The sequence below is a fragment of the Acinetobacter sp. B51(2017) genome (assembly GCF_003711395.1).
In the GTDB taxonomy this organism is placed as follows: Bacteria; Pseudomonadota; Gammaproteobacteria; order Pseudomonadales; family Moraxellaceae; genus Acinetobacter.
The window spans coordinates 1-57671 of the sequence record NZ_PJRJ01000007.1 but is presented as its reverse complement, the minus strand read 5'-3'; the positions used below and the strand labels follow the sequence as shown (position 1 = coordinate 57671).

Genomic DNA, 57671 nt, shown 5'->3' with positions numbered 1-57671 from the left:
CAGTACCGAACATAAAAAACTGCCCTATCCTTATCACCTACAATGGCACAGTAGTGATATTCAAATTCGTCAACGTTTATATATTGGTGGGGAAAATCCATTAGAATTAGCTAAAAAAATGACCCCTGCATTGACCTTAAAACTCGCTGAGTTTTTTCGCCAGCGTGAAGGTGAGTTATATATTAACCCCAACCAAAATATGCTGTGTTATTTAGGCAAAGACCCTTTGATGCAGATTCAACGCCAACATCATAAAAAAATTCAAGATATATCGGCATTACGTGGACACTTACGGACTTTTAAATTACCCTTATTAGAACGTCTAAAAAACGATCTCCTCTGCTTACTACAATAAGGACTAGCGCATGCAACTCATGATTTTTCTAGGTTTGGTGATTTTGTTCATCATGACCGTGATTATCATTCGCAACAATATTGTGCGCTATCATAATGCCAGTATTCGTGCATGGGCTGATGTAGCCAGTTTTGAACGACAAAAAGTTAAAATTTTAGAAGGCTTGGCACCTGTACTCGCCGAGTATAGTCAATTTGAACAAGGCACTTTGGCACAAGTGACTGAACTACGCCAAAATGTGGTGCAACTCAAAACAGATAGTACGGATATTGGACGATTGCAGCAAATTGAAGCATTGAGCAAACAATTTATGCAGCACTTAAATGTGGTGGTGGAAAATTATCCTGAGCTTAAAGCCAATCAAATTTATTTGAAAATGATGCAAGAAATTGAAGAGCAAAATGAAAACGTCGGTGCTGCTATTACGATTTTTAACCGTAATGTCGAAGTTTTTAACAATTATATTCAAATCTTTCCAAATAACTTGATTAATACTGCAACAACAGGCAAAAAGCCGATTCGAGTTTTCCGTGACGCTTCAACGACGCAAAACTTTGATTATCGACCAAATTTTTAAATATAATGACTGCTCACACTCGGGCATTACTATCACCAAGGATCTCATGTTAGAACATCTCCCTGTCTTAAAAGATGCGTTAATTCATGAATTTTATCAGCTTTATGATCGTTATTATGAAGACGAAATTTATGGCTGCGCCTTGGTATTTAATGAGTATATGATGCTCGACTATTTAACCATTGCCACCAAACGTAGCTTATTTTCTGATGTTGAAGACTATGCACAGTTTTTAAGTCATGATGATAAATGGAATGTCAGCAAATGGCGTTTTCGTTCTAACCCACATGACAGTCGCCTAAATGCCTTTAAAACCTTGCTGGCAGATTATTTTCAGCGTCGGCATTTTTTTGGTACTCCGCTACAACAACAAAATTTACAACAACTCAATAATTTAGACCTATTGCTGAATGCTTATAAACAAGCCAAAGAAGCTTTGGTGGAATCGTATGGTTTAGACGTCGATCAGATTTTATTTTTTGTGCATTTGCCTGCCCAGCCTAATATTGAGACCAGCTCCGCTGCTTTTTTAAATGAATCAAGCCAATTATTACAAGAGTTTATGCAGCTCAGACAGCATCAGCGCGTGGCGCATGATCCTGCACGTTTAAAAAAACTCACCCAAGCCGATAAAGATCTGCTGGTGGATATTGCGCAATTGGCGCGTATCGACCCCTTTGATTATATGCAAGTTGCCAATCAGGCCTATATTTTGACCCTAGATGCAACCTTTACAGATATCAATCCTTATATTCAAAACTTAGTGCAAACCATTGCAGCGATGGACACTGATCCTCAATTTGCCTTAACCCGTGAAGAGATTTTAGAGCGGATTGATCAGTTCTATAGTAATGTGCTTAAGCAACGCTAATTACACAAAAACACACAGCAACTCGGCAAACGCTAGCGTTTAGGCACAGAATCAAGGAAAATAGCCCCCTTTATTTTTAGCCATCAGCGAACTGTTTTTTCGCCTTGAGTTGGAACGTGTATGAAGTTTGAAAAATTAGCACAGTCGGGTCGTGCCCGTCGTGGTCGCTTAACCCTAGAACATGGTGTAGTTGAAACACCTATGTTTATGCCTGTGGGTACTTATGGTACGGTAAAAGGCGTGTTACCTCGTGATATCAAAGAGATTAAATCTCAAGTGATTTTAGGCAACACCTTCCATTTGTACCTACGTCCAGGTTTAGATGTGATCCGTGAACACGGCGGTTTACATCAGTTCATGAAATGGAATAACCCAATTTTAACCGATTCAGGCGGCTTCCAAGTGTTTAGTCTTGGCGCAATGCGTAAGATTAAAGAAGAAGGCGTGACCTTCCGTTCGCCAATTGATGGTTCTAAAGTATTTTTATCACCTGAAATCTCAATGGACATTCAACATACCTTGAACTCTGACATTGTGATGATTTTTGATGAATGTACCCCTTACCCTGCCACTCACGAAGAAGCGCAAAAATCATTGCAGTTGTCTTTACGTTGGGCGAAACGTTGTAAGACGCAGCATCATGAGGTATTGAAAAACCGTAATGCCCTGTTTGGTATTATCCAAGGTGGTATGTACCAAGACCTGCGTGAAGAGTCCCTCAAAGGCTTACTTGAAATTGACTTTGATGGTTATGCGATTGGCGGCTTGTCTGTCGGTGAACCAAAAGAAGAGATGATCAAAGTTTTAGATTATCTCCCTGAAAAAATGCCTGCTGATAAACCACGTTACCTCATGGGCGTAGGTAAACCTGAAGACATCGTGGAAGCGGTACGTCGCGGCGTAGATATGTTTGACTGTGTAATGCCAACTCGTAATGCGCGTAATGGTCATTACTTTGTCACTGACGGTTTAGTGCGTATTCGTAACAGCCAGTATCGCCATGACCAAGGGCCACTCGACCCACATTGCGATTGTTACACCTGTACTAACTTCACCCGTTCGTATTTATTCCATTTAGAAAAATGCGGTGAAATGTTAGGTTCAATGCTTGGTACGATTCATAACTTACGTTACTACCTGCGCTTAACCGAAATGATGCGTGATGCCTTAGATAATGGCACATTTGACGAATTTGTTGCAGATTTCTATGCACGCCGTGGCTTAGAAGTTCCACCTTGTCCTGTAGATTAATCTTTTTTGCTATTTGCGCTAAAGAAAAAGACAAGGTAAATTGCTGTTCAAGACATTTTTTACTTCGTATTTAGGAAATTATAAATGAGCCTTTTTATTTCGACTGCTCATGCAGCAGGTGAAGCTGCCCAACAACCAAGCCTCATGGCCAACCTTTTGATGATTGCTGTATTCGTTGCAATCTTCTACTTCCTGATTTGGCGCCCTCAAGCAAAACGCGCGAAAGAACACCGTAACTTAGTTGAAAGCTTAGGTGTAGGTAGCGAAGTGGTCTTTGCAGGTGGTCTTATGGGCCGCATCACCAAAATTGAAGGTGATTTTGCAGTGGTAGAATTGAATCGTGGCGTAGAAGTGAAAATTCAACGTGCAAGTGTGATTTCGGTTCTACCTGAAGGCACTTTGAATAACCTTTAATCACCATTTAAGTCGTGCAAGTTGCACGACTTTTTATTTTAAGAAGAAAATTAAATGCGTTACCCTGCATGGAAATATCTACTGATCCTCGTTGTTTTAGTGGTCAGTACTTTATATGCCCTGCCAAGTTTGTATCCAGATGAACCTGCCGTGCAAATTTCGGGTGCCAAAGCTGGTACTCAAATTGACGCAAGCATCGTACAAAAAGCAGAGCAAATCCTCAAAAGCCAAAATATCCAAAGTCATGACAATAGCTTTAGCAATAATGCAGCTTTGTTGCGTCTAGATTCATCTGAAGCCCAACTCAAAGCTAAAGATGCACTGCGTCAAGGCTTAGGTGATGATTATGTTGTGGCCTTAAACCTAGCGCCAACCACACCAGAATGGCTACAAAAAATTGGTGCTAAACCAATGAAGCTTGGTCTGGACTTACGTGGTGGTGTGCACTTCTTACTTGAAGTGGATATGGACAAAGCCATCAGTCAGCGTATGGAAACCTCTGCGACTGATTTGCGTCGTCAGCTACGTGATAACAAAATTCAATTTAATAGTTTAAGCTTAGCCAACAATACCATTACTGTTCAATTTGCCAACAATGATGACCGTGCTCAAGCCATGGACTTCTTACGTAGCAGCGGCAACGAGTTTAATCAACAAGCTCTCGCAACTGAGGCTGGTGCAACGCTACGTTTAAACTACACCGATACGCGTCGCCAAGAAATTCAAAGCTATGCAGTCAATCAAAACTTAACCACTCTACGTAACCGTATTAATGAGTTGGGTGTGGCAGAAGCTTTAGTACAAACTCAAGGTAGCAACCGTATTGTGGTTGAACTGCCGGGTGTACAAGATACTGCCGAAGCTAAACGTGTCTTAGGTCGTACTGCCAACTTAGAATTCCGTTTAGTGTCTGATTTAAATGATCAATATATTGACCCATATTTGGGTAAATCTAATGGTCAACCGATTCCACCAGGCACTGAGCTATTTGCCTTTGAATCTTTAGATAGCGGCCGTGAATTATTACTCAACCGCAACCGCATCTTAACAGGTGAGCGTGTACAAAATGCCTCATCTGGCTTTAGCCAAGATACCGGTGGTGCTGAGGTCAACATTACCCTCGATTCAGCGGGTGGTAAGCTCATGGCGGATGCGACCCGTAACGCGGTTGGCAAACGCATGGCGGTATTGTTTATTGAGAACAAACAGAAAATTAGCTATGTGCAAGATCCTGAAACAGGCACGCAAACTGAAGTTCGTACCCCTTATACAGAATCTGTCGTGATTAACGCTGCAACCATTCAAGCAGTATTAGGTTCACAGTTCCGTATTACTGGTCTAGATTCACCGCAAGAAGCCTCTGAATTGGCGTTAATGTTACGTGCGGGTGCTTTGGCTGCGCCAATGTACTTTGTTGAAGAACGGGTCATTGGTCCAAGTCTGGGTCAAGAAAACATTGATAAAGGTGTACTGTCTACCCAAATTGGCTTCTTATTGGTAGCGATTTGGATGGTGGTGTTCTTCCGTCTTTTTGGTGTGATTGCCAACTTTGCACTGGTCTTTAACTTAGCCATGATTTTAACCGTCATGTCTTGGATTGGTGCTTCATTAACCCTACCAGGTATTGCAGGTATCGTAATTACCATTGGTATGGCGGTGGATGCCAACGTACTGATTTGTGAGCGAATTCGAGAGGAAATAAAATGGGGTGCCTCGCCAAAACAGGCGATTGTGGCAGGTTATGATCGTGCTTATAACACCATTTTTGACTCGAACTTAACCACATTCTTGGTGGCATTTATTCTCTTTGCCATTGGTACCGGCCCGATTAAAGGCTTCGCTGTGACCTTGATGATTGGTATTGTCTGCTCGATGTTTACTGCTATTACAGTAACTCGTGCGATTGTGCAGCTCATTTATGGCAAAAAACGCGACCTGAAAAAGTTGAGCATTTAAGGAGATCATTGATGACTGAAAATTCTCAACCAAACTATGGTCGCCCAGAAGAAGAACGTGTTATCCCGTTTATGAAAATCGCACTGCCTGCGGCATTGCTATCGATTTTCTTAACCGTGGCCAGTATCTTCTTTATTGCGACCAAGGGCTTAAACTTAGGCTTAGATTTTACTGGCGGTATTGCAGCTGAGCTGAATTACACCAATCCAGTCCAACCTGAGCAAGTCACAAAAGCGTTAAGCCAAGCTGGTTTTAGCGATGCTGTGGTGCAAACCTTAGGTTCAGAACGTGACCTGATGGTACGTATGCCTGTACAAGAAGGCGTAGAAGCAGAAGACTTAAGTAAAGCAATTAGCGCTGCGGTACAGTTGCCAAACAACGCAGCTGAAGTCCCTAAACTCGATGTCGTAGGTGGTCAGGTCGGTAATGAGCTATATGTACGTTCTGCTGGTGCAGTTGGCTTAGCATTATTACTCATGCTGGTGTATGTCACCATTCGCTTTGAGTTTAAGCTTGCTATGGGTGCCGTATTGTCTTTATTCCACGACATTATTGTGACCTTAGGCTTCTTTGCTTTTATGCAATGGCCATTTGACTTAACTGTACTTGCGGCCTTATTGGCGATTATTGGTTTCTCACTCAACGATAACATCGTGGTCTCCGACCGTATTCGTGAAAATTTCCGTAAGATTCGCGGTGCAACCCCTTTAGAGGTGGTCAACATTGCTCTCACCGAAACCTTACGTCGTACTATTCACACCTCTATGACCCTATTACTTGTGGTGGTTGCCATGATGTTTATGGGCGGTGACGGTCTGAAGTGGTTCTCTGTTGCCATGTTTATTGGTGTGTTTGTCGGTACTTACTCATCTATTTACATTGGTACAGCCTTTGCCTTATGGCGTGGCTTGAATCGTCAAGACTTCATTGTGCAGGTTAAACCTGAATTTGAAGAACATGGCGATGAGCAGTTACCTCCGCGTTAATCATTACTCGTAAAAAAAGCCCATCAACTGATGGGCTTTTTTTATATCTGTTGGATGATTGGACAATGCGCTGTGGTACGCCATGCGACCGTAACTATGGCCTCATGTAATTGCAATTGCTGATAACTAAATTCGCCCAATTGCGTATGCTGCATATTGCCCTGCATCTGGCCAAAGTGAACATTGGTTTCTAAAGTATTTAAGCTTAAACGAATCCCTAAACCTGCTGCTTTAACAATCGCTTCTTTGGCAGTCCAAATTTGCAACCAATAGGATTGATTTTGTTGACTGACATACCAACGCTGTAATTCCGCCTGTGTAAAAGCATGTTGTGCCAAGGCCTCAAAACGGATTTTACGGCTTAAATCTTCGATATCTACACCAATATCTTGTACCTCAGCACTCATCACCAAAGCATAGTGCTGTTGACTATGGCTATGGTTAAACGCGAGCTCTGGTAAATAAGGCTTACCGTATTCAGTTTTGCGTAACTCTGCTGCTTGCACATCACGCCCTAAACTTTGACTCAAACAAGCTAAGCGATACGCATGTAAGGCCTGTTTTTGTGCTAACACATAATCACGGCGGCTTAAGCTGCTATCTAGTTGTATAATTTGTCGAATCGGCTGACAATCTAAATAAATTTGCATGCTGTTTCCATAAAAAAACCAGCAATTAAAATTGCTGGTTTGGCAGTGGCGTTGGTTTAGTTACCTTGCACCAAACGACGCGCACTAATAATGCCCGGTTGTTGCTCTAAACGCGCCAATAAGCGTGACAATTGCGCCAAGCCTTTCACTTCAATCAACAATTTCATATTGGCAATACCATCTGATTCAGAAATGGTATTGACCTGACGAATGTTAATTTGATCTGAAAAAATCACTTGGGTTAAGTCTTTAAGTAAACCACGGCGGTCATAAGCCTCCACCACAATTTGCACACTTTGCCCACGCGTTGGCTGCATCTCCCAGTCGGCCTCGACTGCACGTTCAGGCTCATTTTGAATCATACGTAGATAATCTGGACAAGCCACTTTATGAATGCTCACCCCACGATTTAAAGTGATATAACCCGCGATTGATTCACCATGCACAGGCTGACAGCACTGCGCAATATGTAGTTCTACGTTGTCTAAACCATCAATTAAAATACCATGTGCAGACAAGGTATGACTGGCACGCGGATTTAAGGTCGGTTTTAACACCAGCTCAGGTTCATCCTGATCGAGGTGCATATGACGATTGACCTGATTAATCAAAGCATGCAGGCTCACATCACCATTGACCAAGGCGATTAAAATATCTTCGCCATTTTTCACGTTAAAGTGATTGCAATAATCTGCTAAATCAATGCTTTTAGGATGAATGGCTAAACGTAACAATTCTTTATTGAGAATTTCACGCCCCACTTCTAAGTTTTTACTACGATCTTGCTGACGGAACCAGTGACGTAACTTATCACGCGCACGCGCAGTCTTGATATAACCTAGCGAGTTGACCAACCAATCACGGTTCGGTTCACGATCCTTTTTGGTTAAAATCTCAACTTGCTCACCAGTTTTTAAGGTGTAGGTTAAAGGCACATAACGTTGGTTAACCCGCGCGGCATAACACTTATTACCTACTTCGGTATGCACATGGTAGGCAAAGTCTAACACCGTAGAACCACGCGGTAACTCTTTGATATCACCATCACGACTAAACACATAAATCTTTTCAAAATCCTCAAACTCTTGGATTTGTTCAAAGTTTTCTTCAGTGTCTTCTTCTTTATGTGCGCTGGCATCATTACGTTCTTGATAATGCTCAAGCACTGCACGTAAAGAATGTAAACGATGATTAAAAGAGTGATCGGTGGTTTTGGAGCCTTCTTTATAGTTAAAGTGCGAACACACGCCAAGCTCTGCTTCATTATGCATGGCAAGGGTACGAATTTGCACTTCTAAAGATTTATTTTCCGCGATGACAGCAGTATGTAATGAGCGATAACCATTGGCTTTAGGATTGGTAATATAGTCATCAAATTGATGCGGAATATGCCGCCACATTTGATGCACAATACCCAAAGTGTGGTAACACTCAGGAATAGATTTGACCAAAACCCGTAACGCACGAATGTCATAGAGCTGATCAAAGCTTAAATCTTTACTCTTCATTTTGCGGTAGATCGAGTAAATATGTTTTACCCGACCATTAATTTCCGCTTCTATTCCGTAATCAGCCAAAGCGGTACGCAGTTTATCAATCACAAACTGAATATATTGCTCACGCTCTAAACGCTTTTCATTGAGCAGTGAGGCAATTTCTTTATAGCGCTCAGGGGCTAAATAACGAAAGGCTAGATCTTCGAGTTCCCATTTTAGCTGGGCAATGCCTAAACGATGCGCTAAGGGTGAGTAAATGGTGAGAATCTCGCGTGCAACACGCTCTTGACGATCTTTAGGTGATTTTGCCAATTCACGTAAAGCATAAGTACGTTCGGCCAGTTTAATTAAAACTACGCGTACATCTTCGGTTACTGAAATCAGCATTTTATAAATGCCGGTCAGATGTTCACGTTGGTTATTATTAAAGTGATCTTCTAAGCGTTTATTTTTTTCAATCAGCTCAGACAACTTACCCATCGATAAAGTGCCTGTGACCAAACCATGTACGTTAGCACCAAAAGCGGTGAGCACTTCATCGAGTGAAATCACGCCTTCACGTACCCCACGGTACAACATGGCAGCCGATAAAGTATCTTCATCCACATACAGATGCGCCAAAATATTGGCCATCTCTAAACCAGTATAAAAGGTATTAGAGCGATGATTGACCGTACTTTGTAGCTCACGCTGTAGAGTCAGTTGGGCAACTTCTTCGAGTTGTTTGAGTTCAGCACCATCAAAAATAGCGCGGACGCGATCCAACCATTCGGCAAGATCATGCTGAGCTTGTTCGGCATGCTCAACAGTCGTTTCCTCAGACAATTCATTTAATCGCCCTGGAAGCTGTTCACGTACTGTGACCATACCTATCTCCTACTTCTATGTTACGCTGTATCATATTATAAATTTATAAGTCGTCTATTTCGTGTTTTTTAAATAAAGCAATTGATTCTACATGGCCAGTATGTGTAAACATATCCATCACACCCGCTTGAATCAAGCGATATCCATGTTCTGCTAACACTTTTGCATCACGCGCCAATGTAGCGGGATTACACGAGACATAAACCACACGTTTTGCACCAAATTTGGGCACATAATGCATGACTTGCTCAGCACCAGCGCGTGGTGGATCAATCAATAATGCATCAAAACCCTGTTTTGCCCAAGATTGGTGCGAAAAATCTTGTGTTAAATCTTGTGAATAAAACTGTAGCTGTTGAATCTGATTAAGCTTGGCATTTTCTGTACCGCGTTCAACCATTTCCTGACTACCTTCTACCGCAATCACTTGCCCAGTTTCACCTACACAGCGTGCCAGTGGCAAACTAAAGTTACCTAAACCACAAAACAGGTCTAAAACACGTTCACCGGGTTGCAACTCTAGCAATTGACATGCCAATTGCACCATTTTGGGGTTAACTGTTGAATTGACTTGAGTAAAGTCATGCGGATGAAAGCCAAAATTCACATCAAAATCAGGCAAACTGTAGTGTAAACGGGGGGCAGCATGAGCTTGGTCAATACGAACTAAGTCTGGCTCATCATTGCCTTGTAAATATAATTGCCAACCCTTGTTTAACGCAAATTCACGCAATCGGTTGACATCATCTGCAATTAAAGGCTGCAAATGACGTATTACAAGCGCAATCTCTTGATCACCCATCGCCAGTTCTATATGCCCAATATGGGCTTTGGCATCTAAGCTTTGTAGCAATTGTTTTAAACGGGTAATCGAACCAAATTGCTGATCCAAGATCAGGCAACGATCAATAGAAGTGAGTTTATTGCTTTGTTTCTCGCGAAATCCAACCACTAATTTGTCTTTGCTTGGCACATAACGCACCCCAATTCGCGCTTTACGACGATAATCTTCACGTTCAGAGCGAAGAGGCGCTAACCAGTTTTGTGGCTCTAAACCCGCAAAATGAGTCAAATGAGATTTTAAGACATCCTGTTTTAAACGAATTTGCTCATCTTTGGCAATGTGCTGCATATTGCAACCACCACAGCGATCAAAGTGTGAACAGGCAGGTTCTACACGTATTGCTGAAGGCTCACTGAGTAATTCAAGACAATCAGCTTCTTCTAAACGTTTAATCACATTGGTAATTTTTGCAAGCACAGTTTCGCCAGGCAAGGCGCCCTCAATAAAAACTTTTTTGCCGTGCTTATCACTTGGATGATCGGGATGACTGCCATAATGCGCTATCCCTCGTCCTTCGTGTGATAGCGATTCAACCTGAAAAATGTACTTGGGTTGTGGCATAGGACGAGGTTTAGCTTTGTGTTTCATGGATACCTAATTTTTGTCTGGGGAGAAATCAAGTGCAGTAAATGCAGTATGCTGTGAGTTTTGACACCATACCTGTAAAAATTCGGTATGTTGCGGCTGACTCTGTAAATAATGAATGGTTTGTTGAATCCAAGAATGATGATCTTGCGGGCTAATTAAACCTTTGAGTAATACCCAGCGTAAGAACACCAACCACGTATTTAATACATCGCCTTCGCAATAGCTGGTGAGCTCAAGCCACTGCCCTTCGGCAACATATTTGGGAATATGATAGCCTGGTAAACCACGTTTACCCGGAAAACCTAATAAATGCGCAATATCATCTAACTTTTGGAAATTACGTCCATTAAACATTGCCATAACATCCATTAAATCAACATGACGCTGATGGTAACGGTTCTGATAGTTATTATAACGTTTTTGGTTATCAATTTCGCCCTGATCAAACAGACTTGGCGCAGATAAACCATGATACATAGCGCGATATAAAATTACAGGTAAATCAAATTGTGAACCATTCCAACTGACTAGGGTTGGATAACGCTTATCAAAGATCGATAAAAATTTTTGTAAAATTTCACGTTCAGTATATTGCTCTTGGCTAAACGAAAACAGTTTCATCTGTCCTTTTTCATTCAGCCAAAGTCCAGAAATACACACAATTTCATGCAAGGGTAAACGCTGAAAATCGCTACCTGCTTCCTGACGACGCAGCTTGGCTAAAGCAGCATCGACATCAGCTTCTGGCAAATCAAGGTCATATAAATGCGCACCTGATTTTCGATCGGTTAAGGTTTCAATATCAAAAACTAACACCGGTAAACGCATAATATGACCCTATATAAGTTGCTCAAGTTTAGTCTTGAACTGAGAACAAACCAGTAGATAAATAACGATCGCCACGGTCGCAAACAATACACACGATCACCGCATTTGGGTTTTCTTCAGCCAATTTAATCGATGCCCACACCGCACCACCTGAAGAAACGCCCGCGCTAATGCCTTCGCGACGTGCCAATTGACGCGCGGTTTTTTCCGCTTCAATTTGTGGAATATCCATAATGCGATCAACGCGTGATGCATCAAAAATAGTTGGTAGATATTCGGTCGGCCAACGACGGATGCCCGGAATATTAGAGCCTTCTGCTGGCTGTAAACCGACAATTTGCACGTCTGGATTTTGCTCTTTGAGATATTTTGAAATCCCCATAATCGTGCCGGTAGTGCCCATCGAGCTGACAAAATGGGTAATTTTGCCACCCGTTTGCTGCCAAATCTCAGGACCTGTGGTCAGGTAGTGTGCTTCAACATTATCTGGATTACCAAATTGGTTAAGGACTAAACCTACACCATCAGCTTGCATTTGTAGCGCCATATCACGCGCTTCTTCCATGCCTGAGGCTTCAATAAGCTCCGCACCATAAGCCGCCATCGCATCTTTACGTTCTTGACTCGAATTGGCAGGCATGATGAGTTTCATATTGTAGCCGCGCATCGCTGCAACCATTGCCAATGCAATGCCTGTATTTCCGCTCGTCGCTTCAATTAACGTATCACCCGGTTGAATCTGACCACGCTTTTCTGCTTGCATAATCATGTTGTAGGCAGGACGATCTTTGACTGAGCCTGCTGGGTTATTGCCTTCCAATTTGGCCAATACTGTTGCTTGAGTGTGATTTGCCAGACGCTGTAACCGCACCAGTGGGGTTTTGCCCACATAGTGATCCAGTAAAAATTCGTCTTTTTGAAAATCAGGGGGTGTCGTACTCATTATTTGCACCTTTATCGAGGTGCGCCTATTGTATGAAAAAATGCTTGATTCTGCACCCGTTTAGCAGGCTTTTTCTTTAACTCGCTCAAAGCCTCATCAGATTAAAAAAAAGCATGCTAAACTCGTCGGCAAACAAAAGCTGCCTTTTGAATTATGCCCAATATCAATAAAAAGTTATTTAAGCGCTTACATTTAAACCATGCCTACGGGCAACTGATTGCGCTCATTTTTGTGCCCATCATGGTATTGGCCTGTGTGGGCGCAGCTTTAGTTTTAATTGAAACCTCCAATGCTGCCAAAGCGCAGCAACGCCAAATGGCAATTGCGATTTTAACCCGCTTTCAAACCCAAGCCGAACAAGCGATCACTTTACTTAACTATTATCCCCTGCATTACGATCATGGTCGCACCTTTATGCAAACCATGATGAATAATAAACATGTGATTCGTACTGCAATTATTGATGCCAATGGACAAAACCGCTTAAGTTTGGGTGATCAAGCGGCTGATCCATGGCCTAAAGCAACGCCCAATGCGAGTTTTTTAGGCCCTATTGCACATAAAGACAGCCATATTTACGGTATGGCCATTCATCAAGCGCCCAATAAAGTGGCATGGTTAATGATTGAACTCGACAATCAACCGCTACAAATTGCCCGTTATCGGGTACTCATTGTGCTGATTGCCACCGGTTTACTCACCTTATTGTTGTTACTTTTATGCTTAAACTTCTACTCACGGCGCTGGATTGCCCCAATGTACGAAGTGCGTATGCAGTTACAACGCCTGAATACCGATACCTTAGATCAACATATGGTGATTAACAGTACCGGTGAACTGCGTTTATTGCAGCGTGATATTGCCAATGTCGTCAAACGTTTACATTACAGCTTTTTAGAACTCAAAGAACATACCGAACAAACTGAAGACGATTTACGCCGCACGTTAGATACACTCGAAGTGCAAAATATTACCTATCGCCAAGCGCGTGATCAGGCGATTCAAGCCAACCAATCGAAGTCGGTATTTTTAGCCAATATTAGCCATGAATTACGTACACCTTTAAATAGTATTGATGGCTTTATCCACCTATTACTACGCCAGGGTAATTTATCGAACGAGCAAAATCTCTATTTACAAACCATTCGTAAATCATCGGCACATCTATTGGCGCTGATTAACGATGTTTTAGATTTTTCTAAAATTGATGCGGGTAAATTGGAGCTAGAAACTGCACCCTTTGATTTAGAAGAAGCTATCTTTGACGTAATGGATATGCTGTCACCACTTGCCGCGCAAAAACAAATTGCTATGGCCTTTTATTATGCCGACAACATTCCTAAAGATGTGATTGGCGATGCGTTACGCTTTAAACAAGTGCTAACCAATTTGATTTCCAACGCAATTAAATTTACCCCAGATGGTGAAATTATTGTACGTGTGCGCATGGAACACGATGATATTGGGCAATGTTTACTACACTTTAGCGTACAAGACAGCGGCATTGGTTTAAGCGGCACCGACCGTAAAAAGCTATTTGAATCTTTCTCTCAAGGCGATGCTTCAGTCACGCGTCAATTTGGCGGTACAGGTTTAGGTTTAGCCATTTCTAAACAACTGGTGCATTTAATGCATGGGCATATTGGCTTTGAAGACAACCAAGAACGCGCCCCAACTGAAAAAGGCTCTACTTTCTGGTTTACCGCCATGTTTGCCATAAATGAAGAAGATTACACCCCACATCCTGACTTTAGCCACATGCAGGTGTTGTCTTATTTGGCACATCCTGCCACCGCCAATGTATTACGACATTATTTAGAAAACTATGGCGTACAACACACCGAATCCAATTCGATTTTAGAATTATTTAGTGATTTAAATCGTGTCGATGCCAATGAAAACACTTGGGTCATTGTTGATCATAGTGGCGATAGTGAAGCCCTATTACGTGAAATTCGTCATCGTTATCGCGGTAACTTAGCGGTGTATGGCTACCAAATGCAGCTAGAACCGCAGCTTTTAAACGAACATCAGGCGCGCCCACTGTATCAACCTTTAAGCCGCAGCGCTTTAATTCAATTACTTAGCAATCAAGACGTTTTTGTAGAAGAAGAATTTGAACAATTTAACGGCCAAGGTCTACATGTCTTGGCGGTGGATGATCATTTACCGAATTTAATTGTCTTAGAAGCTCTACTTGGCGAACTGAATGTCAAAATGACCCGTGCTTTAAGCGGTCAAGAAGCCTTAGGCATTTTAGAAAAACAACTGCAACAAGGTCAGCCTGCCTTTGATTTGGTCTTTATGGATATTCAAATGCCAGTGATGTCGGGAATCGATACCACCCGCGCCATTCGTTCACTCGAATCGACCATTGAGCACCATAAACGCTTACCAATTATTGCCTTAACAGCGCATGCTTTAGCTGATGAAAAGCAAAAATTGTTACAAAATGGCATGGATGACTATGTCACCAAGCCCATCCAAATTGAACAAATTATTCAAATTTTAACTCAATGGACTAAACAAAGCTTTAATGCCAAAAATCTAAGCCTGAACACCCCAAGTCCACCAACCGTGATTGATCCTGAAATCTTAAATTGGCAACAAAGTTTACAACTGGCTGCTAATAAAGAAGATTTAGCCTTAGATTTACTCAAAATGCTGGTAGAAAGTTTTGATAAAGAACTCAGTGAAATGCAAGAGCTGATTGAAGTGGAGGATTTTCCGCAATTAGAGCATGTGCTACACCGCTTATATGGCGCAACACGCTATGTGGGTACACCGCGTTTGCAACAGGTCACGGGTGAATTTGAACAATTTGTTTCTATTTTGCGTAAGGAACAGCGTATTGCAGATGAGACTTTTATTGCAGCAGTTCAAACCCGCTTTGAGGATTTAAATAGTCGTATTGATGAAGTCCGGCTGGCAGCGCAAGATATGTTAAAAAACCAAAGCGACTAAGGTTTTAAGGCGCGCGCATGTTATGCTTATCTCAAAAGCAATAACAAGAGAATAAAATGGCCCATATCGAACTCGAATACCAAGATGGTATTGCTATTGTACGTTTAAATCGTCCAGAAAAACGCAATGCCATGAGCTTTTCCCTCCTCAAAGACTTGGTTAAAACTGCCGAACAATTACAAAAAAATCGGCAAGTACGCGCAGTCATTGTCACTGGCGAAGCACAGGTATTTAGTGCTGGCATTGACCTTGCCGACTTAAATAATTCTAAAAATCGTGCTTTTGCCACATGGGAATTAATTAAACCGGGGCAAAGTCTATTTCAAAAAGCCTTTTTAATTTGGCAACAACTGCCTGTACCTGTAATTGCCGCAATTGAAGGTTATTGCTTTGGTGCGGGTATGCAATTGGCATTGGCAGCCGATATTCGCATTGCACATCCCAACACACAAATGTCGATTATGGAAAGCCGTTGGGGCTTGGTACCAGACATGGGACTATCGCGCTCACTCTCAGGTTTAATTCCTTTGGATTTAGCCAAAGAACTCACCTTAACCGCGCGTATTTTTGATGGGCAGTATGCCAAAGACATTGGTTTAGTCACACATCTATCTGAACAGCCCTTACAGCAAGCAAAGCAATTGGCACAGGAAATCTGTAGCCGCTCACCTGATGCCATTTATGCAGCTAAACGGGTATTAGATGCCATGCAACATGCCCCGCATAAAGCTTTAAGGCTAGAGAAAATTTGGCAACTAAAATTATTACTGGGTAAAAACAGTCGTTTAGCACGACAAAAAGATAAAAACCCACAGATTGAATTTTTACCACGACAATTTTAATAGAGGGAACGATGCAATTGGCACATGGCAAAATCGCCTTTTTAGGTATGGGACTGATGGGTAGTCGAATGGCAACCCGTTTAATCAATGCCCAATTTGAAGTAGCGGTATGGAACCGTACTGCCAGCGCCTGTACGGCACTGCTTGAGCAAGGGGCACATGCGCTTGATTTAGCCAATATTGGCACTTATCCAGTGATTCTTTTATGTGTGGCAGATGATACAGCTGCTGAAAGCGTTTATGCGCAAATTGAAAACCAACTACAGGCACAGCAAATCATTGTGGATTTTTCCAGCTTATCTGTTGCTGCTACACAGCGCTTGTTCCAAGCTGCGGCCGCCAAGCAGGTGACTTGGATTGACTCACCAGTTTCAGGTGGCACAACAGGCGCCGAACAAGGCAGTTTAGTGGTTTTTGCAGGCGGTGATGCAGCCACGATTGCCGATTTAAGCCCAATTTATCAAGTACTAGCACAGCGTGTTACGCGTATGGGCGACAGCGGCACAGGTCAAGCCACTAAAATTTGCAATCAATTGATTGTCGCTGCCAACAGCACTTTAATTGCCGAGGCTGTTGCTTTGGCAGATCAAGCAGGCGTAGATACTACTTTACTCGCGCCCGCCCTAGCCGGTGGATTTGCCGACTCAAAACCCTTTCAAATTTTAAGCCCGCGGATGGCGACCCATATATTTGAACCTGTACAATGGAAAGTACAAACCCTCGCCAAAGATTTAAACAATGCTGTGCAATTGGCACAAGACTTTGGTTTGCATATTCCAGTGGCAAAACAAGCCTTATCGCAACTCACGACCCATCAAAATCAGGGCTATGCTCAAGCAGATTTAGCCACTGTGATTCATTTGCTTGAAGCCAATCAGGAATAAATCATGAAACTCGCTGTTAATTTATCCATGATTTTTACCGAAGTGCCCTTGATTGAGCGCTTTGCTTTAGCCTGCCAATACGGTTTTTCGCATGTCGAAATTCAATTTCCCTATGAATTATCGATTGCTGAGATTCAAGCCCAGTTACAGCAACATAGCTTAAGTTTATGTTTAATTAATGTCCCTGCTGGCGACTTAATGCAAGGCGGTAACGGCTTGGCCGGTGTACCGGGTCAAGAAATTGCGTTTCGACATGCCGTTGAACAAGCTATTGAATATGCCACTGCTTTAAATGTGCCAAGCGTTAATATTTTAGCCGGCAAACAACCGCTCGATGCTGACCTATTGCCTTGCTTACGCACCCTTGCTAGTAACTTAAAATTGGCTTGCCAAATGCTGAGTGACTTTAAAATTCAACCAGTGTTTGAAATGATTAATGGCACAGATATGCCGCGTTTTTTGCTACAAAATATTGCGCAAGCCCAAGAGATGCTTGAGGTGGTGAATAATCCTTGCCTAAAAATGCAATATGATTGCTATCATATGGCCATGATGGGCGAAGATGTACTAGGTGCCTTACAAGAAAATATTGAAAATATTGGACATATTCAATTTGCTGATTGTCCAGGACGCCATCAACCCTCAACCGGTCAAATCGACTATCAGGCGATTTTTGCTTATCTTAAAGACAGTCCCTACTCAGGCTATGTGGCTGCCGAATATCGTCCGCAAAGTCAGTCTCAGCAGTCCTTTGCGTGGAAAGCACAATATTTTCCAAGTAGTTAAGCAGTTTATCGGGTGGCGGTTTGAAATTTAGCGCTAAATTCGCTATATTAGAAGGTGAGTTATTGTCTGGAAATATTAACCTTTATGAATTTAGAACCATCGCCCAGCGCTTCTAATTCTCACGATCTTGCAATGAATTCTCAAACTAAAGACGTACAAGCATGCTTAAATGTTGTACGCGAAGCTTTAGAAGATGTAAAAGCTAAAGATATCGTGACATTAGATGTCAGCACGATCAGTAACGTTGCAGATGCTATTGTCATTGCTAGCGGCACATCAACCCGTCATTTGAAGGCGCTTGCCAATAACGTGGCTGAAGAAGCACGTAAAGCAGGCTTCCGCCCTCTTGGTATTGAAGGCGAACAAGATGCTGAATGGATCTTAATTGATCTAGGTTTTGTAGTAGTGCATGCAATGCTCCCTACAGCGCGTAAATTCTACGATCTTGAAAGTTTATGGCGTACCCAGCCAGAAACTATGGCTTAAAAAGCATAAAGCGACCTTGATGGTCGCTTGTTTCATGCTATAAAAAACCGCCCTAAGGCGGTTTTTTTATGGCTGTAGTTTAGTGACCTGTACCATTAATCGCTTTAGTCATATCTTCAACCACTTTTTTAGCATCACCAAACACCATCATGGTTTTGTCGTTATAGAACAAGTCATTGTCTAAACCGGCATAACCTGTAGCCATTGAACGCTTAATCACCATAGTGATACGGGCTTTATGCGCTTCTAAAATTGGCATACCATAAATTGGTGAGCTTGGATCATCTTTAGCTGCAGGATTCACCACATCATTAGCACCAATCACCAATACCACATCGGTTGCAGGAAAGTCTGAGTTAATCTCGTCCATTTCCAAGATGTCTTCATAGGGTACATCAGCTTCTGCAAGCAATACGTTCATATGACCCGGCATACGCCCTGCCACTGGATGAATCGCAAAACGTACTGTCACGCCTTGTTCTTTGAGCAAATTAGCCAGTTCCTTGACTGCATTTTGCGCACGACCCTGTGCCATACCATAACCCGGTACAATCACCACGCTATCGGCATTTGACATTAAGAAGCCTGCATCATCGGCCGAACCTGAACGATAATTACGTTGTACTTTTTCACCAGCATCAGCATTGGCCACAGCTACTCCACCCATCGCACCACCAAATAACACATTGATAATTGAACGGTTCATGGCTTTACACATGATGTAAGACAAAATTGCACCTGATGAGCCGACCAAAGAACCTGCCACAATCAGCATGTTATTTTCTAAAGTAAAACCAATCCCTGCTGCTGCCCAACCTGAGAATGAGTTGAGGAGTGAAACCACCACTGGCATATCACCGCCACCGACTGGCGCAATCCATACCCAACCAAAGATTAATGCTAAAGCGGTCATGGCCCAAAATGCTGGCATGCTGCCTGTAGTAAAGAAAGTAAAACCACAGATGAGCATGGCAATGAAAATTAATGCTTGCACAGGTTTAACCCAAGCACCAGCAATGGTTTTAGCCCATTTCTTAGCGGCTAATTTACCGTAAGCAAATACAGATGCAGTAAAGGTAATTGCCCCAACAAAGCAGCCTACAAACAATTCAAATAAATGCACGCTGCTCATTTGGTGGAAATTGACACCGTTGGCTGCTAATAAATCAGGGCCAATGGCAATGAGTTTATTATTGTGAATAATCGCTGCAATGGCGATGAGTACTGCTGCTAAACCCACCAGTGAGTGCATCAGTGCTACAGTTTCCGGCATTTGGGTCATAGGCACCGTACGCGCACGGGCAATACCCACAACCGCACCGGCTGCCATTGCCGCTAAAATCATCCAAACCACTGGATTTTCAGCCACGAAGAAAGTGGTCACTACCGCAATCCCCATGGCAAGCATGCCATAGCGGTTACCAGTAATTGCCGTTTTGGGACCTGATAAACCACGTAGCGTTAAGATGAACAGTACTGCGCCAATCAGATAGAACCAATCCGCATAGTCTCGAATAAATTCCATGATTTAACCCTCTGTTTTCTTAGCTTTTGGTTTAAACATTTCCAGCATACGTGCTGTCACTGCAAAGCCACCAAAAATATTAATACTGGCCAAAAACACGGCAATCGCACCCAGTACACTTACGACGTTAATGCTTTGAAAATCAACGCTGCCCTCGACACCAACCATCGGTAGACCCACAGTTTGAATCATAGCTCCGACAATGATGATTGAAGAAAGCGCGTTCGTCACTGCCATTAATGGCGTATGTAAAGCCGGCGTTACGCCCCATACCACGTAGTAACCTACAAAGATGGCAAGGACAAAAATTGTAATCGTTTCAACCATGATTTTTGCTCCTTAACCACGTTTGAGTAGGACTTGACCGCCATGTGCGACCATTAAAGCTTTTTGAATTTCATCTTCTTGATTCAATGCCAGTTTTTTATCTGCATCAAATAACGTTTCAACAAAATTGTAAACATTGCGGGCATACAGGGCCGAAGCTTCGGTCGCTACAGTTGCCGGAATATTGGGTACGCCTAAAATCTTAACGCCATTGGCTGTGACTACGGTTTCACCGCATTTAGAGCCAGCCACGTTACCACCAGTTTCAACGGCCATATCCAAAATCACCGAACCCGGTTTCATTTTGGCTACTGTGTCCGCTTGAATTAAACGCGGCGCATCACGGCCCGGTAATAATGCGGTGGTAATCACGATATCGGCATTGGCAACGGCTTTATCGACAATTGCGGCTTGGTCTTTGATATATTGTTCGCCCGGCATCCAGCCATAACCATTTTTTGCCGCTTCAGCAGCACGGTTTTTCTCTTCTTCGGACATTGGCACATCGAGCCATTTACCGCCTAAAGATTCCACTTGGTCTTTTGCGGTTGGACGTAAATCGGTGGCTTCAACCACAGCGCCTAAACGCTTGGCGGTAGCAATCGCTTGTAGACCGGCTACACCTACGCCCATCACCACTACACGCGCAGGTTTTACTGTACCTGCGGCAGTCATGAGCATAGGGAACATGCGTTGATATTCATTAGATGCCAATAACACTGCCTTATAACCGGCAAGATTGGCCTGTGACGACAACACATCCATGTTTTGCGCACGCGATAAGGTACGCGGTAACAATTCAAGGGCAAATGCGGTGACATTTTGCTTGGCAAACAGCTCTAGCTCAGGATTACGGTAGGGATCAAACATCGCCACCACATGACTGCCTTGCGGAAGTTTTTGAATTTCTTCGGCTTTCGGCGCACGTACTTTTAAAATAATTTCACTGCCGCTATAGGCATCTTCGGTGAGCTTAGCACCGACTTGTTCATAACTACTGTCAATATAGGCAGCACGAATACCAGCACCGCGTTCGATCACCACTTGATGACCGGCATTGACTAGTTTTTTTACTGTTTCTGGTGTGGCAGCAACACGATGTTCACCGGCTACTGTCTCGGTTGGGATTCCGATCTGCATGAGCGTCCCTCAAGCTAGTTTTTGTCAAGCAAACGCCAAATCACTGGCGTTTTCCCTCTGGTTATTTTTTGTTGATTTTTTGGATTCTAATTGAAATTTTTTCTATTTCTACCTAGTATTTATTTAATAAATGTTCAAAACATGAACTGATGATTCATAAAAAATCGTGAAATCACCAAATGATTTTGCTTTTTTTAAGCCAATTTATCCCTTTTTAGCTTTTTTTAAGTGTCTGTACTGTGCAATCGGCTCAGTATTTAGCTGCTTTTATCCAGTCAATTAACATCCAAAGCACAATGTATTAATCTGTCGGTAAAGTACAGGTTTAGGCTATTTTTTCACCAAGTTAGTATATTGAAAGATGATATATTCTCATTATTGCAACTTAAGTTTTTGATCACATCATCCTCGCCTGCCCCACGCACACATTCGCCCTATTGCACTGACTAGGCTCTCAATTTTTTGATGCTGACGCTCAGGAAAAAGTCACAGCTGCTGACATAAATACTTTAAAAAAAATTTGATCGATATTTTTTTCAGTGATATTACCAGTTCATTTCTAGCCTTAATTTGTGTGTTTTTGCACCATAATAAAGCAATACATATATAAAAACCCTATGAATTATTTAACTTTTCTTTATACAAACAACCTAAACCACTTTCTCAAGGCATGATAAAGTAGCCCTAAAATTTTAACTGTAGCAGTTTAAAATCTAACTCAAAACATAAGATGCTTCGTCCTTCATGTTGTTCTTTAGCCCATATATTTGAAACCTATGATGATTCCTCGCCCCAGCTCGAGCCAATTTGGTGCATTGTTTGCCATTTGTGCCGCTTTGTTATTTAGCAGCAAAGCGATCTTTATTAAACAAGCCTATGCACTCTCGCCTTTGGTGGATGGGACGGTTCTGGTCGCATTACGGATGGCAAGCGCCTTACCGTTTTTCTTAATCATCGCGTGGCTGAGTCGTCACCAAAAACAGCGCCTTAGTCGGCAGGATTGGCTGATTTTATGGGCAGCAGGGTTGTTGGGTTATTATTTTTCGAGTTGGCTCGATTTTATGGGTCTGATGTATATTAGCGCCTCATTAGAACGGATTATTTTATTTTTATATCCCACCTTAACTGTGCTTGCCTCTAGCGTTTTATTCAAACAAAAACTGAGCTTAAAAACCATCGTTGCCTTGGCCTTAAGTTATGGTGGTACGGTTATTGTGATGCTGCAAGAGCAAGCCCATACACCACATAACCATGATTTTTGGTTGGGCGCGAGTTTGGTCTTTGCCAGTGCAGTATGTTTTGCCGCTTACTTACTGATGACACCACGTTTAATTCGGCAGTTTGGTTCATGGCATTTTAATGCTTTGGTACTGAGCATTGCCTGTGTAGGCACTTTAGTACATTTTATACTGGCTACCCCTGCGCCATTACAATTACTGGCACAACTGCCCACTCAAGTGCTGTACTATGGTATTGCGCTTGGAATTTTCGTGACCGTATTACCTACGATTTTAATGGCACAAAGTATTCAGCGTTTGGGGCCAGCACATTCTGCCATGATTGCCTCGATTGGCCCCATTCTGACCATTATTCTGGCCACGATTTTTCTAGGCGAATATATGAATGCCATTCAATGGTTGGGCTGCGCCTTAAATATTGTGGGAGTTCTCATGATTACACTTGCGAAAAAGACAGCCTAAATGCAAAAAGATTTAGATATTAGTCAAGATAAAGCACTGCTTTGGCTAATGGCAATTGCCTGTGGTTTATGTGCGGGCACCAACTACTATTGCCAGCCCTTAGTCAGTTCTATTCAAGCTTATTTTCAAGTCCCTGAATCACAAGTCGCGCTTACCGTAACGTTTGCGCAAGTGGCTTATGCTTTGGGTTTGCTTTTTATTGTCCCGATTGGCGATATTGTCAATAAAACTAAATTTATTCCGCTGTTGATGCTATTGGCTTCAGTCGGTTTATTTATCTCTGCTTTATCCAACAATATTTATCTGCTGTGGTTTGGCACTATCGTGGCCAGTTTATTTTCGGTGGCTGCGCAAGTCCTTATTCCATTTGCCACGATGGCCGTTAAAGCTGAAAAAACTGGTCAAGTGATTGGCTTTTTAATGAGTGGCTTATTGGTGGGCATTTTATTATCCACCAGTATTGCTGGGGTTTTATCAGAACTTTGGCATTGGAAGATGATTTACGTGCTCAGTGGCTCACTCATGTTGGTTTTAGCCTTTTTACTAAAATCGCGTTTACCTTATTTACTCCGTTTAAACTTAAGTTATCTGGATATTTTCCGTTCCATGGGCAGTTTACTGCAACAAGAACCGCGTTTAGTTTTACGTTCTTTGATAGGGGGTTGCTGCTTTGCTGCCATGAGTATTTTGTTTTCGACCATTGCATTACTACTTACACAAAAGCCCTTTTATTTAAGCGATATTTGGGTAGGTTTAATTACTTTGGTGGGCGTGTTTGGTGCACTTTCGAGTAGTTATTTAGGTCGTTTTGCTGACCGTGGTCGCACACAATTACTCACACTTTTAGGCTTAACAACCTTAGCCAGCAGTTGGGCATTGTTATATGGCGGTGCGGTCTCACTACTGAGTTATATTTTAGGTTATGCCTTAATTAACTTGGGTTTAGCGATGGTACACACCGCCAATCAAGGCATTGTGTTTCGTTTACGCCCTGATGCCAAATCACGAATTAACTCGATTTATATGACCACCTATTTTATTGGTGGTGCTTGCGGCTCTGCGCTTGGAGTCTTTTCTTGGCAACATGGTGGTTGGTACATGAGCTGCCTCGCGGGTTTAGTCTTAGTTGGCTGTGCTGCGCTATTTGCGCTACTGGATCAGCACTATATAAAATTTCGACACAGTGCTTAGGGCTGTCGATTTTTACCCAAAAGCCGTATAATGCCGCGCTCTCGTTGTTTGAAGTCTTAGGTCCTTATGTCTGCTCTGCAATCTTTACAGCCTCGTATTTCGGTCGCGCCCATGATGGATTGGACCACTAAAGATTACCGCTATTTCGCGCGTTTATTTAATCCGAATGTGATTTTATATACCGAAATGGTGACTACAGGTGCCATTATTCATGGTGATGCCAAACGGCATTTAGACTTTAACCAAGAAGAACAGCCTATTGTGTTACAGCTGGGTGGTTCAAATGCCAAAGATTTAGCCCTGTGTAGCAAGATGGCACAAGATTGGGGTTATAACGAAGTCAACCTGAATGTGGGTTGCCCAAGTGACCGCGTACAAAACAATAAAATTGGCGCGTGCCTGATGGCTGAGCCTGACCTTGTTGCAGAATGTATCGCTGAAATGCGTAATGCTGTGGATATCCCTGTGAGCGTGAAGCACCGTATTGGGATTGACGACATGCACTCGTATGAAGAGATGCTGCATTTTGTCGATACCGTAGCAAAAACTGGTTGTAACAATTTTATTGTGCATGCACGTATTGCGTTGCTACAAGGTTTATCACCTAAAGAAAACCGTGAAGTACCACCGCTACGTTATGAAGATGTCTATCGTTTAAAACAAGATCGTCCTGATTTAATCATTGAGATTAATGGCGGCATTAAAACTTATGCTGAAACTCAACAACATTTAAAGCATGTCGACGGGGTCATGATTGGTCGTGAGGCGTATCACAACCCATACCTATTGGCAGAATTAGGTCAGCTTTGGAATTTAGAAGCACCGGATCGTTTTGAGATTATGGCTGAAATGATGCCATATATTGCCAAACGTTTAGCAGAAGGTGCACCGCTGTCGATTATCACCCGTCATATTTTAGGTTTATTCCAAAACTTACCCGGTGCACGTAAATGGCGTCAGGCTTTAAGTGGCGGCAATGCCAAAACCTTAAAAGATGTGGAAAATGCGATTTTAAATATGCAAGATGCGATTAAACGCACCGAAGATTATTTGCGTGAGCAGCAAGCACAACAATAAAAAAAAGCCCCCCAATTGGGGGGGCTTTTTTTTACATATGACCACAAGCTTTTTGATAAAAGTCTAAGTCATTGGCACTCCACTGTTTAGACATATCATGCAATTGCACTGGGCTTAACACTTTATAACGATCATAAACCCCAAACATTTTTAGCATATTACGTACCACAGCAATATTACTTTGCCCTTGGCAACGACGACGCACCAATTTCCATGCGCGTTCTACATCCATATACAATAAGGATGAGGTAACGCCGTTATATTCATCTAAAACCCGATTATCACCGACTTTTTTAAAGAATAGACGTTCGTAAAATGAGGCTTTTTTACTATCAACCTGAATAAAGATATGCTTGGCGCGGACTTTAAAAATAGCAAACAACACGGCGCTTGAATATAAATCGTAAAAAAGGTTTTGATGTTGATAATCTTCACGAATCGCCAATGATGCCAATTCAATCCGTTTACCCGCTTTAATGTTTAAGGCATCAATATCGGCTTGATAAGCCCCATAAGCAGGTAAATATTGGTCTTGAATAATCCCAATGGTCCCCACAATGCTGTCATTTTCTTTAGCCGTAAATAAAAAATTAGAACTGTGACAATATTGCGGTAAATATAAAAATGGTGTGCCTTGTTTTAAGTAGCCACACTTATGGTAATTGGTATACAGTAATTGACTGCTTTGCAACAGATCGTTGATTTGAGTCACTTGACCAATGACAAGCTGGTCAAAATTAGTTTTTATGCGGAACAGCCGGCTTTCCACTAAATTGTCTTTCATTTATAACCCACTAGGACGTGATTTGGAGAGAAATTAATAACAACGTCGGGAATTGATAGGGCAATATCAATTTTCCAAGCTTATGTTAGACAATTCAGACTGGATAAGGATTGACCATACCTGACAAATTAAAAACAAAATTTTTCAAAAAACATACTAAAAACATGGTTTTGTTGTTCGATTGTTATTAAGTTTTTAGCATGCTCACAAAAACATTAACCAAATAGCAGATTGATTTTATAGCTAGACTGAATTGACACTTTTGTAGATTTACTTAGCATTTTATATGCTGAATATTTAATTTATTTGAATTTTTTAGAATAAATAAGCAGCCTGATAAAAAAATCCCAAGTGATTTACTTGGGATTTTTTGTTTAAAAAACTGGCAAAGGATTGGCAAAAACTATCCTTGACGTTGTTTAAGCTGATCGAGTTTTTTGAGCACTTCTGCCACCGCCACCATCGCAAAACTCGAAGTGACCACTACAGCAGAGCCATAGCCACCACAGCGTAAGCCAGCACTTGGGCAAACATCAGCACTTGAAAATGGATTATCGATGGAGTAAACGCAGGTAATGCCAAATTTTTCTTTGGGCTTTTTACAAATACCTTTGCTGCGTAATTGGGCACGTAACTTGGCTAACATTGGGTCTTGTTCTGTCTTAGATAAATCTGCAACACGAATTTTTAAGGGATCTAATTTTCCGCCCGCGCCACCTGACACAATTAATGGAATCTTGTTAAAGCGACAGTGCAACATTAAGGCAAATTTTGCTTTAACATCATCAATACAATCTAAGATTAAATCGGGTGGATCTTGTAAAAGCTGTTTGACATTTTCAGGCGTTAGATAATCATCCACTAAATTAATTTTAATTCGTGGATTAATCGCAAGGCAGCGCTCTGCCATCACTTCGATTTTTTCATGCCCTAAAGTTGTAGTCATCGCTGGCAATTGACGATTAATATTGGATGCAGCCACCACATCCATGTCCACTAAGGTCAACTCGCCAATGCCTGTGCGTGCTAAAGCTTCTACCGCCCAAGAACCTACACCGCCAATTCCAATGACCATGACATGGCTGTTGGCATAATGCTCAAATTCAGCCTCACCATAAATTTTGGCAACCCCGGCAAAACGGCGCTCATATTCGTCATCTAATACATCAGTCATGGGGCAATCAACATTGTTACAAGTGCTGCTATTTTACTGTGTTTAGCAGTGGGGAGCTAGAGCGCTAAGGCTGCAAAGCTATTGCGCCATAGAATCTGGGCTAAATCCTGTTGCTGTACATTCAAGCTTTTTGCTAAGGCTTCAAGCACATAGATTAAATTGGCCGGGGTATTACGGGTTCGGCTGTGCTGGTCTAATTGACAGCATAGCGGCGTCATATCAGGGCAATCAGTTTCTAATACGAGGTGCTGTGCGCCAATGGTTTGCACCACAGTATGCAATTTTTTGGCATTCGGGTTACTGATCTGCCCTGTTACACCAATTTTAAAGCCCAACTGAATAAAGGCTTTGGCTTCTTCGACCCCACCACTAAAGGCGTGTGCAATCCCACCGTGCTTAAAGCGATGTTGCTTTAACATTTTTAATACTTCGGCATGAGATTTACGAATATGTAATAGCACTGGTTTTTGATATTGCTGCGCCAGTTCCAGCTGCACTGCAAAATAATGCTGTTGCTTGGCAAATAGATCAGGTTGTTTATGCACTTTTAAAAAGGTATCTAAACCAATTTCACCTATCGCAACACAGTTTTCGCGCTGCAAAAATTGTTCTACTTGCTGCAAATGTTCAGCTTGGTGTTGTTCGATATAAAAAGGATGCAAACCGGGAGCCAAATGCACTTTTGGTACATCGGGTTGTTGTTGTAATTGCTTTTGACAGGCAATTAAATTTTGAAAGCGCTCGGCAATAAAGCCAATTAATACTAAATGCTCCACGCCCATTTTTTTGGCCAATGCCGCCAGTTGCAGCCGATCTTGATCAAAGTCTGGCACATCAAAATGGGTGTGAGTATCAAATAAGGTAATGCTCATGGGTTTTGCATCGCAGCTTTAGGCGCAGGTAAATATTCAGGTTTTAAAATCCCGTTTAGATCTTCATAGTTAATGACCAATTTGGGTAAACCCACCACATAGGGGCCAATTTCATATTCGGCATATTGCAAAATTAAACCTTGCTGACTTAAATAGAAATTATCTGAAAGATGAAATTTCCATGCCTGTTCATAGTCACGAATATTTTCTGCCAATTTCGCCTCAAGTACCCATTGTTTAAATACAGCATAAGCCACTTTTTCTAAGGCTGCCTGCTGCTTGGGCAATACGATATCTTTGAGGGAAATCAGTTGCTTGCTTTCTAAATCAAAGTTGGCATATTGCTGTGACGATGAACCATGTGCCCCACCCAAATAGCTACTGCTATTTAACACTACTGTGGCTAATGGAGCTTGATTATTTAAAATCCTTGGCTTAACCATCACACTAATTTGATGATTGGCACTCAAGTCCTTCAGCTCTTGATCTAAGTATAAGAATGAACCAACATAAGGTTGCAATTGTTGCTCTAAAGTTGTTTTAGCTGTGAGTTCTGGGGCTTTTACCTCTGATGCTGGCGAAGCTTGTGATGCTGCTAATTGAGCTTGTGAAGCAATCTTCTGTTCAAGCTCAGAATTAGGCGCAATCGATAAAATTTGCTGCATCAGTTTTAAAATTTCGGCATCTATCCATGCATCAATATAGGGTTGATTACTGTTTAAACGCTCTATATCAATTTCAGGGCAATTGTTAGCATCACACTCAGGTAGGCTTAAATCGAGCGCTTGATTTTCACCGTCTAAACTCAATACAGCTTCAGGCATTACAGCTTCAGATGTAGCTTGAGCTTGTGGGGGTGCTTCGGGCTTAGGATTACAAGCAGTCAACAGAGCAATGCTTAAAACACTAAGCAGCGCGATTTTTGCTTTCATGAGGTTCCTCTCGCGTCGATTTAGAATGAAATAAAATCTGGTAAAGTTCTGCTTTGAGCACACGTTTGCTTTGGGCAGTGTTTAAATACACATCCAATTGCTCGGCTGTTGGGCTAATCTGACCGGCACGAAAGTGTAAACCAATCCCCTCTTGGTCATAAAACCATTGTCCTTGTTGCCACGCCAATTGCGAAGGCGCAGCAGTTTTCACTTCATCGCTTTGTGTGCTCAGCCACTTTTTATAGTGTTGATTTAAAATATCTTGCAAGGTTTTGGCATAATCAGGCGCAATAACCTGTTTCACTGGCAAATGCTGCTGCTTATTGCGATCCGCCACAAAGAAATATAAACGATTTAGCACTTTGGTTTCGGCCTGATGGCTATTAACCTGTATTTGCAATAAGACAATGCCATTTTTTTGATGAACGACCACTGTGTCTAAGTCTAGCTGAAAGGCTTGATGCTGGCGATATTGTTGTTGCCATTCTTTGGAAGCGGCTGCATAACGATTGACTGCTTGTTGTAAAGTTAAATTGGCTGGATCTTGTTGCAGTTGCAGCATCAAAACCTCAGCTTGACGTGTGTTTAACCACGTATTAAACCATGCGTCTTCTGTAGTTAAGCTATTGATATTTAGCTCTAAGCAATTTTGATCAGCACATTTAGGCAGTACAAACTGCGCTGGTGCTGATTGGGCAGCTAAATAAGGTAGAACTTGAGCAGCTTCAACTGTGGTGACAGCTTTAGGAGAAATAGGAGGCGCTGATTCGACCTTAACAGGTGCTTCCACAGGTGCTTTTGCATCATTACAAGCAGTTAAAGTGACGAGCAAAGCGATACAAAGCGCTGGCTTGCTAACAGCAAACATAAAAAAGGCCTAATACAAGATTAGGCCTATCATAGAACAGTCTGCTTTAGACTGTTTTATATTTCGGTAACTTAGTGCTCACGGGTGTTACGGAACACAATGTCAGGATAACGTTCTTGCATCAGCTGTAAGTTGACACGGCTTGGCGCAAGATAAGTTAAATGACCACCACCATCGACTGACAATTGGTCATGGGCTTTTTTCTTAAATTCGTTGAATTTCTTCTCGTCATCACAGGTCACCCAACGTACAGTATTAATGCTCACTGGCTCGTACACGCAGTCGACTTTGTACTCTTCTTTTAAGCGATACGCGACCACTTCAAACTGAAGTACCCCCACCGCACCCACGATTAAATCGTTATTGTGCTGTGGCATAAACACCTGTGTTGCACCTTCTTCAGACAGCTCTTTTAGACCTTTTTGCAACTGTTTAGATTTTAAAGGATCTTTTAAGCGTACACGGCGGAACATTTCTGGTGCAAAGTGTGGAATACCAGTGAACTGTAAGTTTTCACCTGAAGTAAAGGTATCACCAATTTGAATGGTACCGTGGTTATGCAAACCAATGATATCACCCGGCCATGCTTCTTCTAAATGCTGACGGTCACCCGCAAGGAAAGTCAAAGCATCTGAAATACGCACGTCTTTACCAATACGCACATGCTTCATTTTCAAGCCTTTTTCATATTTACCTGAGCAAATACGCATAAAGGCAATACGGTCACGATGTTTTGGATCCATATTGGCTTGGATTTTAAATACAAAACCTGTAAAGCCTTCTTCTTTGGCATCAACTACACGATCTTGGGTCGGATGCGCTTTTGGCTCTGGGGCATATTGGCTAAATGCATCCAGTACATGATCGACACCAAAGTTACCCAATGCTGTACCAAATAGCACAGGTGTTTGACGACCCGCTAAGAATTCTTCACGGTCTAATGGCTCATTGGCCATTTGTACCAGTTCTAGTGACTCTTCAAATGCCGCCCATGCTAATTCACCCACTTTTTCACGTAAGTCTGCATGATCATAGCCATCACGCACTTCAATCTCAGTAATTACTGAACCAAAGCCCGCTTTATACACATAGAATTTTTCTTCGATCAGGTTATATACCCCTGCGAAGTCACGACCTGTGCCCAGTGGCCACGTTAACGGCACACATTTAATTTTTAAAACGTTTTCGATTTCATCTAACAATTCTAATGGCTCGCGGATTTCACGGTCCATTTTGTTGACAAAAGAAATGATCGGTGTGTCACGCATACGACACACGTCCATTAATTTAATGGTACGGTCTTCGACACCCTTGGCACCATCGATTACCATTAAGGCAGAATCGACTGCGGTTAAGGTACGATAGGTATCTTCCGAGAAGTCTTCGTGTCCCGGGGTGTCGAGTAGGTTGATCATTTTGTCTTTGAATGGGAACTGCATGACCGATGTCGTGATCGAGATGCCACGTTCTTTTTCCATTTCCATCCAATCCGATGTCGCACCACGGTCAGATTTACGGCTTTTGACCATACCTGCCACCTGAATCGCTTGACCCCATAACAGCAGTTTTTCTGTCATGGTGGTTTTACCAGCATCGGGATGGGAAATAATCGCGAAAGTACGACGTTGAGCGACTTGTGCCGCTAATTCATCTTTAAAACTCATGGAATATACACCTACTGCAAGAGCTGCAGTGCAACGATCAGATTTGATCAAATAGATAAAAATTGCCGATATTGTAGCGGAATCAGGCTCGTTCTTCTATTGTCTTTTCTCTAAGCAAACAAGCAGATTCAAAAAGCCAGTTGCTTTATTGCTGCCATGCTGCGGGACAAGCGGGTAAAGTTAAACTTCCAGTTGAGTCTTTACTTAGATAAGGGACTGCATCATCTTGATTTTCATACCAACACTGCGCGCCTGTATGAATTAAGCTAATTTTACCTGTTCCGTCTTGCGTCGAGTTGGCTGTTGGAGTGGCAACCAATAACCAAGTACTGTTTTGACTGTTGGCTTGATCTAGTGGCACACCATAGGCATCGGTTAAGCTTAAGTGATAGTTTGGATTGGATTGCGGATAATCCGCGCCACCCAACTGAGCTATACTCATCCCTGCAAAGCTTTGATTGACCAATTTATAACTGGCCAATTGCTGTGCCAAGCTCATTAAATGGGCTTGTACTTCCACGCGTTTACTCTTTTTCACATATTGCTGATAATTGGGAATCGCAATCGCCGCGAGAATTGCCACGACTGCAACCGCAAGCATTAATTCGATAATGGTAAAACCACGTACTGACATTATTACCACTCCTGTGTTGTTGCGCCACAATCTGTGCTTGTAGCGCTTAATAATTCTAAGCTGGCACATTTTTGACTACGTGAACTTAAAAAATACGAAGGTGACTCGCGTAAATAACGCTGCCCTAGCTGATACGGTGTCGCAATGAGTTTATAGCCTTGCCCAATCACCGATTGTTGTAAATCTCGATGGCTATTGAGATCCAAAATCTGAATTTTGTAGCTATATTTTTCGGCATTGGCATCTTTAGGTAAATAGATGACACCTGCCTCTGTTTCATTAGGCGCCACAAAATCGGCATAGTTGAGCTGGCGCCCCCGATAATTTTCTAAGCGCTCAGACAACATTAACAGTTCTGCTTGGGCTTTGGCTTGTTGATTACGCGCGATATAGCGTTCATAGCTAGGCATGGCAATCACAGCAAAAATTGCCACAATCACCACAACCACCATCAATTCAAGTAAGCTAAAGCCTTGTATATGTCGTTTATTCATTAGCGTTCAAACCAACGGGTCGGCTTAATCACACGCGCCTGTGAGTATTTCTTTAAACGTTGCGTATTTAAAGCACTTTGATCTTGGTCACATTTACCTACACAGGCCTCTTCCGTGGCAGCCAGTGGGCCAACCAAACTTGAGGTACGGTTACTGTCAGCCGTTGCCCCCAATGTTGGTCCAGTAATGCCTTGATAATCTTGTTTGACATAGGCTGCACAATCGCCAAAAGGTGCACAAACACGATGAATGGTGGATAAACCCTGCACACCTCCGCCACAGCTATTAGAAATATTATTTAAGCTGGCTTTTGGATCATATAAATTGATATATAAGTCGCTGGCGATTAATTGTGACTCTTCAAAAGATTTAGCAAATTTTTGTGTGTTGGTATCGGCTACTGAGTTTAAATCAAATACCCAACCACGATATTGCTCGGCGCCACGCCCCATATTCAAACGAATTTTATCGTTGTTTAAACTACCACCACCCCAATGCAAGCTGGTCATCCCACGACCTAATTCACCGCGTTTTGCAAGGTTGGCACTGGTTGCTTCCACGCTTAAGCCCACCTCTTTTGCAAAGCTTGGTTTTTCTAAACCATTCATCGCTGCATCGTAGTCAAAAATGCCATAAATTTTATTGCGCTGAGTACTACTTTCTAAAGGAAAGCTACGATTACCTGAACCTGTGCTGATAAACACAAAACGTGACTGCCCTGCATCAAATACTGCTGTGGTTAAGCGGTCATAAAAGCGTGGCACAAAGCTTGGGTCATATAAACGGTCATGCTCACTATTGCTGCTCGCTTCACGTAAATTAGCAATGCGCTGCACGCGTACCGCTAAATTATGTTTTTCAGTAAGACTGACTTGTTGAATATTATTAAGATCGACACGGAAAATTTGTCCGCCTAAATCGGCAAAGTAAATCATATCACTCAGACCGTCGGCATCATAATCACGTACCACAGGTTGTCCGACCACACTATACAGCAGTTGTGCTTGCGTGGTTTTTTTATGTGCTTGGTCAATATCCGCGGTATTGGCACTGGTCATCCAAATCAGTTCACCTGTTGTGGCATCAACGATATATAAGGCATTACCGCGTGTAGCAGTTGAGCTAGGCTCTTTAAAATCTGCCGCGGCTTGCTCATACACCTCAGCATCATAACCTCCACCAAAAATTAGCACTTTACGGCGCTCACCTTGTACACGAATTTCCGCAACTGTTGGTTTTGACCAAATTTGCCCCATGCGTGCAAATTCTTTTAAGCCTGGGTGTAAATGAAAGAGAAGTTCTGGCTGGCTTGGATCTGCTATATTTAAACCATATAAAGCTTCACCGCCCATGCGTAAGCCACCATAAATATTAAGGCGGTCGGCTTGGTACTGCACGCTTTGTTTATTGCTCGCATCTTTAACGACTTGGACTTTAAAAGTATTATCCGCTGTCCACGGCGCATCTACACCGTAAGCCATGCCAATTTTGCTTTCTGCCACAATGCCTTTAGAGTGTTGTTGCGCCAATGTATCATATTGATGATCGATAATTTCTTTAGGCACAAACACCGATTTCTCTTGGCCAGTTTTGGCATCCACAATATGTAGGCCGCCTTCCATTGAGCCATAGACCACATATTCATGACGAGCATTGATCAGGGTATTGCCATTTGGATCAAGCTTGGCTTGTTGAGTGACTAACAAAGGGGTGGAATGCACAACGCCACCCAAATAGCGATAAGGGCTGCTTGGCGTTTGAGTAATATTAGCTAAATCAGCTGCCGATAAACTGGTGACATTAGCATCAGGTAAAGCTGTGGCATAGCCTAAATAATTTAATAAGGCATAACGCTGACGCACGCTTAAATCTTTAATCGATTCGCCTAACATCGCAGTCGCCAAATTATCTTTATGGACACGTTTTAAGCGGTTTTCATCCATAATAAACACACGGCGTTCAGCACTGGCTGAACTTGGATCATTCGCAATGACTTGCTGTGAAGGCACAGGAATTTTTGCCCATGCCCCACCTTGATTCACCAAGCTATGATCCATACCAGTCGCATCGTTTGACCATAAATCTTTGGCATTTGGGTTTATCACTTGTTGATTATTAATGATGTGATAAATGGCATTGTGATTGGCGTCTTTTAAGGTGCCATCAATAATATGGTATTTTTTTAAATTGCCTGCCCAAGTGCGTAGCGTATGATCTTCTTGTGGCATCACCATAGGGAAAAAGCCCGAGGTCATCAATTGAGTTTGATCAAGCGGATCACGCGGCACTGCAATAGAACCTAAACTCGATGGAGTAAAGTCAACTTTTAAGCTTTGCACAAAGTCAACAATACTGGCCGCAATATCATCGGAATTGGTGGCTTGATAGAACCCACCTTCGCCATAACCATGGCCTTTACTGCCCCATTTACAGGCATTTTTGACATCTAAATTGTCAGTTGAATCACAATCATAACTGCCATCTGGTTTTTGTTTTAACCCTTCAAAGGTTGAACCAAAGCCCACTACTGCGGTTTTAATACGCATACCCGCAGGATTATTGCTTTGATTATTTAATTTTTTTGCATACTCACCAATATATTCCCAGCCCCCCGTTTCACCCGAAAACAAATTAGATTTTAACTTGGGTGATACTAAAACCCCAGTGCCATTGGGTTTGACTTGAAAGGCATGTGCTGGGGTCAAAGAATGATTCATAATGGCTTTGGCCATATCGTCTTTGGTTGAGTTTGGCGCTCCATCGGTTAAGAAGTAAATGCCATTGCCATCACAACTATTTTTAGAGCCACCCGCGACATAGGTATTACTGCCATCTGTTTTTTTGGCACTTGCGACAGAATAACGAAAACCACCAACCAAATTATCGGTTACGCCTGTTGAAGTTTCACTTAAAGCAAATGGATTGGTACGATACGAAACCAAACCACGTACGCCATCGTTATAGCCCCATACCGTACCTACAATCGGCTCGATATCCATTGGCTCTTGATCAACTTTCATCCACCCATCTAAACGCCAGCCTACGGGTAGCTTGCTATATACATCCCAAAGCTTATTCATATCACCAACTTGATCACGTAATTGCTTTGGTGTGACAGCTTCCCACCCCCCCTGAGTGGTTGGTCGATAGACTTTATTGCCTGTAGAAAAAGATTTATTCGATGAGCTATAGCTTGGCCAACCACTTGGACATTGTTTGACTGTGGCACCTAAAGCTGAAGTACGCCCACTGCCGAGTTCCACACAAATAAAATAAACCTGACCATCGTCATTGTTACTTTGTTTGACCATGTAACCATCATAAATATAATTAATTTTACTCAAGCTATTATGCGTGCTGTCATAACCTGTACCCGTACCCATCATATACGCCCCTGCTTCTGCATAAGCATGTGCGGTTGGCGTACCACTAGAGCTTTTAACAACATCTGATGGATAACTATTACTTGATAATTTCAAATTAGGGTTAGCGCTACCATCTTCATTGGTCGTGGTATCTAAGGATTTAAAATTGGCAACTTCTAGCGCAATTTTTTGGCGTTGCTCTAAACTTAAAGGCGCGGCTGGTACCAGCACACGACCCGAATGACCATCGACGAGTTGATTCGTCGCGGTACCAATATTTAGCGGCGTTTTGGCAGAAAAATGCCCAAGCCCCATGACTACACTATTATCAAGTTTGTCACTTGCTAGTAAGGGTAAAATGGCTTCTTTTAGACGTGATAAACGGTCGTACTGTGTTACACCATTTTTGCTACAACCACGAACATAGTATGGAATGGTTTGTTCACCAATTTTTACACTTTTGGCAATTGCGGTTTTATTGGTGCTTGGGTCTTTTAAGTTATATGCCCATTCCCACATTTTTGCAGTTGAACGGTTAGAATAATACTCTTCGACCAAGACGCGATCACATAGAGGGCTATCTACATCACCTGGGCTACCATATTGATTATTACGTGACAGAACTAATGAACTAATCCCCATACTGCCCGAGGTGTCGAGCATCAAGAAAATTGAAGTTTTACCCTGCTGATTGCCTTTATAAATACTTAAGTCGCTGGCATAGCTTGGCATAATCGCAAGGGGCAATAACGCCATGAATTGCACGAGTGGTTTTAATTGCATGATTTTCTTCCCAAGCGCGAGTTAATGTTTGCTTTCTGACAAACGCACAACATATTCAGCCAACTGTGTATTCAGTGGCACGCCCAATTGATTTAAACATTCGTGTAAGGTTTCAACTTTCACCTGTGATGGATTTAACGCAGGATCGGCACGGTTATTGAGTAAAGTGTCATCCATCATGCGCTCTTGTAAGCAAGTCTTGATGTCATCGACATCTGCGCCTGTGGCTAAAGCGGGGGCAAATGAGGTGACAATCACACGCACACGTTTGGTTTCGATATTGGCTTCTTTGAGATCGCTATTTTTGGCTGCTAAATCAAAACGCCCCATCTCTACCGTCGGGTCATCAGGACTGACCACTGCCACTTGTGTGACCACTGCTTTACGACTAATGGAAAACATAGTTTTTGGGTCACAAACTGCCTTTACATCCCCAGACAGTGCTGCACTGACACCCGTTTTTTCACTAATATTTAAGCGCTCGACAATACGAAACTCAGCTAAATCAAAAAATAAACCTTTGCCGGCACGTTCGCCAATCTGCGTTGGTTTAAAACAAAACTGTAATTCTTTACCTTGATTACCCGCCAACAACACTTGCCCTATTGGCGTACTGGCCAAATGACGCGCTTCATGAGCTTTAAAATTTTTTTCTAAATGATCTAAAGCCACATCTGAAGTTTGCATCAGCAGCGTTTGTACTTGGGCATTGGTCGCAAGTTTTAAATTAAAAATACTGTGCCGAATAGCATATAGCCCCACAATGCTGATGAGTAACAATAAAATCAGTACGACGATTAAGGTCGCTCCACGTTGCTGTTTCATTGGCTCACATCCCCTAAACCACCATTTCTTAAGGCAATGGTAGTGCTGTAGGTTTGACGCATAAATTGATCATCCGGCACGCGAATGCTCCGGTCTAACACTTGATAGGTGTTTTGTCGTGTATTGGCCACTTTTTCATTGGAACGTACGAGCCACGCTAAATTGATACCAATAATGGCAGGTCGCGTTTGGGTTGCATCTGTCATAGTCAATGCTTGATAAGCGGCTATATCTAAGGTACTGGTACTTTGATCTGGCTGTCGCAGTAAGAGTTGTACACGCATATACTCAACATTATGGGCAATCAAATGCCCTGTACTTTTACCGTAGTCACCCATTAAGGTTTCGCTTTGCTCAATGGTTAAGGTGTTTTCATCATCCTGAACAAGGCTTTGCGGTGCAGCTTCCCCTTTGGCAATAAAGAAACTATCCGAGCAATACAGATCGGCCGATTGATCCGCATTTTTTTTCACATAATACTTTTCAATCACATACCAGCCTTTTTGCATCGTGCTTAAGCCACGATTTGGACCACGCACTTGACGCCCCGTACAGGTACGCATATCTACAGGTGCTTGATACATAATCACCAATTGATCGCTGTTTAAACTGGAAAATGCACTTGGATTGACTGCGGCCGCGGAGACATAATCTTTGCCAGCAATCGGCTGATTTGCCAGTTTTAAACCATGTAAATTACCCGCTAAACTCTGCTCTGCATCAACATATTGCCCCGATAGCACGATGCCGCCATATAAGCTTTGATCATGCATGGTACCGGCATTACCATGATTGGCCAGACGAATGTTTTTGGTGACAGCGGTCAGACCAAAGACACCACTATCTTGTACTGTAGATGCTGCTTGTTGGATTTTATAATTGACTTGACCACTGATAAACAATTGGACGGCTACAGCAACCAGTACCAAACCAATGGCAATGGACACCATTAATTCGATTAAAGTAAAACCTTGTTGCAGCTTTGGCATTAGTAAGCCTCCAACACCAGACAATCAGGATTATCTGCATATTTACCTGCGTCAGCCGCAATGCTGTCTTGCTGAGTGCCGTTGTCATTAAGACAACGCTGGCTTACATGGCGTGCTGCCACAATCGGCTGGGTTTCATTCCATGCAGCAATTAAGCATAAACGGCTTTGCTGCACGGAAGTATTCGGACAATCACTCACTCCCAATTGAATCAATTTACTATTGGCGAGTTGCTGTTGCTGATATAAATCTAATAAGGCTTGTTCATGCGGTTGACAGTTATGTGTTGTGGCACAATGAGGTTGGGTTTTAGGTATAGCAACACGATAGTCAGCTTGACTATTGAGACGAATTTTTTCTGCTAAGCCATTGAGCAAAATCAATGCATCTGAACGTTTTAACGCTTCTTCAGTTGCCACTGTCGCACGCACTTGTAATGCTACAAAGCCTAAAATAGCCACTGATAAAATCAGCATTGCCACCAACACTTCGATTAAACCCACACCACGTTGTTGCCTTAAACTCATGAACAAGCATTCCCTTGTAACATCTCCACATGACCTGGCATATATACCTGAATCGTATAAGAACGTGCACCCGCACATAAGGTTATGCTCTGCTCAATGGTATAGCCTTGCGGACTAAAGACAAAAACTGTCGCACTCGCATTTTTAAGTGAAACTTTAGAATCTAGCGCCAGCAACGTGGTCTTATTGTTTTGCTGTAGGCTATTTAAATTTTGTACATGCTGTAAGGCTTGGGCACAACTGGCCTGCGTCATTCCCGCCACATCAAGACACAGTGCATGTTCGCTACTGGTTAATAATGCTTGACTACGCGCTTGCTGCAAAGCAATTTTCAGCTCCAGCGCTGCCTGTTTGAGTTTTTGATTTTCTAAAGCACTGGCCAAAGACGGGGTCGCAATCATGGTAATAATTGCCAATACAGTTAATGTTACCATTAACTCAATCAGGGTAAATCCACGGATTTTATGTGCTGAGCAGAGAGCTTGCTTCAAATGTGCCGACCTTAAATTCATAAATGAGGTTGATGCTTTAAGGCGAGAGATTAGCACAAATAAAATAGTTGAAATTTACACTATTTTTTTAAATAATGTATACCTCATCACACATTTTTTAATTATCGCTATCCACATAAAATAAAAAATCGCCTTCCACCCGATAAATGGTACAAGGCGACAGATAAAAAAACCAACTAATCTGCTCAGATTAGCATCAATTTGGTATGTTTTTTCAGCTTAAACCGATCATATGTATTTTTATTATTCTAAATAGCCACCAAATCACGAATCCCTTTATTTGGCATTTCTCGCCCTTGACCTTGATCAACAACTTGACCTCTTTCCATAACCGTATAATTATCTGCCAACTGTTCCGCAAAATCGTAAAATTGTTCAACTAAAATAATCGACATTTTGCTACTCTGTGTTAAACATTCAATAACACGCCCAATATCTTTAATAATCGACGGCTGAATCCCCTCTGTCGGCTCATCTAAAATTAAAACTTTGGGTTCAGAGGCTAAAGCACGCGCAATTGCCAGCTGTTGTTGCTGACCACCCGACAAGTCCCCACCACGGCGATATTTCATTTCTTCTAATATTGGAAAAATTTCGTATAAATGACTTGGCACCTGCTTGGCTTTTTTACTGTTAAATTTGGCCATGCCAATTAAAATATTTTCTTCTACTGTGAGCGTCGAAAAAATATCCCGTCCTTGCGGTACATAAGCCAAGCCTGCACGCACTCTTTGTTCAGGACTGAGTTTAGAAATATCTTGTCCATCTAGCAAAATTTGCCCTGATTTAATCGGTAAAATTCCCATTAAACATTTAAGCAAGGTGGTTTTGCCTACCCCATTGCGCCCAAGCACTACCGAACACTCACCAATGGGTGCAGTCAATGACACATCACGTAAAATATGACTCCCCCCATAAAACTGATTGACGTCTTTGACTTCTAACATGACTGTCTCCTTAACGTCCTAAATATTTTTCAATGACATCTTCATTGGCTTGCACTTCTGCCAAAGTACCTTCGGCTAAAATTGCCCCTTGAGCTAACACGGTGACTTTTTCACTAATGGTGTCAATAAAGCTCATGTCATGTTCCACCACAATTAAGGTATGATTTTTTTTCAGCTCTAAACACAGTTCTGCGGTGCGTTCGGTTTCGGCATCGGTCATTCCAGCTACAGGCTCATCTAATAAAATGAGTTGGGGTTGCTGCATCAGCAACATGCCAATTTCTAACCACTGTTTTTGCCCATGTGACAGTAAGCCTGCGGGTTTATTGACAAATTCTTGTAGCCGAATTTGCTGGAGAGAAGCATCTAAAGCAGCTTGTGCCTCACTACTTAAGCGGCTAAACAAGCTTTTTTTCACCCGTTTATCTTTGGGTGCAGCAAGAAGTAAATTTTCCATTACGCTAAAATTTTCAAATACTGTCGGTTTTTGGAATTTTCGCCCAACTCCCGCTTCAGCAATTTGCTCAGTACTCATTTTCGCTAAATCGTAGTTTTGCCCAAAAAATGCCGATCCTTCTGTAGGACGGGTTTTACCCGTGATTACATCCATCAGCGTGGTTTTACCTGCGCCATTGGGGCCAATAATGCAGCGCAATTCGCCTTCATTAATATAAAGCGACAAATCATTCAGTGCCCGAAAGGAATCAAACCAAACACTGACTTTTTCTAAATATAAAGCTACGCCATGACTAAAGTCCGCACCTTGGGGTTTAGGACGACCATAGCCTTCTGCTGCATGACCACCATGTTGTTGTTCTTGTGCCAACATTAGACATCTTCCTTATTCTTTTTAAAACGATCCAATAAACCAATCACGCCTTTAGGTAAAAATAGCGTTACCACAATAAATAGTGCACCTAAAATCAGCAGCCAAAATTCTGGTGCTGCCACGGTAAAATAGGTCTTAACGCCATTGATTAAACCAGCACCTAAAATTGGCCCAATTAAAGTGCCGCGCCCACCCGCTGCCACCCAAACTGCCATTTCAATAGAATTGACTGGATTCATTTCACTTGGGTTAATAATGCCAGCTTGCGGCACGTATAACGCGCCTGCTATGCCTGCAATCACTGCCGAGAGTACCCAAGCAGATAATTTGTACCAAAGCGTGCGGTAGCCTAAATATTGCAGGCGGTTTTCACTGTCACGAATAGCACCCAGCACCCGTCCATAGGGTTGATTCATGAGATGCCGTAAGCCAATAAAACACAGCAATAACAACAATGCTGTTAAAAAGCACAAGCTTGCGCGCATCGGAGCCGAGCTAATATCCATGCCTAAAATCGTGCTAAAACCTGTAAAGCCATTATTGCCCCCAAAACCAGTTTCGTTTCTAAAGAACAGTAATGCTGCTGCAAAGGTCATGGCTTGGGTAATAATAGAAAAGTACACCCCTTTAATTTTGGAACGAAAGGCAAAATAACCAAAAATAAAGGCCACTAAGCCTGGTACTAATACCACCAGCAACAAAGCCCAAGCGATATATTCTGTGCCAACCCAATACCATGGCAGCTCATTCCAACTTAAAAAGCGCATAAAATCAGGTAGATCATTGCCTGCCGATTCACGCATTAAATACATACCAAAGGCATAACCACCTAAGGCAAAATACAAGCCATGCCCTAAACTTAAAATGCCGGCATAACCCCAAACTAAATCTAGGGCTAAGGCTACCAATGCCAAGCACATAATCTTGCCAATTAAAGTGACCCAATAGGCGGATAGGTAAAAGCTTGAATCGCTCGGTAATAAATGTAGCCACGGCATTAATAACAACACGGTAAAACACACGGCAATTGCCGCAGCGCTGATTGGTTGATTACCGAGCAAACCATAAATACCGCGTGGTCGACTGTTTAAATCTAAAGATGGTGGTTGTGGAGTTAAAGTTTCTGTTTTCATGCTTGTTACTCCACAAATCGACCTTTAATCGCAAACAAGCCTTGCGGACGTTTTTGAATAAATAAAATCACCAACACCAGTAATAAGATTTTAGCGAGCACTGCGCCCATACCAATTTCCAAAACTGTGCCACTAATGCCTAAGCCCAATGCTGCCAAGACCGCGCCTAAGACTTGTCCTACACCACCAACCACCACCACAAGGAAGGCATCAATAATATAGTTTTGACCTAAATCCGGACCGACATTACCGACTTGCGCTAAGGCACAGCCGGCAAGACCGGCTAAGCCTGAGCCTAAACCAAAGGCCATCATGTCAATGCGGCTCGAACGAATGCCCACGGCGCGCGCCATTTGGCGGTTTTGCGTGACAGCACGTACAAATAGACCAAAACGGGTTTTATGGAGTAGATAAACCAGCAATAAAAGTACCGCCACAGTAAATACAATAATGGCAATCCGGTTATACGGCAGCATCAGACTTGGGGTCAGTGCAATCCCGCCTGACAGCCATGCAATATTGGATACCTCGACGTTTTGTGCGCCAAAAGTCATGCGCACCAATTGCATCAGAATTAAACTCACGCCAAAAGTGGCCAATAAGGTTTCTAATTGACGTCCATATAAAGGTCGAATCACGGTACGTTCAATCAGCATGCCAATTAAACAGCTCACCAAAAATGCAGCTGGAATTGCAGCCAATAGATACCAATCCACATAACTGCCCAAATAACTTTTAAACAGGCTTTGCACTACATAGGTGGTATAGGCACCAATCATGATCAGCTCGCCATGTGCCATATTAATCACGCCAAGCAAACCATAGGTAATTGCCAAGCCTAACGCGGCAAGCAGCAAAATACTGGCGGTACTGAAACCTGAGAAAATATGCCCTGTCCATTCACTAGCTTGAATACGGGTTTTAATACTGCTTTGTGCCGCACTCAAGGCTGCTGCTAATTCTGGATGTAAGTGGCTTTGTTGTAATTCTTGCTCCATCAATGCCAATACATCAGGACGACTCGATTCGGCTAATACATTCACGGCTTGAATCTTGGCCAAAACATCAGTTTGGTTAAAATCCAAACGGGCTTTCAGCTGCGCCAAACGATCTTTGACTTTATTATTTTTTTCTTGTAAATACAGGGCATTAATCTGTGCAACATCTAATTCATTTAAGTTGTTTTCTAAAATATCAATCGCAGCAAGACGCTGTTTGGCATCTGTAGATTTTAATTTCACTTGTGCCTGCGCAAAGCTCAGGGCTTTACGTAAAGTATTGACTAAAGTGACTTGGCTTAAATCACTTGGCCATGTTGCAACAACGCTTTGACTTGGATAATTTTTTAGCGTTTCTTCATGCTCTAAAATATAAGTTTGCCCTTGGCTATCGCTATATAACTGATCTTTTTCAATAAAATTCACCAGTTGATCCAACTGTTCTACACTGCCTGGCCATTGATTAAGTAAAGCACGGCGTTGATTAAAATCTGCCTGTACAAATTGTTGTATTGGGTCAGCTGCCGCCTGTGCTTGTATGCTGTTCTTTTCAGCCCAAACTGGGCTACTCAAAACACCACTCAATGCTAAAAAAAAGGCGAAAAAATACTGTTTAAACATCCCAAATCCCCTCTAAAAAATGCTGTATAAAAAGCTCATGGCATGGCGATGAGCTGAGGTTGAACTTATTTTGGGATGTACGGACTCCATGGCTCGGCAGCGATGGTATTTGGCGTTTTGTAGACAATATCAAATTGACCATCGGCACGAATTTCACCAATCATCACTGGTTTATGCAGGTGATGATTGTCTTGATCCATTTTTAGGGTATAACCCGATGGTGCTGCAAAAGTTTGCCCCTTCATAGCGTCACGGACTTGATCGACCTGTGTTGAACCTGCTTTTTCAACTGCTTGCTTCCACATATGAATACCCACATAAGTGGCTTCCATTGGGTCGTTAGTCACAACCTTATTGGCATTGGGCAGCTTATATTGCACTGCAAATTGTTTGTATTTATTTACAAATTCTGTATTAGCAGGATTCTTGACCGACATAAAATAGTTCCATGCCGCTAAATGCCCCACCAATGGTTTGCTATCAATCCCTCGTAGTTCTTCTTCGCCAACCGAAAATGCCATCACAGGAAGATCAGACGCTTTAATGCCTTGATTCCCTAACTCACGGTAAAATGGCACGTTAGAATCGCCATTAATGGTGGAAATCACCGCAGTCTTTTTAGCTGCCGAGAATTTTTTAATATTGCCTACAATAGTTTGGTAATTGCTATGCCCAAATGGGGTGTATTCTTCCATAATGTCGGCATCAGCCACGCCCTTAGAGGTTAAGAAGGCACGTAAAATTTTATTGGTGGTACGTGGATAAACATAATCTGTGCCTAACAAGACAAAACGCTCTGCTTTGCCACCTTCATCACTCATTAAATATTCCACAGCAGGAATAGCTTGCTGATTAGGTGCTGCGCCAGTGTAGAAAATATTTTTAGATTGTTCTTGTCCTTCATATTGCACAGGATAGAACATTAAAGCATTGAGCTCTTCTAGCACAGGTAAAACAGATTTACGCGATACGGATGTCCATGCGCCAAAAATCACCGCCACTTTATCTTGAGTCACCAACTGACGGGCGCGTTCAGCAAACAATGGCCAATCTGAAGCAGGGTCTACAATCACAGGTTCTAGTTTTTTACCTAAGACCCCACCATTGGCATTAATTTCATTAATGGTCATTAATGCAGTATCTTTGAGTGAAGTTTCTGAAATCGCCATCGTGCCAGACAGCGAATGCAAAATACCGACTTTAATCGTCTCATCACTTGTTGCACTGACTGGTACTTTGCTGTCAGCAGGCGGCGTTGAATTATTTTCAGATTTAGAACAACCTGTCATCAACATTGCTCCAGCGATTGCTGTTGCCATGAATGATTTTGCTGCTACTTGTTTATGCCACATGACCCATCCCCATCATTAGATATTGGTTTTTCTCTAGATGGGTCAATTCAATTTTTATGCCAAAGTGACAAAGCAAACTCAAAATTTAAAATCATTTTTAAATTAAGATTTTGAAAAATAAATATTTATTATAAAAAAATCGCCATATGGTTAAATCAAACCATCGCGGTAACTCAGCTTAACCCGCTGCTAGATAGATCATGACTGCTCAAGCACACTGAACCTAAATCGCGCATCTAAGCGATTACAATCTTGGCAGGGCTGCGCTTTTTTTAGGCAGTTTCTGTTTTTATGAGCTAAGATCGAGCAAAAATCTGCTTTCTAATTGGTCAACTGGCATGGGGTGCGCCAATAAATACCCTTGTAGTTGCTGACAACCTAAACGACTTAAAATATCCGCTTGCTGCTGATGCTCAACACCTTCCACTGTCACCAATAAACCCAATTTACGCGCCAGTTGAATGATACTTTCGACAATCATTTCATCTTTGGAGTTTTCGGTTAAATCGAGAATAAAACCACGATCAATTTTGAGTTCATTCACAGGTAGATTTTTAAGATATAAGAAGCTCGAATGTCCAGTACCAAAGTCATCAATCGACAATTGAATCCCCATAGCACGTAGGCGCTTAAAGCTTTGGATACTACTTTCAATATGATGCATGGCAGTCGACTCAGTTACCTCAAGCATTAAATGCTGCGGATTGACTGGATATTTATAGAATAATTGCTCCAAGGTACGAAACAGATGTTTATGCTCAAACTGCACTGCAGATAAATTCACCGCAATCGGAAAGCAATCTCGCCCCATTTTTTCCCAACTTTGGATTTGTTTTAAGGCTTCTTCAATCACCCAATAGCCCATTTGAATAATTAAACCCGTTTGTTCAGCCCCTTTAATAAACATATTTGGGCCAAGCAAACCTAAGCTTGGGTGTTGCCAACGAATTAAAGCTTCAACCCCACAAATACGCTGCTCTGCACAGGTAAATTTAGGTTGATAAAACAGTACGAATTGTTGCTCCTCGACTGCTTTATACAAATCATTAATCAGCTTACTTTGGCTTTTTACATCTTGTTGATCAAGACTATAGTTATAAACCGAGTAGGTATTACGACCTTGGAATTTGGAGGTCAGCATGGCTGCATCTGCATTCATCAGCAGGTCTTGCAAGTTTTGCCCATGTTCTGGATACATGGCAATACCAATACTGGCTGAAACATTAATTTCTTTCCACGCGATTAAAAAGCGCTCTTGAAGGATCATTAAGATTTGTTCAGCTAATTCAATGGTATGCTCCATATTGGCACGTTCAATAATCAGCAAAAATTCATCACCACCAATCCTCAGCAATTTTTCATTTTCAGATAATTTGCGATGAATACGCGTGGTCATTTGCACTAACAATTGATCGCCCACATGATGCCCAAAGCCATCATTGACGGTTTTAAATTGATCTAAATCAATGTATAAAAAAGCCAGTTTATGATGATACTGGTGATAGCTAAATAAGGTTTTGGCATATTCATTTAAAAATGAGCGGTTTGGCAACTGAGTTAAGCTATCGAGTAAAGCTTGATTAGCCAACTGTTGATTCAGTTTAAATAATTGCAAGCTGCGCTCTTCTAGGCGTTGATCCATAATCGCCACCGCAAAAGCTGCAAATAAAATCAAGCTGGTGATAAAAATAACGCTAAATAGCAAGATGCCCTGCTCAGAGGCCAGCAAACTTTTAAAGATATGATGTTCGACAGGATACCACTGGACCGCGGCCATCCCTGCATAGTGCATACCAATAATAGAAAGCGCCAACAGTAAAGCCAGCGTAAAACGAAATATTTTTTTATGCTGAGCTACTTTTTTATATTTAAACGACAGCCAAAAGGTAAATCCTGTACCACTAATGGCGATCAAGATTGACAACAATACCAGCAGCAAATTGTAATAGGCTTTATGCCCTTCGACTAGCAAGCCCATCATACCTACATAGTGCATGCCTGTAATCGCTAACCCCATGACAAATGAGCCTAATACTAACCGCACCCACGACAACTGTGGCCGCGTGTTGAGCCAAATCGCAAATGTCGATGCGGCAAAGGCAATAAAATAAGATAAGGTGGTTAAGGTATAATCAAGATGATAAGGCGCAGGAAAATGACAGGCGAGCATACCCATAAAATGCATACACCAAATTGCAGCACCTAAAGTTGCTCCGCTGACCAGCAAAACGATTTTTTCTAGCTCTTTACGTAAGCCTTTAAAAAGTAACTGTTCAATCGAAATGGCAAAATAACAAACTGCTAAAGCCACAATCGCTGAACCTGTTACTAGGCTGAGATTGTAATGGATATGTACCATCATGTATTTCCATAGGCTTTATCTGTCTAGGCTGCAGTGAAAAAAACTGCACAAAAAACTCCCCCAAATGCAGATACTCTGCTACAAGTTTTTTGTTAGACAAATAAGTGTGTAAAGAATCTAACACTTACGCATTTAGGTCAAGTAGCAAGCGTTTAGCCAGCTTATAAAGTTGCTATTTTTTTAACAAAATAAATCAATTGCTGTAAAAGAGCTGCCAAAATAAAAAAGCCGAGCAAGCTCGACTTTTTATATAATCAAATCAGGCATTCAGATTATAGCGCGGCTTTTTTCTGTAGCTGGGCATAATCTAATAAGACGTTGGCCGACTCAATTACAAACACTTCTTCTTCAGGTAAAGCAGGTCGCTGTGCCGCTTTCATTTTGGCGCGTGCTTCAGCTAAAGCATCAATAGAAGCTTGATAACTTTCCCAATTGGCATACGGTTTTTGCCCTGTTACGCTACGGCGCGCATTTTCTGCAGCCAAGGTTTTTTGTTCTAAATCCAACAGCTCAGCACGACGCTGATCTAAATCTAATACCACACGTTTTTTCTCTTCAGCTTTTTTAGCCAAAGCTTTACGTTGCTCTAGATATTTAAACTGTGGATCAAGGCTGACGCGCATTTGCGAGCTTTTCGCCAACTGTGCTACATAAGGTTGCACTGAGCCTTCACGTTTAAATGGTGCAGTGGCAATAGTATCCCATTCTAAGGCGTTTTTAGCTTTGCGCTCACCAAACTCTTCGTTGTAAATATCTACCAGTTTAATGTCTGGAATCACCCCTTTGTTTTGGGTACTTCCGCCGGTAATACGGTAAAACTTACGCTGGGTGAGTGTGGCTTGGCCATAGGCGAGAGTCTCCAATTGTACTTGTGCCGTACCTTTACCTGTGGTGGGACTACCAATCACAATACCACGCTCATAATCTTGAATGGCAGCCGAGTAAATTTCGCTGGCAGATGCCGAAGCCAAATTCACCATAACTGCCAGTGGGCCTGCATAGGTTTGACGACCACCATCATTATCTTCAAAGACGCTGACGTTGCCGTTGCCATCACGGATTTGTACGACAGGCCCTGACTTAATTACTTGCCCCAACATACGAGCAACTTCTTCTAGTGAACCGCCTGGGTTATTACGTAAATCAATAATAATCCCCGCTACGTTTTGAGCCGCCAGTGCCTTTAAAGCATTGTTGGTATCTTCAGAAACTGAGCGATATTGATCTCCCGCACGGCGCGCGCGATAGTTTAAATAAAATGATGGAATCTCAAGCACCCCAAAGGTGTATTGCTTGCCATCACGGCTGATTTGTACAGTACGACTACGTACGCCCGCATCTTCTTCTTGAATCACATCACGCGTGAGCGTCACTACACGCGCTTGACTCAATGGCATGCCAGGTCCTAATAAACGTAAATTGACCTTAGTGCCCCGCTTACCACGAATCAAGCCCACCACTTCTTTGCTTGGCCAACCAATCACATCAATGATTTTTTCACCTTCTTGACCCACGCCAATAATGCGATCACCGGATTTGACCTGACCTGATTTACTCGCAGGCCCGCCTTCAACAATAGTTTCAATCTTGGTGTAGTCTTCATTGCTACGGTCTGGACGAATCGACACCCCAATCCCTTCCAGCTGCAATGAGGTTTGACGATTCAGCTCAATGGCATCTACAGGTGGGAAATAGTTACTATGTGGGTCATAGGTTAAGGTCATGGCATTGAGTGTTTTATCTAACACATCATCACTTTTTAAACGACTGACCCGTTCTAGCTGACGGGTATAACGTTTGGTTAAGGTCTGCTCTGGGCTTAAGTCTTCAGGGCCAGATAAATCCTGACCATTGGCTAAACTTGGATTTTCTTTTAAGGCTTTTTGTTTAGCTTGTTCTTCTTCACGGCTTAAGGTTAAGTTAATCAGTTGTGACACCAACATCTTACGCCAATAATCTTGTTGCTCGGCTTTGGTTTTAAAGAACGCTGCTTTTTCACGATCAGTATCAATAAACACGCCTTTTTGTTTTAAATTTTGCGGTTTTTTCAGTTCTGCCAACATAAATTGGTAGAACTCAGTTAAACGTTCACGATACAAGGCATGAATTTGGTAAGGTCCGGTTAAATCACCGGCTTTTAATGCCGCGCCAAAATTTGCACCATATTTTTGTTTATATTGGGCAATCTCTGGGCTTAAAAATAACGAATGATCGGCATCTAAGCTATCGATATAAAAATCGAAAATACGTTTTGAGGTATCTGCATCAAGTCTTTGATTTAAATAATGTTGACGATCGACCAATGTTGCCAATTGACGTGTCACTAAGGCTTGTTCTTGATTGGGCTGAATTTGATTAGCCGCTTGGCTGACATTCGTTTCATTGGCTGCAAGCGCTTCACTCACCACATGAGTGAAGAAGAATCCACCAGTTGCAACGGCAACTGCACACGCGATGGTTTGAAGTTTCATAATTTATAAAGTTTTCCTTCGTTTGGATCAGGCATGACTGCGCACGAATACAACATATGCTACGAGATTCAATCTATGTTTATCGTGTAGTTTTATCATAATCTGTGCTGACAAACTGTAGCAAATCATTGCACAATGCAGCCCTATTTATTTGAAAATTCTAACACGGACATCGCTATGATCGGCGCTTTAATGCTTGATATTGCAGGCACAACCTTAGATACCCAAGATATTGAACTGTTACAACATCCACAAGTTGGTGGAGTGATTTTATTTGGACGCAATATTGAGTCACCTGCTCAAGTCCGAGCATTAACCGATCATATGCGCCAAATTCGCCCTGATATTTTAATTGCCGTCGATCAAGAAGGCGGTCGCGTACAACGTCTAAAACAAGGCTTTACCTTACTGCCTGCCATGGGTCGTTTTGGTGAGTTGTATCAAACCGAGCCTGAACGTGCTTTAAGCCTTTGTGAAGAGTGTGGTTGGCTGATGGCGACTGAAGTATTGGCTGTCGGGATTGATTTTAGTTTTGCGCCAGTCTTAGACATTAACGACATTAGTGATGTGATTGGTGATCGTGCCTTTGCCAAGAACCCACAAGATATTATTGCGCTGGCTCAAGCATTTTTAAGCGGGATGCAACGCGCAGGCATGGCAACGACCGGTAAACACTTCCCCGGTCATGGTTCAGTTAAAGCCGACTCACACATTGCTGCCGCGATTGATGAACGCAGCTTCGCTGAAATTGAAGCACACGATATGCAAAGCTTTGTCCAATTACAAAGTCAGCTCGATGCTTTAATGCCTGCGCATGTGATTTATCCAAAAGTCGATGCACATCCTGCGGGTTTCTCAGAATTTTGGTTACAACGTATCTTGCGTGAAAAACTACAATTTGACGGGGTACTATTCTCAGATGATTTAAGCATGCAAGCCGCGTGTGTGGCAGGTGGTGCCGATGCGCGTATTCAAGCCGCTCTTAAAGCAGGTTGTGATATGGGCTTAGTGTGTAATGATCGCGCTGCGCAGCTCATTGCTTTAAAAGGCATTGAGGACTTAGCTCTGCCTAACCAAGCACGTTTAGAACGGATGCGTGGTGATATTCCAAAGCTTAGTATTGCTGCAGAACTCGAATTAGGCACCACATGGCACGAAGTACGTGAGCGTATTACAGCCTTTAAAAACGCAGCAATTTGATCTTAAGAGGAATAGCCCAGCTATTCCTTTTTTTTATAACTCAATGGATGACAATAATTTTTCATGAAACACTTCAATCTAGTCAGATAGACCTGCTACTATCAGTGGGTATTTTTTAACTGATCAAACCGCTATGCAAGATTCTATTGAACATTATATGCAAACGGTAGGACAACAAGCACGCCAAGCATCACGCATGTTAGCGAGTGCGTCTACCCAAAGCAAAAACGCTGCGTTATCTGCAATTTATACGGCTCTAAAAAACAATGAAGCCGCAATTTTAGCAGCCAACCACATTGATATGACCAAAGCGCATAACAATAACTTAGATAGTGCTCTACTTGATCGTTTAGAACTTACCCCCGCACGCTTTGACGGCATGTTGCAGGGTTTAAAAGATGTGATTAACTTAACCGACCCGATTGGCGAAATTACCGATTTAGCTTTCCGTCCGTCAGGGATTCAACTCGGTAAAATGCGCGTACCTTTAGGCGTGGTGGGCATGATCTATGAGTCACGACCAAACGTAACCCTAGAGGCTGCATCTTTAGCATTAAAATCAGGCAACGCGATTATTTTACGTGGCGGTTCAGAAGCCCACGAATCTAATCAAGCCATTGCCAGTGCAGTACAACATGGTTTAAAAGCGGCAGGCTTACCAGAACATGCCGTTCAAGTGATTAATACCACTGACCGTGCTGCGGTCGGTCAACTGATTACACTGACTGAATATGTCGATGTCATCGTACCTCGTGGTGGTAAAGGCTTAATTGAACGCATTACTAACGATGCACGTATTCCTGTGATTAAACATTTAGATGGTAACTGCCATGTTTTTGTGGAAGCACAAGCTGATTTACAAAAAGCTCTACCCATTGCCTTCAATGCCAAAACCCATCGTTATGGCGTATGTAATGCCATGGAAACCTTGTTGGTCGATGAAAAAGTAGCAGAGGTATTTTTACCAAGCGTGGCAGAGCTGTATGCTCAAAAACAAGTTGAACTCCGCGGTTGCCCGATCACACGTTGTATTTTAGGCGACAGCGTTATTGCTGCAACAGAAGAAGATTGGTACGAAGAATATCTAGGGCCAATTTTAGCGGTAAAAGTGGTTTCAGGTTTGGATGAAGCAATTGATCATATTAACAAATATGGCTCACATCATACCGACTCGATTATCACCGAAAACTTTAGCCTTGCGCGTCAATTCTTAGCCCGTGTCGACTCAAGTTCGGTGATGATTAACGCTTCAACGCGTTTTGCTGATGGTTTTGAATATGGCTTAGGTGCTGAAATTGGGATTTCCACTGATAAAATCCATGCCCGTGGCCCAGTGGGTCTTGAAGGTTTAACTTCACAAAAATGGGTGGTGTTTGGTGACGGTCAAATTCGTCAGTAATCCATTAAAAAAAGCCCGCAATTGCGGGTTTTTTTACCTCTCTTACACAACAAGATGTCGGTTTTTATGGCATAACTATGGGTATAAATATAAAAGAATAGGCACGCGTCATGTTTTATAGTCTCGTCATAGTGACATTTTTATTGGCACTGGGATTGTCCTATAGCGTAATGCACCTGTTTAAAAGCTCAATTGACGCCATTTTAGCGCGCATTATCCAAGATCCAATTTATAGCGCATGGGGCAAATATACCTTTTTTGCTGGCTTAGTGGTGGGCACTTCATCCGGTATTCGTATTTACGATTTGGAAAAATATATCACCCCCTTACAGCACGATGCAGGAGAAAAACAACCCATTATTGTGAGCCTGACCCAAGAACGTTGGGTACTCGAAATTTATCGTACGATTGTAGAAACCTTACAAGGCTTAGCATGGATGATGCTGGTATTTTTTATGGTCACTCTCTTAGCTTATGTTTTACTTAAACGTAATGAAGCGGCTAAAAAATAGCTTTTAGCAAAAAAAATAGGTGTATTTTGCCTACTTTGTAGACAAAATACACCTTAGAGCAGGTTATTCATTTCCTAAGAAAATGAAAACTTTTAACTAATAAATATTAATTATGATTAAGCATCTCGTCGATAAGCCTTAAGTCTAATCACCTAAAGTCTATCTATGAGTCTAAAAACAAGCGTGATACAACTATCAACACGATCAAGAAAGCAGCATTTTTGGTCGTTAGGATGACAACAAGCTAATACTAAAATCGCAAGTCAAGGAATACGCCATGCCTAACTCAGTTCTTATCATCAATTGCGGATCTTCTTCAATTAAATTTGCTTTATTACTTAAAGATCAAAATTTCCGAATTCATGGCCTTGCTGAAAACTTAGGTACGCCTGAAGCGCGTATTAAAGGTGTGACTTTAGGTAATGAACCTGTTGACATCAAAATTCCAAATGCTGACCACAAAGAAGCTTTAGAAGTGGGCTTATCGCGTCTTGCCAATCATAAGCCAGATGCGATTGGGCACCGTATTGTTCACGGTGGCACACTCACTCAAGCTGAACTAATTACTGATGATATCATCGACAAAATTCGTCAAGCGACACCACTTGCGCCATTACATAATCCTGCGCATTTAGTCGGTATTGAAGCGACCAAACGTTTATTCCCAGATTTACCACAAGTAGCGGTATTTGATACGGCATTCCACCAAACTATGCCAGCACATGCCTATCGCTATGCGGTACCAAAATTCTTATACACCGAACATAACGTGCGTCGTTATGGCTTCCACGGCACAAGCCATGCCTATGTATCAGATCGCGGTTCAGAACTTGCTGGTAGCTTTAAACAAGGTGGTTGGTTAACCGCTCATTTAGGCAATGGTAGCTCAACTTGTGCGATTTGGAATGGTCAATCTGTAGATACCTCTATGGGCTTAACCCCACTTGAAGGCTTGGTGATGGGTACACGTAGTGGTGATGTAGATCCAAGTTTACACCGTTTCTTAGAAGCTAACTTAGGTTGGGATATCTACAAAATCGACAAAATGCTCAATAGCCAATCAGGTTTATTAGGCTTGTCTAATCTATCTAATGACATGCGTACACTGATTGAAGCTTCTGAGCAAGGCAATGAAGATGCCACTTTAGCGATTGAAGTATTCTGCTACCGTTTAGCAAAATCATTAGCCAGCTTAAGCTGTGGCTTACCACGCGTAGACGGCTTATTCTTCACCGGTGGTATTGGTGAAAACTCAGCTTATATCCGTGAAAAAACTTTAGGCTACTTACCACACTTTGGCTTTAATTTAAGTGTAGAAGCCAACAACAATTTAAAACGCGGTACAGAAGGTCGTATTGATGCGGGTACTGGGCCACAAATTTGGGTGGTTCCAACCGACGAAGAAGGCCGTATTGCCAAAGAAACTGAGCATGTTGTTGCTGAGTTGACCACAACAAAAAAGACTGAACAAGATGCAGTAGTGGCTTAAGCCCTACTGGATCTGGCCATGACTGAATAATTGATAGATACTAAGATGAAAACGATTTTACTGGTTCCAACCGCAGAAGGCGTAGGTTTAACCTCAGCCTGTTTAGGTCTTGTTTATGCTTTAGAATGCCAAGGTATTAAAGCAGGTTTCTTAAAAGCATTTTCACAAGATGCCAGCGCACAAAGCGACAGCAGCACTGCGCTTTATCGTCATATTAGCCAAAGCGAAACTGTTGAGCCGATTAGTTATGCAACACTGACTTCACGTTTAGCTTTAGCTCAAAGCGATGAATTATTAGAAGATGCAGTGCGTTTACAGCGTGAAGTTAGCAAGAAACACGACATTATTATTGTGGAAGGTTTAGTACCAACCCAACGTGATGCATTTGCCAGCCAACTCAATGCACAACTGGCCCAAGCTTTAGATGCCAAAGTGGTAATTGTGAGCACAGCCGACATCAACAATGCCAAACACAGTGCCGATCAAGTTCAAAGCCAATTACGCCACTTTGCTTTAGATCGTGCTGCTGGTGTGCTGTTTATGCGCACTAAAGGCTTAAATGATGCGCATATTCCTGTGACCTTAGATCCAAGTTTACGTCTAGTTGAAGAAACTGCACATTTTGCCCAAGCCTTACAAAACAGCCATAGCCATATTGGCAGCAAAAACCTGCCAATCATTGGATTAGTGCCTTTTAGCAATACCTTGAGCGTACCGCGTATTTCAGATTTAGCGCAGCATATTCAAGCGGTTTGGCTCAATCAAGGCGATCAACAACGTCGTGTCCTTAATACCAGTTTGATTGGTGGCAACATTGCCAATGAGCTACAAAAATTTGTCGCAGGCGAGCTGATCATTAGTGCCGCAGACCGTGTCGATGCCCTCCTTGCTGCCCAATTGGCCAATCAAAATGGGACACCTTTAGCTGGTGTGGTATTAACTGAGCAAAACGCGCCCAACACAGAGATTTTAAATTTCTGTCAAAGTCATAAATCAGACTTAGCTATTTTGCACACAGATTTAACTGCCTTTGAAACTGTGCAAAAGATCCGTAGTTTCTGTAATGAAATTCCACAAGATGACACCAGCCGTGCAGAACAAGTAACGCATTTTGTCGGCAGCCATTTAGATCCAGATTGGATTAACCAGTTAGTGAGCAATACGCAAAAGCCGCGTTTATCACCTTCTGCCTTCCGTCATGAATTGGTACAAAAGTCGATTGCAGCTAAAAAGCGTATTGTGCTGCCTGAAGGCGATGAACCTCGTACTATTGAAGCCGCAGCCATTTGTCAGGCACGCGGGATTGCCCAGTGTGTATTACTCGCAAAACCTGAAGCCGTGGCTGAAGTTGCCAAAGCACGCGGTGTTGAATTACCAGCAGGTCTAGAAATTATTGACCCAGATCATATTCGCGCTGACTATGTCGAGCAAATGGTCAACTTACGCAAAGGTAAACTCGATGCTTTGCAGGCTGATGAGCAACTACAAGATACTGTGGTGCTAGGCACTATGATGCTTGCGCTCAATCATGTGGATGGTTTAGTTTCAGGCGCAGTACATACTACGGCAAACACGGTACGCCCTGCGTTCCAACTGATTAAAACGGCACCTGATTATTCATTGGTATCATCCGTGTTCTTTATGCTGTTACCGGATGAAGTCTATGTGTATGGCGACTGTGCAATCAATCCAGATCCAAATGCAGAACAACTGGCAGAAATTGCGATTCAATCGGCTGATTCTGCTAAAGCCTTTGGTATTGACCCACGTATTGCCATGATTTCCTACTCAACAGGCACCTCTGGCGCTGGCGCAGATGTCGAAAAAGTAGCAGAAGCCACCCGTATTGCAAAAGAGCGTCGTCCAGATTTACTCATCGATGGCCCATTGCAATATGATGCAGCTTCGGTTGAAAGCGTAGGTCGCTCTAAAGCACCAAATTCCGATGTTGCAGGTCGTGCTAATGTGTTTATCTTCCCAGACTTAAACACAGGTAATACCACTTATAAAGCAGTACAACGCTCGGCTAATGTAGTCAGTGTTGGTCCAATGCTGCAAGGTCTAAACAAACCCGTTAATGACTTATCTCGTGGTGCACTGGTGGATGATATTGTATTTACCATTGCTTTAACTGCCATTCAAGCTGAACAACAAGCTGCTACAGTTCCCGAGTTAGCTGCGGTTTAAATAAAAGCTTCGGCTTAACCCTGTTCTCCGCGCAACCATCCTATATCCGTATAGGATGGTTTTTTTATTGTAAGCGTCCGCTGAACACACCTTATGAATTCATCCTATAAGCCTTAATTTAGTCCCCACTTAAAAACAAGTGGGGACTAAAATTTATGACTATAAATCACCAGACATCCATCGCATCTCTTGCGAAAAAA

48 protein-coding genes (1 of these 48 running past the window's edge) are annotated in these 57671 nt (G+C 42.3%); 20 read left to right on the top strand and 28 right to left on the bottom strand.

What is annotated here, in order from left to right; translation table 11 throughout:
• From CYK47_RS05020 to secF, 7 genes are all read left to right on the top strand, one after another.
• Window positions 1-355, top strand: the 3' end of a protein-coding gene (locus CYK47_RS05020) for a hypothetical protein (protein ID WP_122899515.1). Its footprint begins 683 nt before the window's first position; 355 of the gene's 1038 nt are visible here — the last part of the coding sequence; the start codon falls outside the window, past its left edge; the stop codon is at window positions 353-355.
• Between the two features lie 10 nt (window positions 356-365).
• A complete protein-coding gene (locus tag CYK47_RS05015) occupies window positions 366-932 on the top strand; it encodes a LemA family protein (protein ID WP_122899513.1) in 567 nt (188 codons plus the stop codon).
• Window positions 933-978: 46 nt separating this feature from the next.
• Window positions 979-1803, top strand: a complete 825-nt coding sequence (locus tag CYK47_RS05010) for a DUF4303 domain-containing protein (protein ID WP_122899511.1) — start codon at window positions 979-981, stop codon at window positions 1801-1803.
• Between the two features lie 120 nt (window positions 1804-1923).
• Window positions 1924-3054: a tRNA guanosine(34) transglycosylase Tgt gene (tgt, locus tag CYK47_RS05005; RefSeq protein ID WP_122899509.1), complete on the top strand. Its 1131-nt coding sequence runs from the start codon at window positions 1924-1926 to the stop codon at window positions 3052-3054.
• 84 nt (window positions 3055-3138) lie between these two features.
• Window positions 3139-3468, top strand: coding sequence for a preprotein translocase subunit YajC (gene yajC, locus CYK47_RS05000; RefSeq protein WP_122899507.1), 330 nt, complete (start codon window positions 3139-3141; stop codon window positions 3466-3468).
• Between the two features lie 54 nt (window positions 3469-3522).
• Window positions 3523-5424, top strand: a complete 1902-nt coding sequence (gene secD / locus CYK47_RS04995; RefSeq protein WP_122899504.1) for a protein translocase subunit SecD — start codon at window positions 3523-3525, stop codon at window positions 5422-5424.
• Window positions 5425-5435: 11 nt separating this feature from the next.
• On the top strand, window positions 5436-6410 hold the full coding sequence (gene secF, locus CYK47_RS04990) for a protein translocase subunit SecF (RefSeq protein WP_122899502.1): 975 nt from the start codon (window positions 5436-5438) through the stop codon (window positions 6408-6410).
• Window positions 6411-6451: 41 nt separating this feature from the next.
• Here secF and CYK47_RS04985 read toward each other — a convergent pair whose 3' ends face one another.
• From CYK47_RS04985 to cysM, 5 genes are read right to left on the bottom strand one after another with little or no spacing between them, the layout of a single operon-like run.
• Window positions 6452-7060, bottom strand: a complete 609-nt coding sequence (locus CYK47_RS04985) for a 4'-phosphopantetheinyl transferase family protein (RefSeq protein WP_122899501.1) — start codon at window positions 7058-7060, stop codon at window positions 6452-6454.
• Window positions 7061-7116: 56 nt separating this feature from the next.
• The gene (locus tag CYK47_RS04980; protein WP_122899499.1) at window positions 7117-9423 is read right to left on the bottom strand and encodes a RelA/SpoT family protein; all 2307 of its coding nucleotides are present in this window, start codon (window positions 9421-9423) and stop codon (window positions 7117-7119) included.
• Window positions 9424-9466: 43 nt separating this feature from the next.
• Window positions 9467-10855 (bottom strand): 23S rRNA (uracil(1939)-C(5))-methyltransferase RlmD, encoded by a 1389-nt coding sequence (gene rlmD / locus CYK47_RS04975; protein ID WP_122899497.1) that lies wholly within the window; start codon window positions 10853-10855, stop codon window positions 9467-9469.
• A gap of 6 nt (window positions 10856-10861) precedes the next feature.
• Entirely contained in the window at window positions 10862-11683 is an 822-nt protein-coding gene (locus CYK47_RS04970; protein WP_122899495.1) for a 3'-5' exonuclease, read from the bottom strand.
• A 28-nt stretch (window positions 11684-11711) separates the two neighbouring features.
• Window positions 11712-12626 carry a cysteine synthase CysM gene (gene cysM / locus CYK47_RS04965; RefSeq protein ID WP_122899493.1) on the bottom strand — a complete coding sequence of 305 codons (915 nt, stop codon included), beginning with the start codon at window positions 12624-12626 and terminating at the stop codon, window positions 11712-11714.
• 153 nt (window positions 12627-12779) lie between these two features.
• Between cysM and CYK47_RS04960 the strand changes: the two genes are divergently transcribed.
• The 5 genes from CYK47_RS04960 (at window position 12780) to rsfS (ending at window position 18588) form a co-directional block, all read left to right on the top strand.
• A complete protein-coding gene (locus CYK47_RS04960; RefSeq protein WP_122899491.1) occupies window positions 12780-15590 on the top strand; it encodes a GacS-like sensor histidine kinase in 2811 nt (936 codons plus the stop codon).
• Between the two features lie 56 nt (window positions 15591-15646).
• Window positions 15647-16432, top strand: a complete 786-nt coding sequence (locus CYK47_RS04955; protein ID WP_122899489.1) for a crotonase/enoyl-CoA hydratase family protein — start codon at window positions 15647-15649, stop codon at window positions 16430-16432.
• Between the two features lie 11 nt (window positions 16433-16443).
• Window positions 16444-17316 carry an NAD(P)-dependent oxidoreductase gene (locus CYK47_RS04950; protein WP_122899487.1) on the top strand — a complete coding sequence of 291 codons (873 nt, stop codon included), beginning with the start codon at window positions 16444-16446 and terminating at the stop codon, window positions 17314-17316.
• Window positions 17317-18102, top strand: coding sequence for a hydroxypyruvate isomerase family protein (locus CYK47_RS04945; protein WP_122899485.1), 786 nt, complete (start codon window positions 17317-17319; stop codon window positions 18100-18102).
• A gap of 84 nt (window positions 18103-18186) precedes the next feature.
• Entirely contained in the window at window positions 18187-18588 is a 402-nt protein-coding gene (gene rsfS / locus CYK47_RS04940) for a ribosome silencing factor (protein WP_122899483.1), read from the top strand.
• A 79-nt stretch (window positions 18589-18667) separates the two neighbouring features.
• Here rsfS and CYK47_RS04935 read toward each other — a convergent pair whose 3' ends face one another.
• From CYK47_RS04935 to CYK47_RS04925, 3 genes are read right to left on the bottom strand one after another with little or no spacing between them, the layout of a single operon-like run.
• The gene (locus tag CYK47_RS04935; protein ID WP_122899481.1) at window positions 18668-20113 is read right to left on the bottom strand and encodes an NAD(P)(+) transhydrogenase (Re/Si-specific) subunit beta; all 1446 of its coding nucleotides are present in this window, start codon (window positions 20111-20113) and stop codon (window positions 18668-18670) included.
• A 3-nt stretch (window positions 20114-20116) separates the two neighbouring features.
• Complete coding sequence (locus CYK47_RS04930; RefSeq protein ID WP_122899479.1) at window positions 20117-20440, bottom strand: proton-translocating transhydrogenase family protein; 324 nt, start codon at window positions 20438-20440, stop codon at window positions 20117-20119.
• A gap of 12 nt (window positions 20441-20452) precedes the next feature.
• Window positions 20453-21580: a Re/Si-specific NAD(P)(+) transhydrogenase subunit alpha gene (locus CYK47_RS04925; protein WP_122899476.1), complete on the bottom strand. Its 1128-nt coding sequence runs from the start codon at window positions 21578-21580 to the stop codon at window positions 20453-20455.
• 779 nt (window positions 21581-22359) lie between these two features.
• Here CYK47_RS04925 and CYK47_RS04920 point away from each other — a divergent pair.
• The 3 genes from CYK47_RS04920 to dusA all read left to right on the top strand — a co-directional run bounded on the left by CYK47_RS04920 (window position 22360) and on the right by dusA (window position 25548).
• Window positions 22360-23280, top strand: a complete 921-nt coding sequence (locus CYK47_RS04920) for a DMT family transporter (RefSeq protein WP_122899605.1) — start codon at window positions 22360-22362, stop codon at window positions 23278-23280.
• Window positions 23281-24471: an MFS transporter gene (locus CYK47_RS04915; protein ID WP_122899474.1), complete on the top strand. Its 1191-nt coding sequence runs from the start codon at window positions 23281-23283 to the stop codon at window positions 24469-24471.
• A gap of 66 nt (window positions 24472-24537) precedes the next feature.
• Window positions 24538-25548 (top strand): tRNA dihydrouridine(20/20a) synthase DusA, encoded by a 1011-nt coding sequence (gene dusA / locus CYK47_RS04910; RefSeq protein WP_122899472.1) that lies wholly within the window; start codon window positions 24538-24540, stop codon window positions 25546-25548.
• Between the two features lie 31 nt (window positions 25549-25579).
• On the opposite strand, the gene CYK47_RS04905 is transcribed toward dusA, so the two are convergent.
• The 20 genes from CYK47_RS04905 to CYK47_RS04810 form a co-directional block, all read right to left on the bottom strand.
• Window positions 25580-26332 carry a GNAT family N-acetyltransferase gene (locus tag CYK47_RS04905; RefSeq protein ID WP_122899470.1) on the bottom strand — a complete coding sequence of 251 codons (753 nt, stop codon included), beginning with the start codon at window positions 26330-26332 and terminating at the stop codon, window positions 25580-25582.
• Between the two features lie 403 nt (window positions 26333-26735).
• Window positions 26736-27506 carry a tRNA threonylcarbamoyladenosine dehydratase gene (locus tag CYK47_RS04900; protein WP_122899468.1) on the bottom strand — a complete coding sequence of 257 codons (771 nt, stop codon included), beginning with the start codon at window positions 27504-27506 and terminating at the stop codon, window positions 26736-26738.
• Between the two features lie 56 nt (window positions 27507-27562).
• Window positions 27563-28372, bottom strand: coding sequence for a TatD family hydrolase (locus tag CYK47_RS04895; RefSeq protein ID WP_171407300.1), 810 nt, complete (start codon window positions 28370-28372; stop codon window positions 27563-27565).
• Between the two features lie 2 nt (window positions 28373-28374).
• Window positions 28375-29310, bottom strand: a complete 936-nt coding sequence (locus CYK47_RS04890; protein WP_122899465.1) for an RsiV family protein — start codon at window positions 29308-29310, stop codon at window positions 28375-28377.
• A complete protein-coding gene (locus tag CYK47_RS04885; RefSeq protein WP_122899463.1) occupies window positions 29285-30178 on the bottom strand; it encodes a hypothetical protein in 894 nt (297 codons plus the stop codon). Before CYK47_RS04885 ends, CYK47_RS04890 begins: the two co-directional genes overlap by 26 nt.
• 71 nt (window positions 30179-30249) lie before the next feature.
• The gene (locus CYK47_RS04880; RefSeq protein ID WP_122899461.1) at window positions 30250-31842 is read right to left on the bottom strand and encodes a peptide chain release factor 3; all 1593 of its coding nucleotides are present in this window, start codon (window positions 31840-31842) and stop codon (window positions 30250-30252) included.
• Window positions 31843-31987: 145 nt separating this feature from the next.
• Entirely contained in the window at window positions 31988-32476 is a 489-nt protein-coding gene (locus tag CYK47_RS04875) for a type IV pilin protein (protein ID WP_171525754.1), read from the bottom strand.
• Window positions 32477-32478: 2 nt separating this feature from the next.
• Window positions 32479-32970 carry a type IV pilin protein gene (locus tag CYK47_RS04870; protein ID WP_122899459.1) on the bottom strand — a complete coding sequence of 164 codons (492 nt, stop codon included), beginning with the start codon at window positions 32968-32970 and terminating at the stop codon, window positions 32479-32481.
• On the bottom strand, window positions 32970-37118 hold the full coding sequence (locus CYK47_RS04865; protein WP_122899458.1) for a pilus assembly protein: 4149 nt from the start codon (window positions 37116-37118) through the stop codon (window positions 32970-32972). The genes CYK47_RS04870 and CYK47_RS04865 overlap by 1 nt, the downstream gene beginning before the upstream one ends.
• Window positions 37119-37139: 21 nt before the next feature.
• Window positions 37140-37943, bottom strand: coding sequence for a PilX N-terminal domain-containing pilus assembly protein (locus CYK47_RS04860; protein ID WP_122899456.1), 804 nt, complete (start codon window positions 37941-37943; stop codon window positions 37140-37142).
• Entirely contained in the window at window positions 37940-38932 is a 993-nt protein-coding gene (locus CYK47_RS04855; RefSeq protein WP_122899454.1) for a PilW family protein, read from the bottom strand. The genes CYK47_RS04860 and CYK47_RS04855 overlap by 4 nt, the downstream gene beginning before the upstream one ends.
• Window positions 38932-39459 carry a type IV pilus modification protein PilV gene (gene pilV, locus CYK47_RS04850; RefSeq protein ID WP_122899452.1) on the bottom strand — a complete coding sequence of 176 codons (528 nt, stop codon included), beginning with the start codon at window positions 39457-39459 and terminating at the stop codon, window positions 38932-38934. Before pilV ends, CYK47_RS04855 begins: the two co-directional genes overlap by 1 nt.
• Window positions 39456-39950, bottom strand: a complete 495-nt coding sequence (locus CYK47_RS04845) for a GspH/FimT family pseudopilin (protein ID WP_164709149.1) — start codon at window positions 39948-39950, stop codon at window positions 39456-39458. Before CYK47_RS04845 ends, pilV begins: the two co-directional genes overlap by 4 nt.
• A gap of 269 nt (window positions 39951-40219) precedes the next feature.
• Window positions 40220-40918, bottom strand: coding sequence for an urea ABC transporter ATP-binding subunit UrtE (urtE, locus tag CYK47_RS04840; protein ID WP_122899448.1), 699 nt, complete (start codon window positions 40916-40918; stop codon window positions 40220-40222).
• 10 nt (window positions 40919-40928) lie between these two features.
• Window positions 40929-41747 carry an urea ABC transporter ATP-binding protein UrtD gene (gene urtD, locus CYK47_RS04835; protein WP_122899446.1) on the bottom strand — a complete coding sequence of 273 codons (819 nt, stop codon included), beginning with the start codon at window positions 41745-41747 and terminating at the stop codon, window positions 40929-40931.
• A complete protein-coding gene (gene urtC, locus CYK47_RS04830) occupies window positions 41747-42880 on the bottom strand; it encodes an urea ABC transporter permease subunit UrtC (RefSeq protein ID WP_252150246.1) in 1134 nt (377 codons plus the stop codon). The genes urtD and urtC overlap by 1 nt, the downstream gene beginning before the upstream one ends.
• A gap of 5 nt (window positions 42881-42885) precedes the next feature.
• A complete protein-coding gene (urtB, locus tag CYK47_RS04825) occupies window positions 42886-44499 on the bottom strand; it encodes an urea ABC transporter permease subunit UrtB (protein ID WP_122899444.1) in 1614 nt (537 codons plus the stop codon).
• A 65-nt stretch (window positions 44500-44564) separates the two neighbouring features.
• A complete protein-coding gene (urtA, locus tag CYK47_RS04820; protein ID WP_502697048.1) occupies window positions 44565-45818 on the bottom strand; it encodes an urea ABC transporter substrate-binding protein in 1254 nt (417 codons plus the stop codon).
• Window positions 45819-46140: 322 nt separating this feature from the next.
• Window positions 46141-48210, bottom strand: a complete 2070-nt coding sequence (locus CYK47_RS04815; protein ID WP_122899440.1) for a bifunctional diguanylate cyclase/phosphodiesterase — start codon at window positions 48208-48210, stop codon at window positions 46141-46143.
• 275 nt (window positions 48211-48485) lie between these two features.
• Window positions 48486-50684 (bottom strand): carboxy terminal-processing peptidase, encoded by a 2199-nt coding sequence (locus tag CYK47_RS04810; protein ID WP_122899438.1) that lies wholly within the window; start codon window positions 50682-50684, stop codon window positions 48486-48488.
• A 177-nt stretch (window positions 50685-50861) separates the two neighbouring features.
• Here CYK47_RS04810 and nagZ point away from each other — a divergent pair, with 177 nt between their 5' ends.
• From nagZ to pta, 5 genes are all read left to right on the top strand, one after another.
• On the top strand, window positions 50862-51884 hold the full coding sequence (nagZ, locus tag CYK47_RS04805) for a beta-N-acetylhexosaminidase (RefSeq protein ID WP_122899599.1): 1023 nt from the start codon (window positions 50862-50864) through the stop codon (window positions 51882-51884).
• Between the two features lie 133 nt (window positions 51885-52017).
• Complete coding sequence (locus CYK47_RS04800; RefSeq protein WP_122899436.1) at window positions 52018-53283, top strand: glutamate-5-semialdehyde dehydrogenase; 1266 nt, start codon at window positions 52018-52020, stop codon at window positions 53281-53283.
• Between the two features lie 110 nt (window positions 53284-53393).
• Window positions 53394-53795, top strand: coding sequence for a hypothetical protein (locus tag CYK47_RS04795; RefSeq protein ID WP_122899434.1), 402 nt, complete (start codon window positions 53394-53396; stop codon window positions 53793-53795).
• Between the two features lie 277 nt (window positions 53796-54072).
• Window positions 54073-55284, top strand: coding sequence for an acetate/propionate family kinase (locus tag CYK47_RS04790; protein WP_122899432.1), 1212 nt, complete (start codon window positions 54073-54075; stop codon window positions 55282-55284).
• A gap of 45 nt (window positions 55285-55329) precedes the next feature.
• Window positions 55330-57471, top strand: coding sequence for a phosphate acetyltransferase (gene pta / locus CYK47_RS04785; protein WP_122899430.1), 2142 nt, complete (start codon window positions 55330-55332; stop codon window positions 57469-57471).
• Window positions 57472-57671 lie beyond the last annotated feature (200 nt).

What these genes read in the sequence shown, in the direction of transcription:
- CYK47_RS05015 (WP_122899513.1), top strand. Translation starts at nt 366, where the DNA reads ATGCAACTCATGATTTTTCTAGGTTTGGTGATTTTGTTCATCATGACC.
- CYK47_RS05010 (WP_122899511.1), top strand. Translation starts at nt 979, where the DNA reads ATGTTAGAACATCTCCCTGTCTTAAAAGATGCGTTAATTCATGAATTT.
- tgt (WP_122899509.1), top strand. Translation starts at nt 1,924, where the DNA reads ATGAAGTTTGAAAAATTAGCACAGTCGGGTCGTGCCCGTCGTGGTCGC.
- yajC (WP_122899507.1), top strand. Translation starts at nt 3,139, where the DNA reads ATGAGCCTTTTTATTTCGACTGCTCATGCAGCAGGTGAAGCTGCCCAA.
- secD (WP_122899504.1), top strand. Translation starts at nt 3,523, where the DNA reads ATGCGTTACCCTGCATGGAAATATCTACTGATCCTCGTTGTTTTAGTG.
- secF (WP_122899502.1), top strand. Translation starts at nt 5,436, where the DNA reads ATGACTGAAAATTCTCAACCAAACTATGGTCGCCCAGAAGAAGAACGT.
- CYK47_RS04985 (WP_122899501.1), bottom strand. Translation starts at nt 7,060, where the DNA reads ATGCAAATTTATTTAGATTGTCAGCCGATTCGACAAATTATACAACTA.
- CYK47_RS04980 (WP_122899499.1), bottom strand. Translation starts at nt 9,423, where the DNA reads ATGGTCACAGTACGTGAACAGCTTCCAGGGCGATTAAATGAATTGTCT.
- rlmD (WP_122899497.1), bottom strand. Translation starts at nt 10,855, where the DNA reads ATGAAACACAAAGCTAAACCTCGTCCTATGCCACAACCCAAGTACATT.
- CYK47_RS04970 (WP_122899495.1), bottom strand. Translation starts at nt 11,683, where the DNA reads ATGCGTTTACCGGTGTTAGTTTTTGATATTGAAACCTTAACCGATCGA.
- cysM (WP_122899493.1), bottom strand. Translation starts at nt 12,626, where the DNA reads ATGAGTACGACACCCCCTGATTTTCAAAAAGACGAATTTTTACTGGAT.
- CYK47_RS04960 (WP_122899491.1), top strand. Translation starts at nt 12,780, where the DNA reads ATGCCCAATATCAATAAAAAGTTATTTAAGCGCTTACATTTAAACCAT.
- CYK47_RS04955 (WP_122899489.1), top strand. Translation starts at nt 15,647, where the DNA reads ATGGCCCATATCGAACTCGAATACCAAGATGGTATTGCTATTGTACGT.
- CYK47_RS04950 (WP_122899487.1), top strand. Translation starts at nt 16,444, where the DNA reads ATGCAATTGGCACATGGCAAAATCGCCTTTTTAGGTATGGGACTGATG.
- rsfS (WP_122899483.1), top strand. Translation starts at nt 18,187, where the DNA reads ATGAATTTAGAACCATCGCCCAGCGCTTCTAATTCTCACGATCTTGCA.
- CYK47_RS04935 (WP_122899481.1), bottom strand. Translation starts at nt 20,113, where the DNA reads ATGGAATTTATTCGAGACTATGCGGATTGGTTCTATCTGATTGGCGCA.
- CYK47_RS04930 (WP_122899479.1), bottom strand. Translation starts at nt 20,440, where the DNA reads ATGGTTGAAACGATTACAATTTTTGTCCTTGCCATCTTTGTAGGTTAC.
- CYK47_RS04925 (WP_122899476.1), bottom strand. Translation starts at nt 21,580, where the DNA reads ATGCAGATCGGAATCCCAACCGAGACAGTAGCCGGTGAACATCGTGTT.
- CYK47_RS04920 (WP_122899605.1), top strand. Translation starts at nt 22,360, where the DNA reads ATGATTCCTCGCCCCAGCTCGAGCCAATTTGGTGCATTGTTTGCCATT.
- CYK47_RS04915 (WP_122899474.1), top strand. Translation starts at nt 23,281, where the DNA reads ATGCAAAAAGATTTAGATATTAGTCAAGATAAAGCACTGCTTTGGCTA.
- dusA (WP_122899472.1), top strand. Translation starts at nt 24,538, where the DNA reads ATGTCTGCTCTGCAATCTTTACAGCCTCGTATTTCGGTCGCGCCCATG.
- CYK47_RS04905 (WP_122899470.1), bottom strand. Translation starts at nt 26,332, where the DNA reads ATGAAAGACAATTTAGTGGAAAGCCGGCTGTTCCGCATAAAAACTAAT.
- CYK47_RS04900 (WP_122899468.1), bottom strand. Translation starts at nt 27,506, where the DNA reads ATGACTGATGTATTAGATGACGAATATGAGCGCCGTTTTGCCGGGGTT.
- CYK47_RS04890 (WP_122899465.1), bottom strand. Translation starts at nt 29,310, where the DNA reads ATGAAAGCAAAAATCGCGCTGCTTAGTGTTTTAAGCATTGCTCTGTTG.
- CYK47_RS04885 (WP_122899463.1), bottom strand. Translation starts at nt 30,178, where the DNA reads ATGTTTGCTGTTAGCAAGCCAGCGCTTTGTATCGCTTTGCTCGTCACT.
- CYK47_RS04880 (WP_122899461.1), bottom strand. Translation starts at nt 31,842, where the DNA reads ATGAGTTTTAAAGATGAATTAGCGGCACAAGTCGCTCAACGTCGTACT.
- CYK47_RS04875 (WP_171525754.1), bottom strand. Translation starts at nt 32,476, where the DNA reads ATGTCAGTACGTGGTTTTACCATTATCGAATTAATGCTTGCGGTTGCA.
- CYK47_RS04870 (WP_122899459.1), bottom strand. Translation starts at nt 32,970, where the DNA reads ATGAATAAACGACATATACAAGGCTTTAGCTTACTTGAATTGATGGTG.
- CYK47_RS04865 (WP_122899458.1), bottom strand. Translation starts at nt 37,118, where the DNA reads ATGCAATTAAAACCACTCGTGCAATTCATGGCGTTATTGCCCCTTGCG.
- CYK47_RS04860 (WP_122899456.1), bottom strand. Translation starts at nt 37,943, where the DNA reads ATGAAACAGCAACGTGGAGCGACCTTAATCGTCGTACTGATTTTATTG.
- CYK47_RS04855 (WP_122899454.1), bottom strand. Translation starts at nt 38,932, where the DNA reads ATGCCAAAGCTGCAACAAGGTTTTACTTTAATCGAATTAATGGTGTCC.
- pilV (WP_122899452.1), bottom strand. Translation starts at nt 39,459, where the DNA reads ATGAGTTTAAGGCAACAACGTGGTGTGGGTTTAATCGAAGTGTTGGTG.
- urtE (WP_122899448.1), bottom strand. Translation starts at nt 40,918, where the DNA reads ATGTTAGAAGTCAAAGACGTCAATCAGTTTTATGGGGGGAGTCATATT.
- urtD (WP_122899446.1), bottom strand. Translation starts at nt 41,747, where the DNA reads ATGTTGGCACAAGAACAACAACATGGTGGTCATGCAGCAGAAGGCTAT.
- urtC (WP_252150246.1), bottom strand. Translation starts at nt 42,880, where the DNA reads ATGAAAACAGAAACTTTAACTCCACAACCACCATCTTTAGATTTAAAC.
- urtB (WP_122899444.1), bottom strand. Translation starts at nt 44,499, where the DNA reads ATGTTTAAACAGTATTTTTTCGCCTTTTTTTTAGCATTGAGTGGTGTT.
- urtA (WP_502697048.1), bottom strand. Translation starts at nt 45,818, where the DNA reads ATGGCAACAGCAATCGCTGGAGCAATGTTGATGACAGGTTGTTCTAAA.
- CYK47_RS04815 (WP_122899440.1), bottom strand. Translation starts at nt 48,210, where the DNA reads ATGGTACATATCCATTACAATCTCAGCCTAGTAACAGGTTCAGCGATT.
- CYK47_RS04810 (WP_122899438.1), bottom strand. Translation starts at nt 50,684, where the DNA reads ATGAAACTTCAAACCATCGCGTGTGCAGTTGCCGTTGCAACTGGTGGA.
- nagZ (WP_122899599.1), top strand. Translation starts at nt 50,862, where the DNA reads ATGATCGGCGCTTTAATGCTTGATATTGCAGGCACAACCTTAGATACC.
- CYK47_RS04800 (WP_122899436.1), top strand. Translation starts at nt 52,018, where the DNA reads ATGCAAGATTCTATTGAACATTATATGCAAACGGTAGGACAACAAGCA.
- CYK47_RS04795 (WP_122899434.1), top strand. Translation starts at nt 53,394, where the DNA reads ATGTTTTATAGTCTCGTCATAGTGACATTTTTATTGGCACTGGGATTG.
- CYK47_RS04790 (WP_122899432.1), top strand. Translation starts at nt 54,073, where the DNA reads ATGCCTAACTCAGTTCTTATCATCAATTGCGGATCTTCTTCAATTAAA.
- pta (WP_122899430.1), top strand. Translation starts at nt 55,330, where the DNA reads ATGAAAACGATTTTACTGGTTCCAACCGCAGAAGGCGTAGGTTTAACC.